Source organism: Actinotalea alkalitolerans (genome assembly GCF_023369855.1).
GTDB lineage: Bacteria > Actinomycetota > Actinomycetes > Actinomycetales > Cellulomonadaceae > Actinotalea.
The window spans coordinates 168,437-226,107 of the sequence record NZ_JAMBPP010000008.1 but is presented as its reverse complement, the minus strand read 5'-3'; the positions used below and the strand labels follow the sequence as shown (position 1 = coordinate 226,107).

The following is a 57,671-nucleotide window of genomic DNA, read 5'->3' as shown; positions in this document are numbered from 1 at the left end:
TCATCGGCGCACTGCCCGGGGTGACCCTCACCGAGATGCCGCGCACCAAGGAGCGCGCGTTCTGCTGCGGCGGCGGCGGTGCACGGGTCTGGATGGAGGAGTCCACCGGCACCCGGATCGGCACCGACCGGGCCGCGGAGGCCATCGCGACGGGGGCCCGCACCATCGCGACGGGCTGCCCGTTCTGCACCGTGATGCTCACCGACGGTGTCGCCGCCCAGCCTGGTCCCGGCACCGAGGGTTCCGGCACGGGCACAGCAGCGGGCACGGACGCCCAGGCGCCGGACGGCGAGCCTGCCGCCCCGGTCGAGGTGGTCGACGTGGCCCTGCTGCTGCTCGACTCGGTGGACCGCGGCCCGACGTCGGGCTCGGCCGGGCCGACAGCCTGAGGGTCAGCCCGCGGCGTTCGCCCCGAGCACGCGGGTGATCGCCTCGCCGCTCGCGGAGCCCTGCGGTACGGGGATCTCGCGTGCCGAACGCCCCGAGGTGACCTGGATGACCTGCACCTCGCTCCACCGCTCGTCCTCGCGGACCACGGTCTCGGTCACCCGGGGCACCAGGACGACGGTCTGGGCCACCGAGTGCACCGGGCGACGTCCCGTGGTGAGCCAGCGTCGACGGTGCAGCACGTGCAGCTCGTCGGGCCCGACCATGACCACCGCGGCGTGCAGCGTGGCGGGTCGGAGCACGTCGAGCAGCCCCCGGGCCGTACCGGTGCGGCGTGGGACACCGGTGCGGGGGTGCACGGCCACCACGGCCAGCTGGGGGTCGTGGGTGACGACCTCACGCTGCGCGGTCACCAGGGCGACGTCGTGCGGGCCGAGGTCCTGCAGGTCGAGGTCCAGGTAGGAGCCACCGTCGACCACTGCGGGCTCACCGCCGGGCTGGGCGCTGCGCCGCACGATGCGCATCAGCCGCTCGATGGCGTCCTGCGAGACGCTGTTGTACCGGAAGGCGACCGCCGCGCGGCCGGGTGTGGCGGCCTCGACGTCGTGCACGGTCAGGCGCCCGTCGAGCAGCTCGACGCTGGTGCTCAGGCTCGCGACCCGGGAGTACGGGACCTCGCTGACGTCGTACCCCGGTGTCGAGGATCGACGTGAGAGCACGGTCAGCGCCTGCGGGCCGGCGACCACGAGGTGGTCGTAGAGGTCCATGTCGGGATTGGCGTCGCGTCGTGAGATGCGCCGCGGCACCTTGAGCACCAGCTGCGCCGAGGCGAGGTCGAGCCGGTGGTCCCGGTAGAGGGAAGGGACGTCCTCGGCGGCGGTGACCTCGTCGACCCACGGCCCGAACTCGTCGAACTCCTTCGTCCGTCTCATCTCCCGATCATCGCCCCGCTGGGCGCAGATTGACAGGGACCCCGGCGATCAGCTCCTCACGCCTGGAGGTCGGCAGGGTCCACCAGGAAGTCCATCGCGTCGGCGATCTCCCCGGCCACCGCGCGGTGCACGGCCCGGGTCACGGCGATCACCAGCGGGCTGGCTCGCCCGCGCGCGACGCGGTGGCTGAACGAGGGACGCTCGGCCTCGAGCTCCTCGACATCGGCAGGCTCCCAGCGCACGCGGTAGGTCACGGCGCCCTGCGAGGCCCAGGGCAACGCGGCGATCATCGGCGGCAGGGTCGTCTCGCCCCCGATCTCGAGGGAGATGATCCCGTCCAGGTCGAGGTCGGCGATCACCGCGTAGGCGTTCATCGGTGCGGCGTTGGTCAGCGCCTCGATGTCATGGTCGTCGGCCCGCCGGTGCAGGTCACGCCGTCGGACTCCATCCATGGACTCGGTGCCGGGTACGACCTGCTGCCCTGTCCCGGGTGGCGGACCGGCCCAGGGCACGGCCGGCAGGTTGAGCTGGGCGCGGGGCACTGCCTGGCGCATGACGGTCAGCGCGGCCTCGGGCTCGAGCCAGATGTCGGTGTAGACGGTCAGGTCGACCGCGGCCGCGGGGTCGGGGATCAGCAGCGCGGGAACACCGCCGTGGACGGGGGCGGTGCGCACCGCGCCGCCCAGGCGCCGGGCGGCTGCGAGCAACCACGTGACGACCCGCTCCTCGTCACGCACGGGCAGGCCGTCGGGGAAGGCGCGGGCGAGGCCGTCGCGGTCACCGCCTCCGGGCCAGGGCTTGTCCCCGCGCTCGACCGGGGCGTGGAGCAGGTAGGCCTGACCTGCGGCGGTGGGGAGCCCGAGGGTCGTGGCGATGCCGCGGTCCACGGTGTACGGCCCGTGCAGGGTGCTGTGCCGGGAGAGCCGGAGCACCCCCGGGGCGGCGTGCGGGGTGCGCAGGCCGCGGGCGCCACCCGTGGCGCGCGGGGCCGCGGTGGTCGGCACGACCTCCCACGTCGCGCGGGCGAACCGGCTGATCGCCAGGGTCTCGACCTCGTCGTGCCCGATGTCGGCGGGCAGCGCGAGCAGGTGTCGCCCGGTGGCGTCGGGGTCGTCGGGGTCAAGGAGTGGGAGCGCCATGGGTCGAGCCTAGGTCGGGTGTGTTGCCGGGATGCTTCGGACAGGTTGCCCTGTGGGAGACCTGCTCAGACCTGGGTGCGGTGGAAGCCCTTGAAGGAGCGGGAGGCCGTGGGGCCGCGCTGCCCCTGGTACCGCGAGCCGTAGGCCGAGGAGCCGTAGGGGTGCTCCGAAGGTGAGGAGAGCCGGAAGAAGCACATCTGGCCGATCTTCATCCCAGGCCACAGCTTGATCGGCAGGGTCGCGACGTTGGACAGCTCGAGGGTCACGTGCCCGGTGAACCCGGGGTCGATGAACCCCGCGGTGGAGTGGGTGAGCAGGCCCAGGCGGCCTAGCGAGGACTTGCCCTCGAGGCGCGCGGCGACGTCGTCGGGCAGGGTCACGGACTCGTAGGTGGAGCCCAGCACGAACTCCCCGGGGTGCAGGATGAACGGCTCGTCGCCGTCGACCTCGACCAGGCGGGTCAGGTCGGGCTGGTCCTGGGCGGGGTCGATGAACGGGTACTTGTGGTTGTCGAAGAGCCGGAAGAACCGGTCCAGGCGGACGTCGATGCTCGAGGGCTGGAGCATCAGCGGCTCGTACGGGTCGAGCGCGATGCGGTGGGAGTCGAGCTCGGCACGGATGTCACGGTCGGAGAGCAGCACGCAGGCCACGGTAGCGGGCGCCGGGTGTCGACGGTGCGGGATGTCGGGGGACGGTCCGGCTCCTTGCTCGGGAGCGATGTTAGTGACTAACATTGCTCCCATGGCCTCACGGACGGAGATCACCCGCGCCCGCCTCCAGGCGTGCGCCCTCGAGCTCTTCCTCGCCCGAGGCTTCGACGCCACCACCGTGACCGAGATCGCCGACGCCGCGGGCGTCTCGCACATGACGTTCTTCCGGCACTTCCCGACCAAGGAGTCCGTGCTGCTGGACGACCCCTACGACCCCCTGGTCGCCGACGCCGTCGTCGCCCAGCCCTCCGACCTGCCCACCCTCGAACGCGTGCGGCGCGGGTTGCTCGCGGCATGGTCGGCCGCCCCCGAGCCGGTCGACACCGAGACCCGCGCGCGCATCTCCCTGATCGCCGACCACCCCGGGCTGCGTGCGCGGTCGTGGGAGAACACCCAGCGCACCGAGGACGTCATCGTCACGGCCCTGACCGGCGAGGGGGTGCCGCGGCTCGAGGCGCGGGTCGCCGCCGCCGCCTGCCTCGGGGCGATCATGGCCGCCCTGCTCGACTGGGGGTCCGACGACGCCGGCGAACCCCTGGGCGCGCGCCTCGCGAGCGCCCTGGGCCAGCTCGCTCCACCACCTGTCGACGTTCCACCACCTGTCGACGATCCACCGCCGGGAGACCTGCCATGACGACCGCACACCCGTCGTCGCTGCTGCGCGCGCACCGCCTGGCCCGGGCCTTCGGGACCGAGCCGGCCGTCACCGGCGTGGACCTGCGCGTGGCCGCCGGGGAGATCCACGCCCTGGTCGGTCTCAACGGCGCGGGCAAGACCACGCTGATGCGCCTGCTGCTCGGCATGCTGCAGCCCGACTCCGGGCGCGCCACCCTGCACCTGGGGCCTGACGGCACGGACGTGCGTGACGCTCCGGCGGCGACCTGGCGCGGGGTGGGGCACCTGGTCGAGAGCCCTTTCCTGTACGCCGAGCTCACGGTGACCGAGACGGTGCGCGCCGCGGCCCGGCTGCGCGGGCTGCCCGCGCACGAGGCCCGGCAGGCCACCGACCGGGTCATCGCGGACCTCGCCCTCGAGCACTGGGCGAGGCGGCGTTGCCGCACCCTGTCCCTGGGCAACCGGCAGCGGGTCGGGCTGGCCTGCGCCGTCGTGCACCGACCGTCGCTGCTCGTCCTGGACGAACCGACCAACGCCCTGGACCCCGCGGGAGTGCTGCGGGTGCGCCGGCACCTGGTCGAAGCGGCTGGTCGCGGCGTCGGTGTGCTCGTCTCGAGCCACCACCTGGACGAGATGGCACGCATCGCCCACCGCATCACCGTGATGCACCGCGGCGCGGTCATCGGCACGCTGCCCCCGCAGGGCGCCGACCTCGAGCGCCAGTTCTTCGACATGGTCTACGCCGCTGAGGGCGTGGACCCGCGCGAGCCCGAACCCGTCGCGGAGGTGTCCTGATGGGTGCAGCCCTCGAGGTCGAGGTCCTCAAGCTGCGACGCGCCACCGCCCCGCGCGTGGCGGCCCTCGCTGTGGCGGTCGGGGTGCCCGCGCTGGGCGCAGCCTTCATGGCGGTGGCACGGGCCGACGGCGAGAGCCAGATGGCGGCCAAGGTGCGCCCGATGCTGGTCGGGACCGGCTGGGAGGCCTACCTGACGATGATCGGCCAGGTGCTCTCGGTCGGGGTGCTGCTGGCCGTCGGCGTGGTGGTCTGCTGGTCCTTCGGACGCGAGTTCACCGACGGCACCTTCGGCTCCCTGTTCGCGATCCCCACCGCCCGGCGGGACATCGCCCTGGCCAAGGCGACGGTGCTGCTCGGCTGGGGACTCGGGCTGTGCGTGGCGACCGTGGTCATCGCCGTGCCGCTGGGCGTGCTGACCGGCGTCGGCGCCCCCGGCGAGGGGATGGTCGCCGGGGTGGTGCGCACGCTCGTCGTCGGCGGGCTGATGGTGGTGCTGTCCCTCCCGCTCGCACTGGTCGCGAGCATGCACCGCGGCTACCTGCCGGGCATCGCCGGGCTGCTGGGCATCGTCGTGGTGACGCAGATCGTGACGGTCGCCGGCGCGGGCACCTGGTTCCCCTACGCCGCCCCCGGTCTGTGGGCGGGCATGGGTGGGCCTGAGGCGGCGGCGGCCGTGGGGGTACCGCACCTGCTCCTGGCGCTGCCCGTGGGGCTCGGCGGTGCGGTCGCCACCGCGTGGTGGTGGGGGCGGGCCGAGGCGATCTGAGGCGACGCCGGTCGCCGACCGGAGGTCGGACAGCCGGGGGGCGGGCCCGGCGAGCCCGGGTCCACCCGGCCCCGGACACAGCAGAGGCCCCTCGGAGTAAGCGTCCGGGGGGCCTTGCTGTGACCGTCCGACCGTGCCTCCGGCTGCCCGGTGACGACGGCCCCCGCGGTGGCGGTGCGGCCGACCCCCGACCTGAGGTCTCCCCCGGGTCGGCAGGTCGTGACGATCGAACCTTCCGGGTCCGTGCGGGCTCCCGCGGTGCCGTCCGCGGCCCGGCAGGTCGCCCCGCCGAGATGGCCCATCGTTCTCCGGTCAGTTCCGGTCCCTCGGTTCCTGGCACCCACCCAGGTCTCCCTGGTGGTACCCGGTCCCTCCGGTTCCGTTCGTCAAGTTGTAGCCCTGCCCGACGACGCCCCGCAAGGACTTCGCCCGAGCTCTTCGACCTTCGAGGACTTCCACAGCGTCATCCACAGGCTGGGTACCGCGAGAGCGTCGGAACGCACAGGGCTGTGGACAGAATATGTGGACGCTGGCGTCCGGCGAGAGGCGGCCGAACCTGGGCCTGCCGACCCATCTCGCGCGGATCGGGTGGAGCGCGCACGTTGAAGACGCGCGAACGGCATGCGGATGGGACCACCGCGCCGGGCCGGGTATGATCGTCCCGCGCGCTCGGCGACGAGCGCTCGCGGGTGTAGTTCAGTGGTAGAACTTCAGCTTCCCAAGCTGATAGCGCGGGTTCGATTCCCGTCACCCGCTCCAGTGTTACTGCAGGTCAGGGCGATATCGCGGCCCTGTCGGACCTCCCTGAGACCCTTGTTCTGGTCGGCTCGTGCCACAACGTGCCATAAGGAAGAGGTCTCGGCCATGACCACCCGACGCCACCGCCGCGCCTCCGGCGCCGTGCGCAAACTCCCCTCCGGCCGCTGGCAGGCCCGCTACACCGGGCCGGACGGCGCACTACGGACCCTGGGCACGTTCCCGACCAAGGCCGAGGCCGACCAGGAGCTCGCGCACGAGGTCTCCCGGATGGCCCGCGGGGTCTGGCACGACCCGCGGCTGGGCGACCAGCCGCTCGGGGAGTGGTTTCGCGCCTGGATCGCGACGCGGGGCGACCTGGCGCCGAGCACGCGGGCGCTGTACGGGCAGCTGCTGGAGCGGTGGATCGACGCCGAGGTGCCCGTGGCCGGCGAGACGCGGCCGCGGTCGGTGCGGCTGGGCGCTCAGAGTCTGGCGTCGGTGACGCCCGCCGTTGTGCGCGAGTGGGACGCCGCCGTGCTGGCCGAGGCGGGCCGGCGCGCGGGCGAGCGATGGCAGCGCGCGGCCTCGACGCCGAAGCGGGTCAACGCCGCGATCCGGGCGTGGGCGCTCGTAGAGGGTCTCCCGGTCGCGTCGACCGGACGGATCCCGACCGCACTGCGCGAGTCGTGGCTCGAGGCGAGCGGCGGCGTGGTCGTCGACCCGCGCGGGGACCGGCGCAACCTCGGCCACACCGAGGCCGCCCAGGCCTACCGGCTGCTGCACACCGGGCTGACCCAGGCCGTCTCCGACGGGCTCATCCCGTCGAACCCGTGCGCGATCAAGGGAGCGTCCCAGCGCGACTCCCGCCACCGGACAGAGCGCCGGGTGCTGACGCCGGACGAGCTGTGGGCGCTGGTCGACGCGATGCCCGAGCGTTACCGGGCCGCTGTCGTCGTGTCGTTCCTCAGCGGCCTGCGTGCTGGCGAGCTGTTCGCGCTCCAGCGGCGCCACGTTGACCAGGCCGCCGGGACCGTGCGCGTTGATCAGTCCCTCGCGCGGCCGGGCACGGGCGGCGGACGGTTCTCGTCGACGAAGTCACGCGCTGGCGTGCGCACCGTCGTCCTTCCCGCCGTGGCGGTTGAGGCGCTGGTCGAGCACCTGGACCGGTTCACCCCGGCCGGCCGCGACGCCCTGGTCTTCGGCACCAGCACCGGCCGCCCACTCACCGGCGGAAGTCGCACCACGATGTTCGCCCGCGCCCGCCGCGCGATCGGCCGCGACGACCTCACCTGGCATGATCTGCGCCACTCCGCGATGACGCTCGTCGCCCTGACCGGCGCCACGCTGCCCGAGCTCATGCAGCGCGCCGGTCACGCGACACCCCGCGCGGCCCTCCACTACCAGCACGCCGCCGACGACGCCCAGCGCCGCATCGCAGACCGCCTCGACGCCATCGTGGGCACAGATGGACGGACATGACCGCCCCTCGAACTCTGCGCCGGGTGGGGCCGGGACTCACCACCCCGGGTTGCTGCGGACGGCGCCGCCGGAGCCAAAGCTCGTGATCGGCAGGGTTGCGCTGTCGACGATCATCCAGGCTGAGTCGACCAGCAGTCGGAAGTCGATGTTCCTTAAGGCTCCGCGCCACTCGTCAACGTCGTCGCCGAGGTGAGCGCTCCAGAGAGGAGCGTGCTCGAGCACTGCGTCGAACGCCGTGCCGATCGCATCAGCCACGGCCACGTCGTCGTCGGCGCCGCTGAAGGTGAACCCGACGTGGTGCGGGCCATCGCACCGGAAGTGGACGATCAGTTCACGGATCGAGTTGAGATCCGTGTCGTACCAGAGACGATCCGCCTCGACGCTCCGCCCGCTGACGTAGAAATCGGCGTGCCACAAGCGACCGGCTCCGTGACCCGAACGCTCGCCAGCGGGTACCCATGGTCTGGCCGATGACCGGACGACTAGCCGGGTTTCGTACTGTCTGCGCGCGTGGATGATCAGACGTTGGGCGTCGTCATGCTCGGCTTGCACCCATCCACGAGTGACCGCGTCATCGTGGTCGTCGGGATCGGGCACATGGTCGTCGTTGTACGACGCAAGAGCGATGAACGTTCCACGCTCGAGGTCCCTGAGCGTCTGCTCGAGCCGCCCGAGGTCGTCCAAGTGTGGCCGGCGCATGTGCCCGATCCGATGACGGATCCGTTTGAGCTCCTCCTGCCGCCCGTCCCACGCCTTCTTGGTCAGCAGTGCGTACTCGAACGTGTCCCAGTGCCCATCGATCAGGCTCACGATCTGCGAGTAGTCCAGGTACGCCAACGGGTTCTTGTTGTCCGCGCCCTGCATGTGGGTGTAGCTCGCGTCAGCGGACTGGCGGCCTGACGCCGCTCGCACCACGTCGCCCCACTCGCGACCATGGAGAGCGCGGAGCTCGACGTACACCAGTTCTCGGAGCCACGCCTCAAGCTGCCACCAGCGTGCGTAGAGGGCCAGCGAGGCCGTGGGTACACCGAGACGGGCCGCGGTCCGCACAGCGTCCCCGTCTCCGCCGACAAGCCATGGCTCGGTCTCGTCGAGCGGCGTGGGTCTGTCGTCGTCAGGCATGTTCGGCACGGTAGTCGGGCTTGGCGCCCGCGGGGCACGGGGATCGCTGGCAAACCGTGGTCAGCCGGCTAGGTCGCCGAACGCGTGGCCGACGTGGCACTGCTCCGAGCGCGGGCACCAAGACCCATCGGCGCTGAGCCACGTGCCCAATGTCGGATGGGTCAGCTATGTTCGCAAAGTGATTGAGTCTCTGCTGCGCGACGTGGACACCGCGAGGGTGCTTGCAGTCAGTGCCGCGCTGCAGCTTGACCTCAGAAATGTGAACGAACTGCTCCTGCTGCAGACCCTGTCGCTCAAAGCCGCTTCGCTGGCGACCCAGGCGGGTAGACCCCTCTCCACGTCGGCGATTAGGCGACTTCTCGCGGCAGACGAGATCGGGGGCCCAGCGATGTTGAGCGCACTCGATCAGTTCGAAGGCTTCCCCGTCGTCGAGGTGAATGCCCCCGTTCGACGATTCATCGTGGTGGAAGGTCAAGCGACGGGCTCCGCCGACATCGCAGAGCGCCTTATTCGAGCGGTCTTCGGCCAGCCACCCGATGCATTTCCGCCGCGCTTCTACACTCAGGTTCAGTCGGTGACCACGTTTCTGCTCGGACTCAGCGACCTACTCGCGCGACGGTTCGAACGCAGGACCGATGAGCGGGCGCCCGACCTCACTCGCAAGGTCACCGTTCCCAGCGCCACGCGGCTCGCGGGCCTCTCCGACCGCGTTGTCTTTGCACCGGAAGAACTCTTCGTGGGTCGCGGCGCCCTGGAAGCACGGTTCTTGGCCGACACCCTGCTCTGGAAGCACGGGGAACTCACCCCGAGTCGATCGGCCTTGCACGACTCGAGCGACCCTGCGGCTCCGCGCAGCCCACAGGGCCTCCTCGGCGCGGCGGACTACCCCGCAGTCCCTGGAATGGACTCCGACAGCAGTCTCCTAGTGCGGCCACTCGTCGACACGCATCTGGGGATCGTGGTTGCCAGTCCGACCGAGCTGGCGACCGCGCTGCGACACTTCATCATCGTCGCCGCCCACCAACACGACTGCGCCGAGCAGTTGGTGCAAGCACTGATGGCTACAGTCGTCGAGGACGTCGAGTTCCTGTTCACTGCGATGCTGGACGAACCCCTTCGGCCGGTAGAGCCGACGGACGTGCTCGGATTCACGCGCATGACGGCGCCACTTGACGGCGACAAGCTGCTCGACCTCAGGGTGTCAGTCGACACCCTGGACGAGTACGACGTGACATCCGTCTGGGGCGCGGCAACACATACCTGTGTCGACACGCAACCTCTTGATCATGAACCAAGCCGGGTCCTCGTCATCGACCTGCGCCAAGGCGTCGGTCGTGACGACATGTACCTCGGTGAATTCTCGGCAAGCCCGACGATATTCTTGACCGTGGACGGTCTTCGCACGATATTCACCGCACCAGGAACCGACCGGTTGACGCTCTGGTACTTCGCTCAAGCGCGCGCCAGGCTAGGCGAAACCACCAGGATCCTCTCGTTCTCCGAGGTGGACACGTACGCGCTGTTCCGAGACTCACACGACAGCTTCTATCTCTCGGACGATCCACCGCCAAGTGTTCTGAGCGTGACCCCCGGCTACGGGCAGAACCTACGAGATGAGGCGGCCCGTGCGGCCGGGCCAGCCTTCGCCCCGTATGGGCCTGGACTCGCCAGATCGCTCGCGCTGCACGGAGACGCGAGTCCTGTTCGCGGCTTCTTCGGCGACCGGACGGTCTGCTTCGCAAGGCTGGGCGACACGACCGTCTGGGCCCGTGGGCTCCTCCAGCCCGGGGCCGACAGCGAAGGCCAGCCAGAGCGCACTCTCCCGGAGTCCATCGTGTACTGGCTCTGGCAACTCCACAGCGCAGAGCCGTCGCTTCTCGAGGTCGACGCTGGCGTCACCGAGCTGCTCGTCACCCTGCAAATCCGCTCGCAACGCGACCGCGCGGGTCCCGTCGAAGGCCGCGACGCCGGAGCGCTTGCCTGGGTGTGGTGCGAGGGGGCGACGGCGGATCCTGAACCTCCAGTGCGCAGCGCTCCCACCGTCGGCTTCACACTCGCCAGCCACGCACCCTGGGCAACTCCCCCGGACGCTGCCCCCAATGAGGTCGATCGACAACTCGTCGCCGAACTCATCGCCGGGCTGGTGACTCTTGGCTCACGGGAACCCGAGTGGCCGGAGAATCGCCGCAGCGCACTGCGCGACCGCGTCTGTCCCCCCGGGCAGAAGATCATGACGCAGATCGTTCGCGCGGACGACGACCTCCTGCTCTGGCCTGGGCATCTTCCACCCGCACGCCGGGTCAACGACGCGGCTATCGCCATCGTTCTCGACGGCCTCGGTGGCCACCTTGTGGCTGCAGGGTTCCACGAGGGGACCGTGCCCGACGCGGAACGCACTGCGTTCCTGAACGACCATGTCACGGCCTTCCTGAGAGCCTGGTTGGAGAGAGAACTCGATGACCTCGACGGAACGGCTGCACTTCGCGAGCTTGCCGAGTTGCACGAGGCGCTCCTCCATGAAGTCGCGGCCGACGAGAGGCGCTTGCCGGTTCGCATCGCGTGCTTCGGTGACGCCGCGAGCGACGTCCAGCGGATCAAGCGTCAGCGACGAGGCGCTACGACCTCGAGCATCGCGCTCCGCTTCCTCATCGAGCGCCTGTCCGCCGAGCCCGCGAGGGGTTCGAACGCACTGACGCACGAGCGCTACGACCTACTGATGGCGCTAGCCGCTGAAATAGTGAACAAGGGGATGCTCTCCGACACCCTGCACGGAGGACTCGCAGACCACGAGATCAGCATTCTTCCGTCGGGTCGACTGGGCATCTCGCGCGAGCAGGAGGCGTACACCAAGGCGACGGCCGAGTTCGTCGAGCGCCTCACGGCCCAGACGGTCGCCGAGGCGTCGGCCGTTGCGGCAGCCACGGACACCATCGAGTCCGTTCCGGATGCGGACCTGCCATCGAACGCACCCTCTTCCTCCGAAGGTCCCCTTGGTGCGCTCGACCCGCTCGCCATGGCCGAGTACGGCTTCACGTACACGCAACTTGTTGCGGCGTGTGGGGCTGTGATCGACGCTTCCCGCGATCGCGGGCAAGACGACGTCGGCGACCTCACCGAATCCGAGGTGCTGCTCGCCCTGACGACGTCGTCCGGCTTGAGTGAAGACGTCGCGTGGAAGATACTCGCGGCCCTCACGCTCGGGCCGATGACCGACTACTGGGCGGGGGTGGCGGACGTGTACCCGTGGAGGTTCAACCGGGACCGCTCCCTTCTGGTGCGGCCAGTGATCCGTGTGGCCGACGAGGCGTCCGGAGACACTCGAGTCTTGTTCGGGCACCGCAGCCTCTGGCTTGCACCACGCCGTTGGCTGGACCGGCACCTGGCCGGAAGGCTCAGGGCGAATTCGAAGGCGATGCGGAGCGCGCTAGCCGCTCAGCGAGATCGAAAGGGTTCGGCGTTCGAACGCCGCATCGAGGCCGATTCGCGGACGCTCGGCATGCTCGCCGTTCGTCGAGGCTTCACCAGGGCCGGAACGCTGAACCTCAAGGACGTAGAAGGTGAGGACCTAGGCGACATCGACGTTCTTGTGGCGACACCGGCTGGAGTGCTGGTCGCAATCGAGGCGAAAGACCTTGAGACGGCGCGTACGCCGAGCGAACTGGTTCGAGAGGTCGCTTCCCTCTCGACAGGACCCAAGGCGGCCACAGAGCGCCTCTCGCGTCGGGTCGCCCAGGTCTCGGCACACTTGCGGGAAGTGGAGGACGCGCTAGGTCTCGCGCACACGCCCGGCCGCCGGGTCGTCCCATTGGTCGTGACGAACGCGCCACTGCTGGGCAGCTACCTGAGCGATTCACCAGTGGCAATCGTGGCCGTGGATGAGTTGTCGTCGGCCATCGACGCGATCGAACGATCAGAGCGTCGCCGCGGCCACTAGCCATGCGGCGCACGCGGTGTTCCCTGCCGTCAGGAGGGTTGAGCCACTCCTGGCCCTGGCGCCCCGGGCATCCGACACTGCGCCCCACCCGGCGCTGTTCGCACGGAGTGCAAGACGAGTATTCGCGTGGTCAGAGCCTTGGCATGAGCGCCGAGCGGAGGTCGCTGCTGCAGCTCAGGTGCGGTTCAGGGTGCGGGGTGGTCGTCGGCGTCGAGGTCAGTCAGGAGTGCGTGGCAGGCGTCGCGTAGGCGCTCGAGGGCCTGGCCGATGGTGGCGTGGACGATCTGGGCGTCGAGCTTGTAGTAGTGGTGGCCGATCAGGTCGCGCATGCGGGCGCCGGTCGTGAACACGTGGAACTGGAACGCGGCGAGCACGACGGCGGTCGCGTCGGGATCGCTGGACAGGCGTTATCCCGCGGCCTGGGCCCGGTCGATCGCCTCGATGGCTCTGAGATTGTCGCGCAGTCGCTCGCTGTCACCCCGGCTCACAGCGGGACCGCCTCGGTCAGCGCGGAGGCCGCCACGTGCGGGGCGAGGGCGTCTGCGGGTGCGACGTCGACCCGTTCGCCGAGCAGGGCGCTGAGTTCGTCGGCGATCGCGGCGAGGGGCAGCAGGCCGTGGGTGCGCACGTCGAGGTCGACCAGCAGGTCGATGTCCGAGTCGGGCCGGTCCTGGCCCCGGGCGACGGAACCGAAGACCCGCACGTTGCTGGCGCCGTGGCGCTGGGCGATCTTGAGGATCTGGTCACGGTTCGCCCGGAGCTTGGTCATCCGCGCGGTCCGCACGTCCAGGTGCCGTGGTGCGTCCGTGACGGCCAGCTCGAGCCGGGCCCCCATCACCGCGAGCAGCCGGTCCAAGGTCGCCACAGAGGGTGACGCGGCGCCCGCCTCGTAGCGAGAGACCGCCGGCTGTGAGGTGCCGGCGCGCTGGGCCAGGGCGGCCTGCGACAACCCGGCACGTTGGCGGGTCGAGCGGATCAGTGTCGCGGCGTCCACGCGAGCACCATACCGGTACCGATATGCCCTGCAGGGGCGCGAGGTGAGATCGGCGCCTGACGCGGCTTCGATCCTGCCTGACGCGTTGTCCGGATGCCTGACGCGGCCCGGGTGGCGTGTGCGTCGCGTCTTCTCCCGTGTGCCGCACCCCAGTCCTGCAAGGGGTCGGTGCGGTGGCGTCCCCTCATGTTGGTCGTCTTCGTGCACCCGTACATGTAGGGGCCTCTCACCTCGGGGAGGGGGTCGTTGTCGGTGATGGGGATGCACAAGCTGGTGGCCGGGGCCGGGTATGCCTACCTGACCCGGCAGGTCGCGGCCGGTGACGCGTTCCTGGGCGCCGGTGAGCCGTTGGTGGCCTACTACGAGGCCACGGGCACCCCGCCGGGCCGGTGGCTCGGGTCGGGCCTGCGCGGCCTCGGGGGCGACGGCGCCCGGGTGCGGGTCGGGGACGTGGTCTCCGAGGCGGGGATGGTCGCGGTGTTCCGTGACGGGCACGACCCGGTCACCGGGACCGCGTTGGGGCGCTCGTTCGTGGGGCAGGTGCGTCCGGTGGTGGGATTCGATCTGACGTTCACCGTGCCGAAGTCCGCCGCGGTGGTGTGGGCGCTGGGCGACGAACGGACCAGGGCCGCGGTCGTGGGCGCGCATCACGCGGCGCTGACCCAGGCGTTGGGGTTCGTCGAGCACGCGGTGGTCCGCACCCGGGTCGGTGCTGCAGGGTGCCGTCAGATCCGGACCCGGGGGATGGTCGCGGCGGGGTTTGATCACTACGACACCCGTGCGGGGGATCCGGGGCTGCATACCCATGTGGTGCTGGCCAACAAGGTCCAGGGCCCCGACCGGGTCTGGCGGTCCCTGGATGGCAGGACCGTCCACGCCGCGACCGTGACGGTCTCTGAGCTCTACGACGGACTGGTCGCCGATGAGCTGCACCGACGCCTGGGCGTGTCCTGGTCCCACCGGCCACGCGGGGCCGGGCGCAACGACGCCTTCGAGATCAACGGCATCGACGACAAGCTGTTGCGCGAGTTCTCCTCGCGGGCCGACCGGATCCACGAAGCCGAGCTCGACTGGGCTCAGACCTTCACCTCGACCCACGGGCGGGCACCGAACCGGGTCGAGACGATCAAGGCCCGGGCACACCTGACCCGGGCCACCCGCCCAGCCAAGATCATCCGCCCGCTGGCGGACCTGTTCACCGACTGGGCCAACCGCGCCCGGGCCTGCACCGGCCTAGAACCCCGTGACCTGGCTGCCCGGGCCCTGGTCGGGGACTACACCCGGGGGCTGCACGCCCACGACATCGGCCCGCTGATCCGCGACGCCCTGATCACCCAGGTCCTCAAAGACGCGGGCGAGCACCGCTCGGTCTGGTCGACCTGGAACCTGGGGGCAGCCGCGGCCCGGGTCACCAAGGCCCTGCGCATGACCTCGCCTCGCCACCGCCAGCTCCTGCTGGACCAGCTGACCAAGGCCGCCGCCGGACGGTGCGTGCACCTCGATGCCGGCCGCGACCCGACCACAGCCCGGGTCGGTGAGGCGCTGTTCACCACCGTCGAGCTGCTCGGGGCCGAACGGGTCCTGCTCGAGGCCGCCGAGGCCACCGACTACCCCCACCCGCTGTATGGGTGGGACGCCGAGGCCCTACCCCGCTCGCCCCACCTGGCCGGCCTGACCCCCGACCAGTCCGCCGCGGTCCAGGCGGTCATGACCTCCCCGCACCGTCTGGACGTCCTGGTCGGCCCGGCCGGGACCGGCAAGACCACCACCCTGGCCGCCCTGACCCAGATCGCCCGCGATCACGGACGCAAGGTCATCGGCCTGGCCCCCTCCGCCTCCGCCGCCCACACCCTGCATCGGGCCCTGGGCATCGCGACCGAGACGACCGCGAAGTGGCTACACGAGGCCTGCGGGCCCGGCGCGGCGGCCCGCGCGGTCGTCCACGAGCAGGCCGTGGCCACTTTGACCCAGCCTGATCTGGACCGAGCCGCGGTGCTCGAGGCCACGAACCAGATGTGGCAGGCCAGGATCGAGCAGGACACCTGGCGGTTCACCATGGGCCAGATCGTGGTGGTCGATGAGGCGTCGCTGGCCGACACCCCGACCCTGGCGATCCTGGTTCAGCTCGCCGAGCAGGCCGACGCCAAGGTGGTGCTGGTCGGGGATCACCGCCAGCGCGGTCCGGTCGGGGCCGGTGGTGCGTTCGGGATGCTCGCCCGCCGCGGCCCCACCGCCGAGCTCACCACCCTGCACAGGTTCACCCACCCCTGGGAAGCCCGCGCCACCCTGGAGCTACGTCACGGCCAACCCCGCGCCCTGGACACCTACCAAGCCCACGGCGCCATCCACGACGGCGACCTGGACACCATCATCGACATGGCCCTGGACGCCGCCGACACCGCAGCATCAGCTGGCCGGGTCGCGTTGCTGCAGGCCGCGGACCTGCGCACCGTGCGCGAGCTCAACACCCAAGCCCGCCAACGCGCCATCCTGACCGGCCACGCCCACCCCGACGGCATCACCCTGCACGACGGGCTGGTCGCCGGCGTCGGGGACCGCATCATCACCCGCCGCAACGACCGGCGACTGCGCACCGAGGACGGGTACGTCCGCAACGGCGCCCTGTGGCACGTCACCGCCACCCACCCCGACGGATCCCTCACCGTCGACGCCGCGCAGCCGCGGCGGGCGAGCCACGCCCGGCTCGGCAACCGGGACGCACACTCCGGTGCTCGGGGCGACGGGCAGGCCGTATACGGAAGCCGGTCGGTGCGCCTGCCAGCGCCCTACGTCGCCGAGCACGTCGAGCTCGGCTACGCCATCACCACCGCCCGCTCCCAAGGCATGACCGTCGATGAGTCCCACACCATCGCCACCCCGACCATGGCCCGCGAAGACCTCTACGTCGCACTGACCCGCGGCCACCACGCCAACCACGTCTACGTCCCCACCGACCTGACCGACCACTGCCCACCCGACATCCCCGGCACCAGCCACCACGATCGACCCACCGCCCGCCAGATCCTGAACCAGATCCTGGCCACCAGCCACGCCGAGCTCTCCGCCACCGAGACCTGGGCGGCCTTCCACCCCCTGGACCGCGCCCCCGTGCCCCCACCCGGGCGACCGGCCAACCAGAACCCCCGCTACATCGAACGACTCCAAGCCGACGGCCTCCTGCCCCGCGCCCGCCCCCGCACGTCCTCGTTCTCCGGCCCGGCCTACAGCCCAGTCGCGCCCGCCCGCGTCATCGACAGGCTCGGCCCATGACCGTCGACGCCAACCACGCCCGCACATCTCGACCGCCCTTGGAGGACCCCATGGCCATCACCACCACCGACCCCCGCACCCCGTTCCTCACCGTCGCCCAAGCCGCCGACGAGCTCGCCGTCACCCAACGCTTCATCCGCAAGCTCATCGCCGACGGCCAGCTCCGCGCTGTGAAGGTCGGCGCCCGCGTCGTCCGCATCCGCAGGACCGACCTGGAGGACCTGCTCCGACCCGCGCGCGTGATCCCGCGTCTCGGACGGCGGTAGCCGCATCACGTGACGACGGGCTCGGGGAGAGGTCGTGAGACGTACGGTTGTCATGCGAGTAGTTGATAGGATCAAACTTATGCATGACGTCGACCATGACCTGCTCTATGCGACCGCGGAGAGTCAGAGCGGATACTTCACCGCGGGCCAGGCGCTCGAGGCGGGGATGGACCGCAGCACCCTGAGCCATCACGCGCGGCCCGGCGGCCGGTACGAGCGCATCGGTCGCGGCGTCTACCGCCTGCGCCACTTCCCGACGAGCCCGCTCGAACACGTCGTCGCAGCCTGGCTCCCGCTCCGGCCTGCTGGCGGCGTCGTGTCGCACGAGAGCGCACTCGAGCTGTACGACCTGGCTGACGTCATCCCCGACACCGTCCATATCTCGGTCCCACGTACCCAGCGAGGACAGCGCCCGCGCCCCGGAGTGCGACTGCACACCCTGACCCGCCCGCTCACGGGCGAGGAGGTCCGCGAGATGTCCAGCGTGACAGCGACAAGCCCGGAGCGGACGATCGTCGACTGCATCGACGGTGGCACCCAGCCCGAACAGGTCGAGCTCGCGATCCACCAAGCCCTACGTCGGGGCCTGACGACGACGCGCCGGCTGACGGTCGCGGCCGCACTGTCACGTCGAGCCCGTGACCTCGTGGACGCCGTCGGACGTCAGGTCACCCCGTGACCAATTCATGACCTGCAAGGCAATAGGCACAGATCTCTGCAGAGTCTCTTTTGCCCATCACTCCGGCGCCTGTCGGCGCTCCATGCGCTCCACCAGGCCACGGATCTCCTGCTCGTGGTGATGGCGGAGGCGTGTGATCGCCTCTCTGGCCTCCGGGGTTGCCAGCCGCTCGAGACTGTATGTGGCCTTCTTGGCCGACGAGGTGGAGCCGTCGTAGTTCTGGAACTCCGGCCCGGCTCAGGCGAGGAACTCCAAATCGTCGACTACGTCGGCGCCGCCCAGCTCCTCGAGAGAAGCGCGCCGATGTCCTCGTGCGAGAGCGACCGACGACGAAGAGGCTGTTGAAGGCATTCGGAGCGCGTGACGGCCAGCTGCTGCGCCGGGAGCTCCTGACGACGGCCGCCTTGGAGCGCTCGGCCATGGATGTCGAGCTCACCCCATTGATGTCCCACACGCTTGGTCTGGATCGCTCGTCACCGCCCGTCCTTCAGCAGCTGGCACGAGAGCCGCGGCACGCCAGCGAGGTGGCCGCCTGCGGTCTTGCCACGCGTGGGCTCATCCGCTGTACGGTCCGCTGTCACGTACGACCCGTGAGCACTCACCGCGTCCCTCCCCTGGTTCTGCTTGTGCGCCTTCATCTCCGAAGGCGCGACGCGGCCGTCAGGAGGTCACAGTGGGCACAGGCTCGACCTCGACGTCGTGGATGAGGCGATACGTTTCCACCCGTTCCCACAACGACACCACCGTGCTCGAGGAGCACCGCACCCGGGTGCTGGTCGCCGAACCGGGCGCACGGGCGGAGCAGTCCGGTGACGGCTGGTGCCGGGGCCAACGACGCGGGTGCCGAGAGGTCCGTTCGGCTGCAGTCGTCTCTTAGGTGGTTTGCACAGGTGGCCGGGCCAGCACACGTTCGCGGGCGCGATCGCGGATCAGCTCGCGCAGTCTCGCGCGAACTTCGTCGTGGATCGTCGTCGAGGTCTCCACGGCGGTCTCGACGGAGACGACAAGTGAGTAGCGGACCGACTCTCTCGCTCTCAGGCGCTGGGCGTCGTCCATGCACTCCACGTGGATCGGGAAGGTGCTGCCCTCGCCGAACACCATCGCCTTGGTGCCCTGGATGATTTCGTGTTGAAGGCTCCCCCGTCTGACGCTTGCGTGCTCGGCCTCGATCCGATCCCCACCGGCCAGATCCGTGTTGGGCGTCGCGAAGTAGACCTTGACGCCGCGATAGCGCGCCAGTTGGCCGGCGGTGGGCGCCGTGAAGGCGAGGGTGATCGTGAAGCGGTGCCAGTCGGCGCGGGCGCGCAACGACGGCGGGAGCGGGAGCTCGTAGGTGTGACGCTGGTCCCGAGCGATCTGGCCTCCGGCAATGAGCAGCGCGTGGTTTGTCGCACCCGTCCCGAGTCGATCGGTGTCGAGTCGCCCGTAGCCGAGCATCGCGGTGAGCTGACGGCGAGCGGTCTGATTGTCGAGGCCGAGTTCCCGGCGTAGCCGCGCCTCCCATGGACCCCAGCTGCTCGCATGCGCGAGAAGCGCCCGCACGATCAAGGGATGGTAAAGGGCGTCTGGGAACGGGGTGTCGTCCCCGCTTGCTGTTCCGGCTTCAAGAATGTCGAACAGTCGGCTCGCTTCGCGCGTGACTAGCGCCGTGGCGTTGCTGGTCCCAGTCGTGAAGACCGTCGCGTTCGTCGCCCCTGCCCGTCCTGGGGCTGCCACCCGCAATCCCGGTCCAGCGGTAGCGGTTGGTGCGAGAGCGACAGCGACCGAGTCCTTGCCCGGTTCGATGACCGGCCGGGCGTAGAGCGCCCTGCCCCCGCTGTGGTGAACATCCGGCTTCACCGAGCGGTCGACGCCTGGACCTGTTGCGCTGTAGTGGGCAGGCGCGCCGGGTTCGGTGATATCCCAAACGGTGTCCGGTACGTCCATCTCGCCGAGCCCGTCGTCGTGAGTCGCGCCAACCGTCAAGACGTTGAGGGCATCGCCAGGCGGCAAGATGCCCCGGAGCAGGGATGCGCCGTACGCCGCGAGCGTTGCCGCCGAGCGTGCGGAGTCGGCGTCACCTGCGCTTGCTGCGGGGATCACGACGGGGTCGAGGTGGTTGCCCGCGCTGACGACGAACAGCAGGTTGTATGACTGAGCCAGCCAGTCGAGCAGCCGTCCGATCGGGCTCATCCTTCGCACCAGCGACCTGGCCTGCGCCCCGATGGACAAGTTGATGATCCGGACGCTCGGAGCTACGGCATCCCGGTCGCCCTCACGGTCCACGATCCGCTTGATCGCCCGGTGGAGAAGATCGGTCAGCAGCTGGTCCGGGAGTACCTGTTCATGCCCGACGGCGAACTCGTGGGGACGCATGATCGGGCGCACGTACAGCGGCCGGTCGAGCGGTTCCGCACCGGCGGAGAGGTCGCCCTGCACGATGAGCGAGGCCATCGCGGTTCCATGATTGCGTGCCGACACCGGGTAGTCCACGCCCAGATCATCGGGGTCGTCGACGATCAGCCGCCCTGCGAGAGCGTCGTGGTTCTGAAAGGGAAGTCCGTCCAGCAGCGCGACGCGAGGCAACCCCTCCACCCGCTGGCCGGGCGGCAGTCGGATTTGGGCGACGGGGTCGAGCGTCGCTGGCGCAACGCTCATTGGCGTGAACGGGCTGACGAACATGACGTCGTCGGTCGTAAGGAGCCGGATCGACTCTGCTCCGTGGGTCAGGACCGAGCTGACCTGCTGGATGGGTAGCTCGGCCAGGACTGCGTGGTAGCCGATTTGGTCGATCTGGGAGCGATCGAGGATGCGCCCCCCGGTGCCGATGACGACCCGTTCGACATGAGACTCGGCCGCGGCGCGCGCCTCCGCGGCGCGTCGATACCACAGTTCGACCTCGACCTTCACGAGGCTGACCGATTGGCCGACGAGGTCCAGGGTCTCCCGCCAGCGATCCCGCAGTCCGGTCTCACGGATGCGGTCCTCCGGCCCCCACCGGCGGATCGCGGCCAACTGCCCAAACGCGGCCTTGAACTTGTTCAGCCCGTGCTCGAAGGTCACTGACGGGTCCTGCTGCCACAGCCCGAACAAGCGGATCAGCTCGTCGATCGCTCTGGCGTTGGACATCACGAGGTAGAGCGAGTGCTGCACGGGCTTGTCGGTGCGCCCTCGGGTCCGGTCCGTCATGTGGAAGTCGTCATCGGGGTCCGCGGGCTCACCGAGCAGTTCCGACAGGAACTCCAGGCCCTCAATACGGTCGATCGCGTTGCAGAAGTCCTTGACGCTGCCGGCGAGGTCGAACACCACCACCAGGGCGGGATCGACTTCGTCGGGCGAACCGTCGGCGAACCGTGCTCGCTCTCCGTCGAACGCCCCGGCGAGCTCGCGGAACTGCGGTGTGAGTCGCTCTCCCTGCCGCCCGCCGCCAGGCCCCGACAGCCGGGGTAGGTCCCGGCTGGACTGAGTGGGACGGTCAACGACGACCGGCGGACCAAAGGCGAGTAGCGGCCGGGGTTCTCCGGTCATTCCGCCGCCTGATCGCGTCTGTGCTCAAGGCGTTCCTGAACGATCCGCCTCATGTTGCTCTCTGGCAGCTCCAGGATCGCCCGACGTCGCACGTCGAGTGCGAACTCCTCCAGCTCGGCGAAGCTCGCGCCGGCCAACTTGTCGGCCAGAGTGCGCGGAGCGAAGCCTAGGTCGCCGCCCAGTCGACCTGCCAGCCGCTCTAGGAACCGGGCGGCCTGCCCACGGGTAGGAGACTCAAGCTCGGCCCGGATCTGGAAACGCCGCCACGCGGCACGGTCCAGCAGCTCGCTGTGGTTGGTAGCGCCAACGAAGATCACGTGCGCCGGGAGCTTGTCGATCTGGAGCAGCAGCGTCGACACGACTCGCTTGATCTCACCGGTCTCGTGCTCGTCCGACCGCTCCTTCGCGATGGTGTCGAGCTCGTCAAAGAACAACACACAGCGGCGGGTGCGAGCAAACTCGAAGGCCTCGTCGAGCCGTGACGCGGTCTCGCCGAGGAAGCTCGACACAACACCCTCGTAACGGATCACGTAGAACGGCAGCATCAACTCCGAGGCGACGGCCTCCGCAACGCTTGTCTTTCCGTTGCCGGGCGGCCCAGACAGCAGGAGCCGGTTGCGCGGCTCGATGCCATAGCTCCGCAACAGATCTGCGCGCTTCTGTTCCTCGACCAGTTCGGCGATCACCCGCTGCGGAACCGTTGCAAGCTCCAGGTCGTCCAGCCGCCGGTTCGGCACGACTTCCTGCACCAGATCACGGATCGCCTTGGCGCGATCATCCCGGACGACGCCTTGCCCCGTCGTCGTGATGATCTCGGACAGTCGGTCAGCGACGAGATGGTGCTGGTTGGCACGCTCCTCGGCGATGACAGCCTCAACGAGGACACGGAACCGTTCCCGATCACCACGACGTTCCGCATCCACGAGGTCGAGGAGCAGGTCTGCGCGCGCCATGTCCTGCCTCCCTCAGTCGCGTACCGCCATCCGCGGCGACTCTATCGCCGAGCACCCTCTCACGGCCGAGCCTCGCCGAAGCCTTGTCCCTGCGGCGTGCAACGGTGACCGGCAGGGCTGGCCGGTCACGAGCCGGGCCGGTCACGACTTGGGGCCGTGCCGTCGTCCCGCACGTTGACCGCCTCGGCCGGCGCGCCCAGGGGTTGCAGGGCATACGGCCCGTCGACATAAGCCTGCCTAGCGCGGACCGTGGCGCGACAGTTTCATGCCGCTCAGTAGAACGGGCTGGCATGCCGATGCAGCACGTATGACCAGCGCCGACTTCGCCCCTGCCGCCGACAAGACCATGCGGTTGCGCTACGCGGGCACGTGCCGGCTGTGTGGTGCCGAGCTCCGCGCGCGCGAGCTGGGCGTGTACGAACGAGCCACCAAGGCGGTGCGATGCGTGCTGTGCCCGGTGAGCGACGCGCACTCGCCGATCGTGGCCATTCGCGAGGCGCCGCAGCAGGAGACAGCTGCGACCGCGATCGATTCCGGCATCGCGGGAGCCTCGGCGAAGCGAGAGCACGAGCGTCGCTCCTCCAAGCGTGAGGATCGGATCCGGACCGCGCACCCGAAACTTGGAGGCTTGATCCTCGCGCTGTCCGCCGACCCCCAGAGCACTCGGGCATGGAGCACCGGAGCGGTGGGTGAGCAGATGGTGGCCCGCAGCCTGGAGAAGTGGGCCAATGAGCACGTCCGCGTGCTGCACGACCGCCGGATCCCGGGCACGCGGGCAAACATCGATCACATCGCCGTCACGCCCAGCGGCGTCTATGTCATCGACGCGAAGCGCTACAAGGGCCGTCCCGACCTGCGGATCCAGGGCGGCATCCTGCGGCCGCGCACAGCCACCCTCATCGTCGGCGGCCGCGACTGCACCAAGCTCTTGGTCGGCATGCACCAGCAGGTCGACCTCGTGCGCGGAGCACTCGAGCCGAGCCATTCCGACATCCGTGTCCGCGGGATGCTGTGCTTCGTCGACGCGGACTGGCCCCTGATCGGCGGCGCCTTCTCGGTGGACCAGGTCGACGTAGTCTGGCCGAAGAAGGCCGCCCAGATCCTCAACGGCGTTGGGCCCCTCAACGGGGAGCAGGTCGCCGCCCTCCATCAGCGCCTGGCCACCGCGTTCCCCGTCGCGTAGACCGCCGTCGCCGAACGCGCCACTACGCGACGGGAGGCTCGGCCACACCGCTCGGCGTCTCGTCTGGCGCGAGGGTTGACGCGTCGATCTCGAGCGGCAACTGCAGTCGAAGCGAGCCGAGGCGCGACGCCTGCTCGATGAGCACCATCCGCAGATTGGGCTCCGGCGATAGACCCTGTCTTCGCAAACCAAAAGAGTCAGCCCCCAGTGGCATGCCATAACGTGCCATAAGGGGGTTCAGATCGAGTCCTCTCAGTGCATCTCCGTGTAGGCTCGCAAGCGTCTGACCAGCACTTTTATCAGGTCACCAGGGTCTGGAAACCAGACAGAGTCGGATTCCCAAGCTGATAGCGCGGGTTCGATTCCCGTCACCCGCTCCAGAGCTGGTTCCGGTTTCTGGGCCGTCGTGGTTCCGGTTTCTCCGGCAGACCGCCTGAACCGGCCGTCTGCCGCCCTCGATCCTCGCCCCTCGCGGTCAGATCCCCCTTGGCACCGGCATACGGCAGGTCGTGAGACTGCCTGAAGGTGAGCGAAGCCTGTGTCCGGGTACGCCGAGCAGCCTCACGTCCAGTGTGGACGTGAGGCTGCGGGTCAGCCGTGGCAGTGGGTGGGTGGTGGATGCTCGCTGAGTGCTACGTGCGCAGGGGACTCGGTGTTCGCGGTCTCCTTGTGCCCGGCCTGCTTCGCTGAGGCTTCGCGACCCTGCTCGGGGGCGCGGTCGGCGCCGAGCGGTGCGTCGTCGTGGTCGCGTTCGTGCTCGCGGAGCACTCGACCTCGGCGCTGCTGCGTGCGACGAGGCCCGCACGCGTCGCCTCGAACTTGCGCAGGCGCCGGCGGTGCCCGGGCTCGTCGGCCTGCTTGGCACGCCACGCCCGCACGATCCGGCGGTTGATGCCGGCAATGAGGAACGCGAGGGCGAACTTACGTTTGGCCAGTCCCATGAGCTTGGTGTACGCGCGATTCAGGGTGGCGTACTTGTCCTTGATGAGCGAGTTCCCTGTCTCGACGAGGACACGCGGGCCATAGGCCATCGTCCAGGCCGTGGTCTGGAAGAGGAGCGCCTGCGCCTGGGCGAGCTTGAGGAACTCCGGTGCGGCGGTGACGATCCCGCTGCAGCACTTGTCGACTCCGTCGGGCAGCGTCACCAGGGGTGCGCTCTTCGATGCCTTTCCCTGCGGCAGGTTGGTGGCCCGCAGGCGCCCAGCGTGGAACGGGCAGATCAAGCGGACGAAGCCATCTGCGTCAGGCAGCCCGTGGTGAGAGAACCGCCAGCGAGCCCGCTCGTCGTAGAGGGAACGCAGCCGGACGCGCTCGTCCCAGGTGTCGTTGCGGCCCTCGCGTGGCAGGTCCCGCAGGTGGGACGGTGTGTGCTTGCTGAACGGGGCACCGTCGAGCCAGTCGATGTCGACCATCACCTGAATCTGCTCGCGCTGTGCGGTTGTCAGGTCGAAGGTCGGCTGGATCCCCGCCATCCACAGGGGTCCGTGGGCGTTCTCGTAGGCGAGTAAGGAGTAGCCGCGGTCCCAGACCACGGCGCTCAAGGAGGTTCCCGCACGGTCCGGTGTCGCGCGCTGTCCGGCGTCCGGAACCCGCTCCGCGAGCAGCATTGGGACCGCCGCGTGACCGCGATGTGCCCCCGCCTCCGTCAGGCGTAGAGCGGTGATGACGTTGGGCACCTCTGGGCCGAACGTCAGCTCGCCAGGGCGGCCACGGTAGGTGAAGTCGCGGGTCTGAACCGAGAGGTGCCCCTCGTAGCCGTTGTACATCCCGGCGTTGTGCTGGTTGTTCGCGCTGCGATGCCCAGCCCGGGCGCCAGAGTCGTTGGTGTAGATCCCGCGACCGTCCGGCCCTAGCGGAACCCGTCCCTTCAGCCGTGCGCGAGTCTTGGCCAGCGTCTTGGCGTGCTCCTCGAGCGGTGTATCGGTGTCCGGCGGTGTCGCACCGTCGTACTCGGCGTCAGGCTGAACGAAAGTCCCGCAGGTCTCCCAGTCCGTCCCGTCGACGGCACGCGTGCGGCTGCGCGGCAGGTCCGCGGGGATGGAACCCTGGGCGAGGGCGTCGCACCACCAGTCCAGGTCGACATGCACCTTCGAGCCCTTGATCGCGAAGTCAAAGCCTTCTTCCAGGGCCTCGTGGATCCGCGTGGTCTTGTCCCAGATCCGGGCGTAAGCCCGGTGAGGGGGCAACCGACTCATGCCCAGGGCTGCTAGCTGGGTGTCGGAGCACGCGACGATCTGCGAAGCGACGTCGGTGTGCTCGGCGCGCGATCCCTCCTGGAAGGCGTTGAGCGTCCAGGCCACCAGGACGGCTCGAGCCGGTACGGAGCCGGGTCGGCCCTTACCCTCCCCGATCGCTTCGCGCAGGGCGGCGTGGAACTCGGGACCGAGCCAGTCGATGAGGTCGCAGGCGTCAGCGAACTCCGCATCCGTCGGCTGCCTTTCCTGAGTGACGTCGATGGGCGCCCGCCGACGTGGAGCCTTCGGAAGCTTCACGCTGTCACTCATCGGGTCACCACACCAGCACCGCGCAGCATCGCCCGGGCCGCCGCAACACACCTGGCCGGCGAGGGGTCCAGGGGCGGCACGAACTCGGCCATGTCGCTGATCGGAGTCATCGACTCCAATCCGGCCGCCGCCATGAGCTCGGGCACCCGGGTTCCCATAGTCAGGTGGGTGACGATCCACGTCGAACGCAACCGCCCCAGCTCGAGCTGCGGCCCGCCGGGATCGACCCGCACACGGGCGACAGCGTCGCTCGCCGCTCCCTTGTGGGTCGCCGTGCCACCGAACAGGAGCCCTCCCTCGGGGGTCTGGGCGACCAGTGCCCGCAGACGAGCCTCGTAGGCATGCAGCACCGGGACCGCGCGGCCCGGCACCTGGACGACCAACCCGTCGGCGCCGAGGTCCTGCACGTGCTCGGGGCTCACACGGGCCGACCAACGCCCGTCCAGACCCGCGCCCAGGCCCAGAACAAGGAACGCCTCCCCATTACGGCGTGCGAGCCCGGCGTTCCGGGCGATCTGGTCCTCGAGCAACCCGAGCTCGGTGAGGCAGTAGGGCAAGGAGAAGTAGCGGTGGCGGCGCTCGCTGGCCATCGGCCAACCACCCCGCGGATTCAACGCCTGCGCCACCCTGCGCGCGCTACCGACCTGACTCGCGACGGACGACCTGCCCGCGGCGTCGGCCAGCCTGCGGTCGCCTGCCGACAGGTTCTTGAGACGGGCGCGCAGCGCCGCTGTCAACGCCTCGTCGAACTGCTGGACGGTCCAGTGCGTCAGCACCGCTGACGCCGAGATTGTCGTGCCCTGCTCGGCCGCGAACAGCACCAGTTCAACGACGGTTCGCGTCAGCACCCGGGCCGTGAACACACTGACCGGCCCGTGGGCCTCGACGTAGCGCCCGACCATGTCGCGGACGAAGGCCGAGACCCCTTCCCATCCCTCGAAGCCCCGCGGCTCCGACGGCGTGGAACGCCACGAGGAGCCACGCGGCTCGTAGGCCGCCAACCACGAGACGATGTCGCACATGGGCGCCTCGCGCGGCTGCACGGCGGTGGAGCCGAGACCCACACGATCGGCGCCGGCGCCGCTGCGGACCACGCGCGCCCTGCGGTTGCTCACCACCCGCCCCTTGGGGTGAGTCGAGCCGCGGGAGGACATTGACCTACTCGTGTTCGTTGCCATACGGCGTCACCGTGTGCAGCGTGCGGAGCGAGGCAACGGCCGCACGCACCCACCTCGCGGCTTGAGGCCGACCGGTCATCCACGAGCACAGGGACCCACCTCCGGCAGCGGAACCCACGTCCCGCAACGCCGAGACCGTGCCCACGTCGGTCCGTCTGACAGTGGCCTGTGCCCTTCCCTTGCGCTCGGTGCAGAGGCGCCAAGGAGTGCCTCTGAGCGCTCGAGCGCTCCGCGTCACCAGGTGGCACCCAGTCACCCAGGGGCGTCCACGACCCGGGAGGGTCGCATGTCCACAACCCATCACCACCGCTCCAACGCCAGCGACGCACGTCAGCGCGCACACCAGCGCGACCTGTTGCACCTGCTGGCCAACCGCGACCTGCTCGTTCGGACCATCCGCGACGCGCCCCTCACCGACGACGAGGATGCCGTCGGGTACCTGCACCTACTCGCCGCGGTCGAGGCGGAGATCGAGGAACACTTCCCCGACATCTACGCCCGCGAGCTACCCCACTGGCTCCTCGCCGAGGCGGGCATGGCTACGGAGACAGCCCTACCCCGGTGCCGGCTGTGCCGCGAAGCACGACGACGCAGAAGCACCGCCCGCGCCTGACCCACGGCTGCCGCCGCCCGAACCGGGTGGCGGCAGCCGCCCGGCTCTGACGGTGGACTTCACTACGCTGCTCTGAGACGTGCGTCCGATGACGGACCTGCCCTCAGCAAGGAGCACCGCCCGGTGAACAGCAGCACCCATTCCAAGATCGTCTCGTTCATCTGGGGCATCGCCGACGACGTGCTGCGCGATCTGTACGTGCGGGGCAAGTACCGCGACGTCATCCTTCCCTTCACCGTGCTGCGGCGACTGGACAGCGTCTTGGAGCCGACGAAGAAGGCCGTCCTGACGATGAAGTCCGCGCTGGACACCAGCGGCATCGACAACCAGGACGCCGCCCTGCGCCAGGCAGCCGAGCAGGACTTCTACAACACCTCGCCGTTCACCCTGCGCGACCTGCGAGCAGCCCGGTCTCAGGCCCAGCTCCGGGCCGACTTCGAGGCGTACCTGGACGGCTTCTCCCCGAACGTCCAGGAGATCCTCGACAACTTCGAGTTCCGCAACCAGATCCCGCGCCTGACCAAGGCCGACGGCTTGGGCGCACTCATCGAGAAGTTCCTCGATCCCTCCCTGGACGTCTCCCCGCGCACCGCAGCCAACCCCGGCGGGCTGGACAACCACGGCATGGGCTCGGTCTTCGAGGAACTGGTGCGCCGGTTCAACGAGGAGAACAACGAGGAGGCCGGCGAGCACTGGACTCCGCGTGACGCGGTACGCCTGATGACTCGGCTGATGTTCGAGCCGATCGCCGACCAGATCCCCTCGGGCACCTACCTGCTGTACGACGGCGCGATGGGCACCGGCGGCATGCTCACCGTGGCCGAGGAGACCCTCGAAGGGCTCACCGCGAAGCGTGGCACCCAGGTCTCCACCCACCTGTACGGCCAGGAGATCAACGCCGAGACCTACGCCATCGCCAAGGCCGACCTCATTCTCAAGGGCAAGGGGAAGGCCGCTGACGACGTCGTCGGCGGGCCAGAGTGGTCAACCCTGTCGAACGACGCCTACCCGAGCATGGAGTTCGACTTCATGCTCTCCAACCCCCCGTACGGCAAGTCCTGGAAGACCGACCTGGACCGCATGGGCGGCAAGACCGGCATCCGCGACCCCCGCTTCATCGTCACCCACGACGGCGACCCCGAGTACTCATTGCTCACCCGATCCAGCGACGGCCAGCTGCTCTTCCTGGCCAACCTGGTCTCGAAGATGAAGCACAAGACCCCGCTCGGCAGCCGCATCGCCGAGGTCCACAACGGCTCGTCGCTGTTCACCGGCGACGCCGGCCAGGGCGAGTCCAACATCCGCCGCTGGATCATCGAGAACGACTGGCTCGAGGCCATCGTCGCTCTGCCGTTGAACATGTTTTACAACACCGGCATCGCCACCTACGTCTGGGTCCTGACCAACCGGAAGCCCGAGAACCGCAAGGGCAAGGTCCAGCTCATCGACGCGAGCGGCTGGTCCACCCCACTGCGCAAGAACCTCGGCAAGAAGAACTGCGAGCTGTCCACTGCGGACATCGACCGCGTGCTCGCGAGCTTCCTATCCTTCGACGGCGCGGACGACGAAGAGCACTCCAAGGTCTTCGACAACGCCGACTTCGGGTACTCCAAGGTGGTCGTCGAGCGACCGCTCCGGCTCGCCGGCGTGGATGCCAGCCGGGTCTACACCGCCGCCGATATCCGCAAGCTCAAGGAGTCCGCTGAGCCCGACGAGACGGCGCCCCCGGTCGTCAAGAAGCTCCACCGGGCCGGGACGCCCGCCGACCCGTTGCTCGGCCGCTTTGCGGCGCTGGTCGACGGGCAGACTCGGGTGGTCGAGTACGAGCCCGACACGGACCTGCGCGACACAGAGCAGATCCCCCTCACCGAACCCGCAGGTGAGTGGCGCGACGGCATTGAGGCGTTCGTCCGACGCGAGGTGCTGCCCTACGCCCCGGACGCGTGGGTCGACGAGACCAAGACGAAGATCGGCTACGAGATCAGCTTCACCAAGCACTTCTACAAGCCAACACCGCTCCGGACACTGGACGAGATCAGGGCCGACATCCGCGCCCTCGAAGCCGAGACCGACACCCTGCTCAGCGAGATCGTCGGCTGATGTTCATCGACCTCAAGCCGTATGACGCATACAGCCCGCTCGGCCGATCTGGACTCGTCGAGGCACCACGGGGTTGGAAGGTCAAGCCCATGCGAACGATCCTGCGGCCACGCTCAGAGCGCAACGGGTCCGACCTTCCGCTTCTGTCTGTGGCACGCGAACGGGGTGTGTTCGTCCGGACGGCCGGTGACGACAACCACAACGCAATTCCCGAGGACCTCACGAACTACAAGGTTGCGCGCGCTGGCGACTTGGTGATCAACAAGATGAAGGCATGGCAGGGCTCTCTTGGCCTTGCCCCGTGCGACGGATTGGTGAGCCCTGCGTACTTTGTGTACGGAGTGGACTTCGATGATCGCTACTACCTCCAGGCCCTTCTCCGCAGCCGCCGCTATGTAGACCTGTTCGCTGCTGCATCGGACGGCGTTCGGATCGGGCAGTGGGACCTCTCGATCAACCGATTCCGCGGTCTACCCGTTCTCATCCCGAGCAGCGACGAGCAGGCGGCGATCGTCAAGTACCTCTCTTACGCCCACCACCGCATCGACCGCGCAATCGCCGCCAAACGCAAGCTCATCGCCCTGCTCGACGAGCAGAAGAAGTCCATCATCAACCACGCCGTCACCCGCGGCCTCGACCCGACAGTCCCCCTCCAGGACTCGGGCGTCCCCTCCCTTGGCCACATCCCGGAAGCGTGGTCACTCACGACCGTTGGACGTCTGCAGGTTCTTGTCACATCTGGGTCTCGCGGCTGGAGCGAGCACTACAGCGACACCGGACCACTCTTCATCCAGAGTGGCAACCTCGGGCGCGACATCTCCCTCAACTTCGCGCGCACGCAGCGCGTGGACCTGCCGCCCGCCGCTGAAGGTGTGCGGACCGCGGTACGCGAGGACGATGTCCTTGTTTGCATTACCGGCGCCCTAACGGGCAACGTCGTCCACGTTCGCGGAGCTCTCGGTGAGCCCGCGTACGTGAACCAGCACGTCGCCCTGATCAGGCTCCATCCCCATGTGGCTCATGCTCGTTTCGTCGCATACGTCATGCACTCCGTCAGTGGGCAGCAGCAGTTTGGCGCAGCTGAGTACGGCGGCACCAAGCAGGGGCTCGGCCTCGCGGACGTCAAGAGGGTCGCGATTCCCATGCCTTCACTGGACGAACAGCACGCAATCGTCGCGCACATTGACCGGGAGACCGGCACTGTCGGCGCTGCGATCTACCGCTGCCGCCGCGAGATCGACCTGCTCCGCGAGTTCCGCACCCGTCTCAGCTCGGACGTCGTGACCGGGCAGTTCGATGTCCGGCAGATCGCTGCGATGCTCCCGGACCTGGATCCAACGGAGCTCGCGGCCGATGTCGGAACCACCGAGGATGATCTTGTCGATGAGACATCGGGGCTCTTGGAGGATGTCGACGCGTGAGCGAGCCTGGACCGGTGCGCAAGGTCAGGGGGCCGATCGTGGCGGAGCGGTACACCGACTGGGATGCTCACCGTCGCGATCTGAAGTCCGTGCGCGCAACGGCCGATGAGACTAGTGACCTTGATGCGTTGCTCGAGGTCGAGCGGCACCTGAGTCAGGGGGAGCAGGGCGATGGTCACCAGCCTCAATGAGGAGAGCCTCGAAGCACTGATCGTCGCCCAGATGACCGGCGACACTGCTAGTGATGCGGTGCGGTGGGTCAAGGGCGACCCGGGCGACTATGACCGTGCGCACGCAGTCGACCTCACTCAGCTCACGGCGTTCCTGGAGGCCACCCAGCCCAGCACCGCCGAGGCCCTCGACCTAGGGCAGGACTCGACCACCCGGCGGGCATTCCTGGCCCGGCTCCAGGGCGAAGTGACCAAGCACGGTGGGGTGGCCGCCCTACGCAACGGCATCCAGCACGGCCCGCACACGGTCGACCTGTACTACCCGACGCCCACCCCGGGGAACACGCGCGCAGCGGACCGGTTCGCTCTCAACCGGTTCACCATCACCCGCCAACTGCGCTACAGCCCGACCGACACCGGCAGGGCCCTGGACCTGGCGGTGTTCGTCAACGGACTACCCCTGCTGACGTTCGAGTTGAAGAACTCCATCACCAAGCAGACAGTCGAGGAGGCAGTCGAGCAGTACAAGCGCGACCGCGACCCGCGAGAGCTGCTTTTCGCGTTCGGCCGCTGCATGGCACACCTCGCCGTTGATGACCACCGGGCGCGGTTCTGCACGCGCCTGGCGGGCAAGGCGTCGTGGTTCCTGCCCTTCGACCAGGGCTTCAACGACGGTGCCGGCAATCCGCCCAACCCCGACGGCCTCGCCACCGACTACCTTTGGCGGCGCATCCTCGCGCCGGATTCACTGTCGAACATCATCGAGAACTACGCCCAGATCGTCACGGTCAAGAACCCGCAGACCGGCAAGAAGACCAGTGCCCAGATCTTCCCGCGCTACCACCAGCTCGATGTTGTGCGGCGGCTGTTGGCAGACGTGGAGACCAACGGTGCGGGGCAGCGGTACCTGATCGAGCACTCGGCTGGCAGCGGCAAGTCGAACTCGATCGCGTGGCTCGCCCATCAGCTCACCACCGCTCGCCACGAGGGTGGGGCTGCGTTCGACTCGGTGATCGTCGTGACCGACCGCAAGATCCTCGACCGGCAGATCGAGGCCACCATCAAGGGCTTCACCCAGGTGGGGTCCACCGTCGTGCACGCTGACCGGTCCGCCGACCTGCGCACCGCGATCGAGGCGGGCAAGAAGGTCATCGTCACCACGGTGCAGAAGTTCCCCTACATCGTGGCCAACCTCGGCACCGCTCACCGGGACCGCCGCTTCGCGATCATCATCGACGAGGCCCACTCCAGCCAGGGCGGCAAGGCCACCGCGGCGCTGGCCACGTCCCTGTCCGCAGCGGGGCTGCCCGTGGTGGAGGGTGAGGAAGTCGAGGACCAGCTCAACCGGCTCATGGCGGCGAAGAAGATGCCGGCCAACGCCTCGTACTTCGCGTTCACCGCCACCCCGAAGAACAAGACCCTGGAGACCTTCGGAGAGCCGTTCCCGCAGCCCGACGGGCAGACGGGGCACCGTCCGTTCCACGCCTACACGATGAAGCAGGCCATCGGCGAGGGCTTCATCCTCGACGTCCTGGCCAACTACGTCCCGGTCGACAGCTACTACAAGCTCATCAAGACCGTCGAGGACGACCCCGAGTTCGACGCGAGCCGCGCCTCCAAGAAGCTGCGCCATTACGTCGAGTCCAACCGCCACGCGATCCGCCTCAAGGCCGAGATCATGGTCGATCACTTCCACACCCAGGTCCTGGCCAAGCAGAAGATCAAGGGCCAGGCACGGGCGATGGTCGTGACCTCGAGCATCGACCGGGCGATCGACTACTACGAAGCGATCAGCGCCTACCTGACCGAACGCAAGAGCCCCTACCGGGCGATCGTGGCGTTTTCCGACACCGAACGCGACGGCGTCAAAGTCACCGAGTCCGACTACAACGGCTTCCCCAGCAAGGAGATCCCCGACCGGATCCGCGAAGACCCCTACCGGATCCTGGTCTGCGCGGACAAGTTCCAGACCGGCTACGACGAGCCGCTGCTGCACACCATGTACGTGGACAAGACTCTCTCCGGGGTCAAGGCCGTGCAGACTCTCTCGCGGCTCAACCGCGCCCACCCCGACAAGCGCGACGTAGCGATCCTGGACTTTGCCAACGATGCCGACGCGATCGAGGTGTCCTTCGCGCCCTACTACCGCACCACCGTCCTGGCCGAGGAGACCGACCCGAACAAGCTCCACGACCTGGCGGGCGAGCTGCGCGTGTCGGGCGTGTTCACCCCTGAGCACGTCGACACCTTCGTCGAGAGGTACCTGGCCGGGGTGGACCGCGACCAACTCGACCCGCTGCTGGACGCGTGTGCCGCCGAGTACATCGAGCACCTCGACGAGGACGACCAGATCGCCTTCAAGGGCTCAGCGAAGGCGTTCCTTCGAACCTACGGGTTCCTCTCAGCGATCCTGCCGTACTCCAACGTCGAGTGGGAGAAGCTGTCGATCTTCCTGGACCACCTCGTGCCCAAGCTCCCCGCCCCCAAGGAGGACGACCTCGCCGCCGGGATCCTGGAGACCGTCGACATGGACTCCTACCGGGTGGAGAAGCGCACCACCATGGCCATCGCCCTGGCCGACGAAGACGGCGAGCTCGACCCAGTCCCGGCCGCCGGCGGCGGCATGAAGCCCGACCCCGACCTCGAGCGGCTCTCGCTGATCCTGGCGTCCTTCAACGACCAGTTCGGCAACATCGAGTGGGACGACGCCGACCGCGTCCGCAAGCGCATCACCGAGGAGATCCCCGCCAGAGTCGCCGAAGACGTCGCCTACCAGAACGCCCAGAAGAACAATGACCCGGTCAACGCCCGGATCGAGCTCGACAAGGCCCTCGGGCGCGTCGTGCTGTCGATGATGCGAGACGAGACCCAGCTGTTCAAGCAGTTCAGTGACAACGACAGCTTCCGCGCCTGGCTGGCGGATGCTGTGTTCCGCCAGACGTACGGAAAGAGCGCATGACCAGCGCGGCGCGGATCGGATCACGGCTGTGACGCGCGAAGTTGCGCCTGAGGTGCCGTCCGAACGCGGCCTCTCCCGGGCACCCCAAGGAGACTCGGCACCCGCGGCGATCTTCGACGTAGACGGGACACTCTGCGATGTGCGACCGATACGCAAGTACGTTGTTTCCCCAGACAACGAGCCAGGCTTCAAGCGGGACTTCCAACGCTTCCACAGCGAGTCTCTCCACTGCGATCCATACCCGAAGGTCGTGAGAGCGGCATCACTACTCCACGACGCGGGTCTCAGGATTCTCATTGTCAGCGGCAGGGAGAACCGCTTTTCCGAACTGACTCAGCAGTGGCTGAAAGCATGGCGCGTCCCCTTCGATCGCCTGTATTTTCGCCCAGACAAGGACTACCGGCCCGACCGCGAGACCAAATGGGAGATCGGTACCCAGATCTGGAAGGAGTACACCCCGTTGGTGGCGTTTGACGACCGGGACGGCATCATCAACGTGTGGCAACAGCTCGGGATCGCCACCATCAAGGTGGGCGAGGGCGGCGACCTGGGCCGCCTGGCCAATAGTGCTCCCTCAGCCGCGAAACAAGTCGCCGAACTCCTGGCCGGGGAGATGTGGACGTGATGACCTCCACCGGTGGCGATGGACTGGGCGGTAGGAGCGCGCCACGGACACCCGGAGACGAAGCACCCCGGGACTCGCGACCTGACGCGCTCAAAGTAGCCTCGATCACGCTGGACGGATTCCGCGGAGTGCCAGGCCAGCTCAAGGTCAATTTCGCCGGGCGCAACGGACAACCCCAGTCCGCCATCGTGTTTGGTGAAAACGGCTCCGGGAAGTCCTCCATCGTCGACGCCGTCGAGTGGGCCTGCCAGGGCAAGGTCGGGCGCGCGGCGGTCACTGGTGGCTCGGGCCCACTCCTGCTCAACGTCAAGGCCGGCAGCTGCAGCGTCGAGGCGGTCCTCGCCGACGACATCCACCTCCACCGGCGGCTACTGCCCGCCGAGGACGGAGCGTTCCGAGTCGAGGGAACGTCGACGCCGGAGTCGCTTCGCGGCGCTCCGATGTCGCTCAAGCGGTCAGACATCCTTCGCTTCCTAGACAGTCCCGCCATACGCAGAGGCACGCTGTTCTTTGACCACGCCCTTGACGGAGGCGCCGCCGCCGTCCCCCAGCACCTCAACGCGGCGCAGGAGGCCCTCGAGGAAGATCGGCACCAGATCAAGGTGCGGCTTAGGGAGGCCGGTGCACGCCTTGCCGGGCGCCTCGAGGTCGAGCCGCCGCCGCGCGACAGCGAGGCGATCATGCTCATGATCAAGAATGAGGTCTACCTGGGCCTAGGCAACCACGACTGGGGACGGATCACCGTTCCGCGTGACGTGAGGCAACACCTCGACGAAATTGACGCGATCCGCCGAGAGATGAAGGCTGCGAACCATAGGGCCAAGGTGCTCGGGCTCAGTCCTGGCGCGGCGGAGGCCCTGCGGAGGATGCAGCTGTTCCTCGGCGATGTAAGCGAGTGGATGACGACCGCGTTCCGGAGCGTGACGGGCGCCTCCCACGTGGACGCCATCACCGTGCAGTTCGGTCGTCTGAGCGAAGTCAGCCTAGAGGTCGAGGTCGCCCTATCGAACGGATCGGTAGCGACGCCGCGGCAGGTGTTCAGCGAGGGCTACCAGGACCTGGTCGCATTGCTCTACTTCCTTGCGGTGAGCCGTGCCGCCGGCCAGCGAGGCCAGTCACCCGTGCTCATCCTGGACGACGTACTGCAAAGCGTTGACGCCAGCATTCGCGTGGCGCTCATGGATCTAGTCGTCCGCGAGTTCCGGGGCTGGCAGCTCCTGGTCACCGTGCACGATCGCATGTGGCGCACGCAACTGCGGGACATATTTCAGCGAGCCGGACACCCCGTCACTGAGATCGACATCCGCCGCTGGGAGTTCGCCGACGGTCCACACATCGCTGCCGCATCCAGTGGAAGCGGCGACATCGACCAGCCCTTATGGGTTGCCCTAGGCGCCGGTGACCCTGCGACCGTCTGCGGCGTCGCTGGGCGCTTGCTGGAGCAGATCTGCGACCGCATGAGCTGGACGATTCCGATTAGTGTCCAGCGTAAGCGCGGCGACGCGTACACCCTCGGCGACCTGTGGCCCGGCACAGTCAAGGAGATGAAGGGCACGACGGCAGCGTCAGCGTTCGCGGAGGTTGACAGGTGGCTGCACCTCCGGAATGCCCTCGGTGCTCATTACAACGAGTGGGCCGAGAGCGCGACGTGGAGTGAGGCAGAGGCGTTCGGGCTCGGGGTCTTGGACATCGCTGCGCGAATGCACTGCGGCCGCTGCAAGGCATGGGTTGAACGTCGAGGTATCAGGAGCTACCAGTGCCGGTGCGGTGAAACGTCGGTCGTGCCGACCTGAAAGTGTGAGTTGTCCTGCCCCCGCGTGTCGCCTCGGCTACCACCTCGAAGATCGATCCCGGGTCGTCACCGAGGGTCCGGCTGGCGTCAGCCCGCACCCTGGCCGAGGCCGGGTTCAAACGTGCAGCACGCCGGGAACTGTGGAGAAGTCTGTGGGGACGCCCGCTCGACGTGACGGCCTTGCGCCGGTATGCCGACCTCCGGCCCCGAGGACCGTCAGCCCTCGAGTGACGTCGACCGCACCCGAAGCAGACCCGCCGACCGCGCCCAAGCCACTACGTTCGTGCGGTGACCTTCCAGGCGCTCGGGCGCATGCAGCAGCGCATTCTGCACACCAGGGCGGACTGCGACGACACAACGCTCTTCCTCGAACTCATGTATCTAGGCGAGCTGGCGATGAAGCTGATGGTGGCCGGGATGGTCGCCGCCGTCGATGACGACCGAGATCGGCACCGCTACCGCCTGGAGCACGGCTTGGTCCGCGCGAGCGGTGTCGGCGACTGGGCCAGCACGCTTGACGACCTGCTCACCGGCCCTGCGGCGGCCACGCTGGCGCCCTCCGCACGAACCCTGAGCGGCGAGCTGACCAAGAACTATGACCTGGCGTTGGACAGCTGTTGGCAGACCGAAGCCGTTGCCGGCATCCTCGATGCCTGCAGGGTGCTGGACCCGAGTTACGCCTCGGACGCCAAGAGGGTCTCTGCTCGAGCGTGGGCACGGCACTTCGCCTGGCTCCGCAACAAGACTCGAGGGCACGGCGCAACGACTGCCACGAACTGCGGGCTGATGGCTGTGCCACTGGAACGGTCAGTGTCCGCCGTTATTGCCGGCTTCGGGCTATTTCAGGCGGACTGGGCGTACCTGCACCGCAACCTTTCTGGCAAGTACCGCGTCATTCCGATCACGGACACTGCCGAGAGCCTCGAGCACCTCAAGCGCTCTAACGATGCGTCACTGTCTGATGGGATCCACGTCGTTTTTGACACCCCCCGGCCGGTCCGTCTCGTGACCAGCGACGTCGAGCTGTCGGACTTCTTCGTATGCAATGGCGCCTACAACGACGCAACCTACGAGGTGCTGTCCTACGTCACAGACCAGCGCAAGCACGTCGATGCCGCCGACTTCCGGTTCCCGCCAACGCCCCTGCCAGATAGCGAGACTCAAGGTCAGCGCACGTTGGAGCCGCAGGGTGGGTTGTTCGGGAATCTTCCCCCACGTCGAAGCGATTACGTAGGGCGTCCGCAACTGGAGGAAGAACTCACGAAGGTCCTACTCAATGACCGCCACGCGGTCATCACACTTGTCGGCCGTGGTGGCATTGGTAAAACCTCCCTCGCCCTAGAGGTTCTCTACGGACTTGCGGGCGGGGCGCTCGCCGAGCGGTTCCTTGCTGTGTTGTGGTTCTCCGCCCGCGACGTCGATCTGACCGAAATGGGTCCGAAGCTCGTTCGCCCAAGGGTCGTCAGCATCCCGGACATCGCTGATCAGCTTGTAGAACTGCTACGCCCGACCGCAGCTCAAGACAAAGGCTTCCGCAAGGTGGACTTCTTGACTGAACAACTAGGAGCCAACCACGACGAACCGCTGTTGTTCGTCTTCGACAACTTCGAGACAGTCCTTGACCCACAGCAGATGTACGAGTGGCTAGACAACTACGTCAGGCCGCCGAACAAGATTTTGATCACGACCAGACTGCGCGACTTCAAGGGCGACTATCCCGTAGAAGTTGGTGGCATGCGCCGCGGAGAGTTCGACGAGCTCGTCGCGCAAACGGCGAGGCACCTCGGCATCGGTTCGATGATGACTCCCGCCCTCGAGGACGATCTTTTCGACCAGTCAGACGGTCACCCTTACGTTTCGAAGCTCCTTCTCGGTGACCTGGCTAACCTGGGCAAACCCGCCAACTTCCGGGATCTAGTCGCGAATCGGGACGACGTGCTTCAGGCCCTGTTCGAACGCACCTACAACCAGCTCACACCCCTTGGCCAGCGCTTGTTCCTCACCCTCTGCGGCTGGCGCTCGGCCGTCCCCCGTCTCGCGCTTGAGGCAGCGCTGCTTCGTGCGGCTGAAGAGCCGCTCGACACGGGTCGGGCAGTTGATCACCTCATCCGCAGCTCGATGGTCGAGGCGACGCGCACGCCCGACAACGACGAGTTCCTTACGGTCCCGCTCGCCGCGGCGTTGTTCGGCCGCAAGAAGCTGCAGGTCAGTGCCCTCCGCAGCGCCATCGACTCCGACCTGGACTTCCTGCGACTCTTCGGCGCAGCGCGCGAAGCGGATGTCCGACAAGGTTTGATGCCTCGCCTCAGACGCCTCGTTAGGGCAATCGCCGTGAAGGCGCAGGGTGACGCCGAGGTCTTGGAAACGAACCGGGCCGTGCTTGAACATATCGCACGGCAGCACGCTCCCGCATGGCTGCTTCTGGGAGATCTCTACGAGGAGCAGCAGGACGCGCGGTGGCTGGGCGAGGCCAGCGAGGCCGTCAGGCACTACCTGGAGGAACGGCCGGAGGACTCTTCTGCGTGGACCCGCCTGTCGTTGCTTTGCCGCAGACAGGGCGCCTTTCATGCCGAAGCGCAGGCCCTCGTCAGCCGTAGTACCCAGCCGACCTCGTCGTACGAACTTACGAGCGAGGCGGCATACCGGCTGAATCAGCTTTACGCCGACAACCAGCTTCAAACGATGCCCGACGACGACCGCACCATCCTGTGTGAGACCCTTCTCGATGTCCTCGATCGCGCGCCGAAGGGCGAGCTCACAGCTACGGATCTGTCGAGAATGGCTTGGCTCGCGCTCCGAGTCAAAGACGATGCGCGCGCGAAGCGATACATCGCTAGCGGAATCGACCGAGACCCGGAGAACATCCACATCAAGAGGCTCGCGGAGCGCTTCCACACACACTGAGGGTCGGCATAATTGGGCGCTGTTCAACCGGCTCATCGCAAAGGATGGTGTGGTCGTGTTCTGAAGCCGCCGGTCTCCGGCAGGCTTCAAGCGGTGTAGTGGTGAGCTTTCGGAAACCCGGGGCGGTGCCGCGTAGGTGCTCGAGGCGGCCGTTGATCGCCTCGGAGGGCCCGTTGGACGGCCCGGGGTGGTCGCCTCGCTCAGCGCGGCCGGGACGCCGTGACGCACGCCCGCGATCAACGTGGTCCTCATCGCCCGGCCCCTGGCCCGGTCGGGGTCGCGATAGGCGGCGATCACAACCTGGTAGATGCCCCAGGTCCTCGACCTCGACGTGCTGCTCGGTCGCGAACAGGGCAGTGATGGGTCCGGGCTGTCGTTCGGTGAGCAGGTCGACGCCTGGTGCCCGACTTCCTGCGATGACCGACCCGCGAGGGTGCCGAAGTTCGGGCGCCTCGCGCCTCGCACCGTCGTCGCCCGGAACTGAGCCGGGCCGCGTGGCACGGCGAGCTCCCGGCCCGCACGGCCCACCTCCGGGCGCCGTCGACTAGCTCGCCCGCTGCCGGCTCACCCACCGCCAGCCAGCCCCTCCCTTGCCGTGCTCCTGTAGCCGCCAACCACCAGTAGTGGCTGCCTGGTGCACTCCGCCAAACGTGCCCCTGACCTGCGCCTGTAGAACGAGCACCCCTTCGCCTGTAGAGAGGATCTCGCAGGGCGCTCATCCCCGCAGGTCAGACCCTTTCCGGAACCAGCTTCCAGTATTTGCGCAGGTCAGGGCGATCTTGTGGCCTGATCGGACCTCGCTGAGACCCTTGCTCGGCGGAACGCTCGGCCCGCCGAGGTCGTCCCGGACCTCCCCGCCACCATCCAGTGCTGTGCGACCGCCTCGTGCCGGGATCACCGCACTGTGCCCGAGCTGCCTCCTGAGCCGCCGCTCACCCTGCCCACCGCCCACGAATCGATCTCCTTGAGCACGATCGAGGTGACACCCGCCGGGGGAAGGTGCGGACGGTGACGATCGCGAGCACCGGGAAGCCCTTCGTGACCGCTCGTGGGGGCCACAGCCTGGTCTACGTGACACCGGTCGAGTCCGACGCCCCACCCCTGCCGGGCGAAGCTGGGGCGTCCCGACGTGTACGCGATGTCTGGCCGGCGAGGTGATCTGCATACCTAGAGCGACGATTCCTTCGGCGGTTCGCTCGACGTCGGGGAGGCGCTCCCTCGCTGGCTCACCCGCTGGCCGACGAACACGCCGATGACCGTTGCGACGGGGATGATCCAGATCATGTTGGCGTCCTGGACAGGCTTGGGCAGGAGGGCGACGACGATGGCGACGACCACCCCCAGCAGCAATGCAACGCCTGCCATGCGCAGCACACGCGCGCTCACGGGCTCGTGCAGCTTGCTGTGCGGAACCCCGGGGGGAGCCCGGTGCACCAGACCCGGATCGCGATCCAGGGCTTGTTCCTGACGGCCCTCTGGGTCTCGAACGTGAGGCTGCCGGAGTTGGCAGCGACGTAACCCACGCACGCCGCCTTGGTCGCGAGCAGGTAGCCGGCCACCTGTCTCCCCCTTGATCACTTGTGGTTGGTGGCCCACACCGTACTGGCGCGGCCCTGTACTGACGGAGACCGATGACAGGAGTCGCAGGCGGCCATGACGGCGCGGTGAGCTGGCTCGGCGGAGCTCTGATCCGCCGGGCGTTGTCGTCGTGGGGCGGCTCTCGACGTTTCGTAATCGGGGTTGCGGGAGGGCGCGTGGTGGCCCGGTCGTGGTGATCCTCTCCCATAGCCCGGCCCAGACGTTGGCCCAGGGCCCGCGTCGAGGTGTAGGCGCAGGTGCTGGCTTCCTCACACGGCTCCTCTGGTTCACCTACCTGCGCCGTCAGCGGTCCAAGACGCACACGAGCGGACCCGTCACGGCCCTCCCGCGCGGACGGTAGCCGACAACAAGGTCAGCCTGCGGGCCCCGACAAGCACCGACCAGGCCCGCAAGAACTGGCGATCTGACTCACGCGAGCACCTGAGCGCCAGATCGGAGTCTCGTTTGACGAGTGATAACATGCGCCATATGAGGACGTCTGCTCCCGCGCTCGTGCCGATCTTCCGGTCTGCGCTCCAGGCGCGCCTGTTGCTGCGCGTCCTGACCGGCGATGGGGGGCTCACCGCGGCGGACCTGGCGCGCGCCCTCGGTGAACCCGAGCCGACGGTCTACCGCGAGACCCGTCGACTCCTGGACGCCGGGCTGCTGATGGGCGAGCACGTGGGGCGCGCCCAGGTCCTGCTCCCGGCCGAGGGCAACCCCGCGACCGCGCCGCTACGCCAGCTGCTCGTGGTGACCTACGGGCCCAGCCACCTGGTCGGGCGGGCATTGGCTGGGATCACGGGTATCGAGGAGGCCTACCTGCACGGCTCCTGGGCGGCACGCTTCCACGGTGAGCCCGGCGGGCCACCGGGGGACATCGACGTGCTCCTGGTCGGCGCGCCCGATCGCCGCACGGTCGACGCCGCCCTCGAAGGCCTCGAGCCTGAGCTCGGCCGCGAGGTCAACGTCACCTACGTCAGCCCGGAGCGATGGCGCAGTACGGACGACCCGTTCGTCACGACCGTCCGCGCCCGCCCGCTCGTGCCGCTCGAGCTGTCGGACCACCCTGACAGGCTGACGTCATGAACCCGTGGGGACAAGGACGTGCCGTCATCGACCAGATGCTCGCGTCCGGACAGCTCGAGCGCGTGCCGCCCCACCGCGACGCAGCCGACGCCCTGCTCGACAAGGCCCGCACCCACCTGCAGTCCGCGGCCACGCTCGCCGCGACCGATGTCGAGCTCGCCTACGACGCGATGCACGCAGCCAACCGCAAGGGCCTGACCGCGATCCTGCTCGTCCAGGGGATGCGGCCCACTCGCGACGCCGGACACACCGGTGTCTTCGACGCAGCGCGCGCCCAGCTCCACCCGCCCCTCGGGCCAACGCTCGCGCCGTACACGCGGATCCGCCGAGCCAGGAACGCCGGCGACTACCTCGACGAGCTTCCCGCGACCGCCGACGACGTCGCGGCCGACCTTCCGCTGTGTCAGGCGATCGTCGACATGGCCGCCAAGGTCGTCGACCAGATGCCGCCGTACTGATCACAGCGCGTCCGCTACGGAGTTGCCTGCGCGGTGAACCCATGTGCCATGCGAATGGTCGACAGAATCACACTCATGCATGACGTCAACCACGACCTGCCCTACGTGACTGCCTCTGACACCTACCTGTCAGGCCCTGCCTCGGGCTCGACGACAACACGCCGCCTCGCGGATGCGGCCACGCGGTCGAGCCGAGTCCCTGTCGTCTTGGACGCCGTCGGGAGTCAGGTCGACGCATGAAGTACCCGAGCGCCGCCGACTTCCGCCGTGCACTCGAGGACAGCGTCGTCACGGCCGCTGGTGCGACGCTCGTCCTGGCTCTCCTCACCGGATGCTCCTTCGTACCCGAGGTCGCCGACCCTGAGCCCGACGCTCCGGTGTCGCTGGGTCCGGCCCCCGACCGGACCGCGTACGAACCCGCACATCTGAGGTGGCCCGACGGGTCGGTCGCCGAGGTGGTCACGCTCGACCTGAAAAACGCGCGGCAGGCGAAGGAGGGCGTCGACTACACCGTGGTCAGCGTGTCGTCGCCCGCGGACGGCAACCTGTTGACACTGGGTCTCCTCGGCTCGGGCGACCTGGTCGCAGCAGAAATCCCCGAGGGCCAGTACGACGGGGGCGACCAGCTCGAGGCCTCGTCACAGATGGGCACGTTCGACGGCGCGATCTTCGATGCCTGGCAGGACACATCAACCATCCTGGCCGATGCGCACCCCCGGCAGGCGTACGCCGCATCGGTGCAGGACGAGGTGGTGGCCTGGGCCGAGACCGAGAGCCTGTCGCTCGACCGGTCGAACTGGCGGTTGTTCTCCCGCGACGATCAGGGTGCCGTGAGGGTCGTGGCGCGCTCCGAAGAGGTCCTGGACGGTCCGTTGCCCATCATCAACGGCGACACGACTCCCCTCGTCGCCGAGGGGCGGGTGTACTGGGCAACTGCCGCTCCGGTTGACACCCCTGCGTCCGGGGCGGGGGGCGCGGTGTACGAGATGCAGGTCATGTCCCGGGCGGCCGACGGGGCCGGGCCGATCCGGCTCGAGGTAGCGGCGGCGTCGATGCCAGCGGTCGGCGACGACGGCCTCCTGGTGTCGCGCACCGCGCGCGACGGGGCAGACGTCAAGGACGGTGAGGCGTGGATCGAACAGGCTGACGGTGCCGGTGGCTCAACACCGGTGGTACACCTCGTCGGCGCCGAGGGCTCGTCGGTGGTTTCGCTCGTCGCGGACGGCCCACGACTGGCCCTGGCCACGGCAGTCCCAGGTCAGTCCGGAGGAGCCATCCACGTCGTCACGCCGGACGATCGGGCTGTGGTCGAGATTCCCCTGGCGGGCCACGGCCGGTCGACACTGCTCACCCTGTGCGGGGACCGCGTGGTGTGGACCTCGGCCGACGGGTCCGGGATGGAACCCGATGAACCGCAGTACGTCCTTGATCTCGTCACCGGCGACCTGGCGCGTATCGACGTGGAGCGCAACTACGGAGGGGCGTACTGCGCCGGTGACCTCATCGGATGGCGTGCGCTCGAGACACCGCAGTCCACCGCGGCGACGACAGTCGTCCGATGGACCACGGATCGGCCCCGCTGATCGTCGTGGGCTGCGCCGTGCTCGTCGAGGCGGCGATGAGGTTCCATCCGTTCTGGCTCTCCAGCGCCGCCCACCTCTACGTCCTCGCGACCTCAGGGCTGCCCTCGGCGCTTCTCCCCCTGGCCACCTTCCTGGTGCTGTGGCTCGTGATGCGGGCACGTCGGTCCCGATCCGGGCTCGGGACGGGACGTCAGGGATACGGCGTCGTGGTGCTCGTGACGCTCGCGCTCCTCGTGCTGGCGCCGGTCGTCACCTTCTTCCTCGGCCCACTGCTGGTCATCGGCCTGGGGCTGGTCGTCCTGGGATGGCGGGGGCGGGACAGGGCGCTGTGGGTCACCGGACTGGTGCTCGGCGTCGTGTCCCCGCTCGCGGCCCTCTACACCTTCGAGAACCGCGCCCGCTTCCTCGGACCCGCCCCGACATCCCTCGTCCTGGTCCTGAGTGCACTGACGATCCTCAGCCTCGGCATCTGGCGTCTCCGCGCCGAGCGCTCGGTCCTGGCCCAGACCCCGGCCCCATGACCGATCCGCACGACGAGCAGCACCCCGCCTCGGGCCTGGACGACGTCGTCCACCAACGAGCACGGCTCGGCATCCTGACCATCCTGACCGAGGCAAGAGAGGCGGACTTCAGCTACCTCAAGCGCACGCTGCACCTCACCGACGGCAACCTGGGGCGCCACCTCGAGGTCCTGGTCGGTGCCGGCTACGTCACCGTCGAGAAGACCTACGACGGCAGGCGCGGGCGGACGTGGGTCCGCATCACCGGCCCTGGTCGGCAAGCCCTCTGGACCGAGGTCCGCGCCTTGGAGGCGCTGATCGCCGACGTGCGCCGCGCGGGCGGAGCCCGAACGTCGGCAGAACCTGACGAGTCAGCCCCGAGTGGCATGCCATGACGTGCCATGAGGGGGTGCAGATCCAGCCCTCTCGGTACATCTCCGTGCAGGCTCGCAAGCGTCTGATGTCGCGGTCCTGTCGGACCTCCCCTTGAGAGCTCTTCTGGTCGACTCGCGCCTCGAGGCAGGTCTTCGGCCATGGCCACCGCGGCGCCTCCGGCGCCGTGCGCAGGCTCCCCTCCGGCCGGGCAGGCCCGCTGACCCCGGCCCACCACCCGACGGTTGGTAGCGTGCGTGGGCAATGCCCCCCACCTCTGCGCCCCCTGCCACGGACGACGGCGTCCTCGACCTCCTGCGCGCGGCACTCTCGCCCGAGCAGGTCCGGACCGGCGCGATCGACGTGGCCGCCATGGCGCACGACGCGTCTCACTACCTGCTGACCCCGCGAGCGGTGGTCACCCCGCGCACCGCCGCGGAGGTCGCGAGCCTGCTGCGGGTCGCGGCGGGGTCCGGGACCCCGGTGACCTTCCGGTCCGGTGGCACCAGCCTGTCCGGGCAGGCCTCGACCGCCGGGCTGCTGGTCGACACCCGCCGACGCTTCACCGAGGTCGAGGTTCTCGACGACGGGAGGCGCGTCCGGTGCCAGCCCGGTGTCACCCTGCGCCAGGTGAACGCGCGGCTGGCCCGGTACGGGCGCCGCCTCGGCCCGGACCCGGCCAGCGAGCTCGCGTGCACCATCGGCGGGGTGGTGGCGAACAACTCGAGCGGGATGACCGCCGGGACCACGCAGACCGCCTACCGCACGGTGGACTCCCTGGTCCTCGTGCTGCCCAGCGGCACCGTCCTGGACACCGCCGCCCCCGGCGCCGACGACCGGCTGCGCCGGCTCGAGCCCGACCTGTGGACCGGTCTGCTGCGGCTGCGGGACCGGGTGCGCGACGACGCCGCGCTGCGGGCCGAGATCGAGCGGCAGTTCGCGATGAAGAACACGATGGGCTACGGCCTGAACGCCCTCCTCGACCACGACACCGCGGTCGAGATGCTCGCCCACCTGGTGATCGGCAGCGAGGGGACCCTCGCGTTCGTGGCCGAGGTGACCTTCGCGACCGTCCCGGCACTGCCTTTCGCGGCGACCGGGCTGCTGGTGTTCGACGACGTCGCCACGGCCACCGGGGCGCTCGCCCCGCTCGTCGACTCCGGGGCGCACGCCGTCGAGCTGCTCGACGCCGCCTCCCTGCGGGTCGCGCAGGCCGATCCGCAGGCGGCCGACGTCCTGAGGTCGATCGCCGTCGACCGGCACACCGCCCTGCTGGTCGAGTACCAGGCCGGGCAGGCGGCCGAGCTCGCCGATGCCGTCGTCGGCGCGGACCCGGTGCTCGCGGCCCTGCGCACCAGCGCTCCGGTCGCCCCGCTCACCCGGGACCCGGCCGCCCGTGCCAGCCTGTGGCGCACCCGCAAGGGGCTCTACACCGCGGTCGCCGGAGCCCGGGCCCCGGGGACGACGGCCCTGCTCGAGGACGTCGTCGTGCCGCCGGACGCACTGCCGGCGACGGTCGCGGACCTGACCCGCCTGTTCGACGTCCACGGGTACGACGAAGCCGTCGTCTTCGGCCACGCCAAGGACGCCAACCTCCACTTCATGATCACCCCGCATCTCGACGACCGCGCCGAGGTCGAGCGGTACGCGCGCTTCACCGACGACCTCGTGGACCTGGTGCTCGGGAGGGGCGGGTCGCTCAAGGCCGAGCACGGGACGGGCAGGATCATGGCGCCGTTCGTCCGGCGGCAGTACGGGGACGCGCTCTACGAGGTGATGGTCGAGCTCAAGCGGCTGTGCGACCCCCGCGGGGTGCTCAATCCCGGCGTCCTGCTCGACGAGGACCCGGACGCCCACCTGCGCGACCTCAAGCCCAGCCCCCCGGTGCACCCCGAGCTGGACCGGTGCGTCGAGTGCGGCTACTGCGAACCCACCTGCCCGAGCCGGGACGTGACCACCACCCCGCGCCAGCGCATCGTCCTGCTGCGGGAGATCGCCGTGTCCTCCCCCGAGCGGCGGGCCGAGCTGACCCGGGACTTCGACTACTCCGCGGTGCAGACCTGCGCGGCGGACTCGCTGTGCGTCGCCGCGTGCCCGGTGGGCATCGACACCGGGAAGGTGATGAAGGAGCTCCGCGCCGACGCGCACGGGCCCTTTGCGCAGCGGGCCGGCGCGGCGGTCGCGCGGCACTTCGGCGGGGTGTCGACCGGGCTGCGCGCCGGGCTCGGGCTCGCCGCGACCCTGCCGGCCCCGCTGACCGCCGCCGCGTCGGCCCTGGGCCGCGCGGTGCTCGGGACCGACCTCGTCCCGTCGGTGGGTCCCGACCTCCCAGGACCCGGTCCGCGCCGGCCCGCCGGGCGCGCTCCCGCGGGGTCGGCCGTGGTGCTCTTCCCCTCGTGCACGGGGTCGCTGTTCGAGGCCGCGCCGTCCGCCGGCCCCGGTGCAGGTGGGGCGGACGACGTCGGCCTCGGCGCCACAGCGGCGTTCCTCGCGCTGTGCGAGCGTGCCGGGCTGCCGGTCGCGGTGCCCGAGGGGGTCGACGCCCTGTGCTGCGGCACGCCCTGGGCGTCCAAGGGGTTCACGGTCGGCCACGACGCGATGGCGGGGCGCACGTTCGAGGCGCTCTGGACGGCGAGCGGCGGAGGGGCGCTACCCGTGGTGTGCGACGCGTCGTCGTGCAGCCACGGCCTGCAAGGGCTGCGGCCGCACCTGACGGCCGAGGCAGGCGAGAGGTTCGACCAGCTCCTGGTGCTCGACGCCGTCACCTACGTGCGCCGCGAGGTCCTGCCGCGGCTCACGCCGGCGCGGCAGGTCGGGTCGATGGTCGTGCACCCGACCTGCTCGACCGTGCACCTGGACGGCATGGACGACCTGATGGTGGTCGCCGCCGCAGCGGCCGAGGAGGTCACCGTGCCGGTCGACTGGGGCTGCTGCGGGTTCGCCGGCGACCGGGGCATGCTGCACCCCGAGCTCACCGCGGCCGCGACCGCACCCGAGGCGGCCGAGGTCGCCGGGCACGACGCCGACGCCTACGTCTCGGCCAACCGGACGTGCGAGATGGGCATGTCCCGGGCCACCGGCCGGACGTACCGCCACGTGCTCGAGGTGCTCGAGGTCGCCACCCGGGTCTGACCCGGGATCCGGGCGGCGACCCGTGGGGGCGTTCGCCGCCGTCCGGTCGGTGCTGGTCGGTCAGTCCTGCTCGGGGACGACCGCGACCACGTCGATCTCCACCAGGATGTTCGCCAGGTCCGAGCCGACCGTGGTCCGCACGGGGTACGGAGCCGGCATCAGCTCGGTGTACGCGGCGTTGTACGCGGCGACGTCCCGGTGCAGGTGCTGCAGGTGCGCGGTGACCTTCACGACGTCGCCCAGGCCGAGCCCGGCCGCACCCAGGGCCGCCTCGACGTTGCGCAGCACCTGGCGGGTCTGCGCGTCGGCGCCCTCGGGCACCAGGCCGGTCGCCGGGTCCTGCGGGCCGAAGCCCGCCGAGAACGCGAAGCCGTTCGCGACGACCAGCTGGTTGTACGGGCCCGCCGGGCGCGGGGCGGCGTCGGTGGTGATGACCTTCTTCATGGTGCTCCTCCAGGGGTGGTGATCGGTAGACGTCAGGGGGTCGGTCGCCCGGGGCGGGACCGGCGCAGCGGCGCCCCGGCGAGGTGCGACGTCAGGGCACCGCCGGTCAGCACGGGTGTCCCGGCGACCAGGACGTCGTCGATCCCGGTGGCGAGGGTGGTCGGGTGCTCGGGGGTGGCATGGTCGGCGAGGGCCGCCGGGTCGACCAGCACGAGGTCGGCGACGGCTCCCCCGGTGACCCGGCCGCGCGCACCGAGGCCGAACCGCTCGACCGGTCGCAGCGACAGGAGGTCGGCGAGCCGCGGCCACGCACCCTCCTCCCGGCCCTGCGCGCCGGTGGCGAGCAGCCGGGCGAACGCACCCCAGGCGCGCGGGTGCGGGTGGCCGCCGAGGTAGATGCCGTCCGACCCGCCCATCGCCTCGGGGTGCCGGAAGGTCCGGGCCAGCTCGGCGTCGGTGCGTGGGCTCGGCGGGTCCAGCACCACGGTGACCCGCAGGGCCGACTCGCCCAGCATCCGCAGCGCGAGGTCCGTGGCGTCGAGGTCGGTCGCGGCGGGGTCACGGGAGGCGGCGGCCTCGGTGAGGGTTCGTCCCTCGGTCCAGGCGTAGGCCGCCGACCCGGCCGATGCGACGCGCATCCGGGACGGCCAGCCCGCAGCGAGGTGGTCCCCGGCGCCGGGCGTGGCCGCGAGCCGGGCGAGCTGCGCGCGGACCTGCTCCCGACCGTCGGCGGTGCGTAGCCGGCTGGTGACGACCTGCGCCCCCTGCGCGACGAGGTCGGCGGGCAGCACCGCCATGCTGAGCAGGGTGAACCCGCGGGCGTACGGGTAGGCGTCGAAGGTGAGGTCCAGGCCCCGGTCGCGGGCCCCCGCGAGGAGCCCGTCGAGGAGGTCGGCGCGGGCGTGCAGGTGCGAGACGTGCGCGGCCACCCCGCTGCGCCGGCAGATGTCCTCGACCTCGGCCAGCCCGCGCGGGGCGGACTCCTCGTACCCGCGCATGTGCGTGACGTAGAGCGCCCCCGCCGCAGTGACCGGCGCGCACAGGGCCGCGAGCTCGGCCGCGTCCGCGAAGCAGCCGGGCACGTAGTCCAGCCCCGAGGACAGGCCGAGCGCGCCCTCGGCCAGTCCGGCCTCGACCGCACGGACCATCGCGGCCAGCTGGGCCGCGTTCGGCCGGTCCCGACCGGCGCCCATGACCTCGTGCCGCACGGTGCCCGCCGGCACCAGGTAGCCGACGTTGACCCGCGTGGTGCCGGCGTACCCGTCGAGCAGCGCGCCCACCCCGCCGCCGCGGTAGGTGGGGTGCGGGCCGTTGATCGGGCCGAAGTAGTCCGTCGCATAGGCGCCGTCCCCGGGCGCGAAGGACACGCCGTCCTGCCCGGCGAGCACCGAGGTGACCCCCTGGCGCAGGAGCGCGAGCTGCACGTCCTCGTCGAGCACCCGGGCGTCGGCGTGGGAGTGGGCATCGACCAGCCCGGGCAGCACGAGACGGCCATCGGCGTCCAGGACGGTGCCGCCCCGCAGCCGCGCGCTCTCCGCCAGGCCCTCACCCACCGCCACGACGCGGCCGCCGTCGATCGCGACGTCGGCGGTCCACAGCCCGTCCACCGGGTCGACAACGGTCCCACCGCGGATCGTCAGAACCATGTGCGCAGCACCCCACGGACGGTCGGGACCCTCAGGTCGCCTGCCGCTGCAGCCGCGTCGGCAGGCTCGGTGGGCTCGGCAGGCTCGGTGGGCTCGACGAGGACCACCGTGCGCCACTTGTCGAACATGGTGCACGGGTGGGAGAGCCCCAGGCGGACGACGTCGCCGACGGCGAGCGACCCCGGCTCCTCGAGCCGGACGTAGCTGTGCTGGTCGTTGGTCCCGGTGATCGTGCCGGCGGGAGCGGCCACCGCCTCGGCGGTCCCGGTGCGGACCACGCGCTGCAGCTCGGGCAGGCCGGCGTCGTAGGGCAGGTCGCGCTTCCCGGCGTCGAGCAGGGCCAGGTGCGGCTCGGGGACGGACAGCACCCGGCTCCACACGTGTGCGGCCGCCTCGAGGATCGGCCCGGAGCGGGTTGCCGCCGGGGTCGAGCCACGGTAGAGCCCGTCGTCGTGCACGAGGTAGGCGCCCGAGCGGAGCACCAGCCGGGCCCCGGGGACCGTGGCCGCAACGGTGGAGAGCTCGTCGGCCACCAGGTCGAAGTAGGCGCTGCCCCCGGCGGTGAGGATCGGCTCAGGCGTCTCGAGGAGGTCGGCGAGCGCGACGAAGGTCCGGCCGGTGCGGGCGAGGAAGGCCCGGACCCCGGCAGCCTTGTCCTCCTCGTCCCGGCCCGGGACGCTGCCCTCGTACGCGGCGACCCCGCGCAGCTCGAGCTGGTCGGAGTCGCGCGCGGCGTGGGCCACCGCGTGGGCGAGCTCGTCGGTGCGCGCTCCGGTGCGACCGCCGTCGACCCCGATCTCGACGCACACACCGACTGCCCGCCGGGCCCCGACGGCGGCCAGGGCGCGCGTCATCTGGTGCACGGCCTCGACCGAGTCGACCCAGCAGGTCACGTCGAGGTCCGGATCGGCGTCGAGCTCGCCGGCGAGCCAGGCGAGACCGGTGGGAGAGAGCAGCTCGTTGGCGACCAGGACCCGGCGGACACCGGCCACCCGGGCGACCCGCAGCTGGGCCTCGGTCGCGACGGTGATCGCCCAGGCCCCGGCGGCGAGCTGCCAGTGCCACAGGGCCGGGGTCATCGTCGTCTTGCCGTGCGGAGCCAGCACCGCGCCCCGGAGGTCGGTCCACTCCTGCATGGCCAGCAGGTTGCGCTCGGCGACCGCCACGTCGAGCGTGAGTACCGGCGTCGAGGCCTCGCTCAGCGGCACGGGGGCGTCGGCGACCGCAGTCAGCGCCGGGCTCCAGCCCTTGTCGGTGACGTCGAGGCCGACCAGGTGCGGGGCCAGCGCCGCCCAGGCGGCGGGCGAGGCCCCGCTCACCGGTACAGCCCGCTCACCGGTACAGCCCGCTCACCGGTACAGCAGCGAGTCGGCGACGGCCTCGGCCCACTGCGGGACGTCGAAGCGCGACGGGTCGTCCCACTGGCCCGAGGAGATCTCGGCGAACGCGTCCACCTGACCGAAGAGCTTCTCGAGGGCGGTTCGCGGCGACTCCCCGGGCATGTGCGGCGCGGTGCGCTCCTCGAGCCGGTCGCCGTGCAGCTCGGCCACCACCGACAGGATCCGCACGACCGAGCGCACCGGTCGTAGCGCGGCGGCGTCGGTCACCGCGAGCAGCACGCCCTGGCAGGCCTCGCCCGCGTGGTCGCGGGTCAACGGGGTGAACGGGTAGGGCGTGGCGAGCAGGCCGGGGAGCTGCAGGTCGCGGATGCGCCGCACCATCTCCTCGGCGTCCAGCCACGGGGCGCCGAGCACGCGGAACGGGACGGCGGTGCTGCGGCCCTCGGCGAGGTTGACGCCCTCGAACAAGCAGGTGCCTGGGTACAGCAGGGCCGTCAACCCGCTCGGCATCGCGGGGGACGGCGGGGTCCAGTGCGCCGCACCGTCGAGGGCGGTACGGTCCCGCGTCCATCCCTCGACCGGCACGACCTCGAGCTCGACGTCGATCCCGCGCGACCTCACCCACCACCGGGCGAGCTCACCGATGGTCAGGGAGTGCCGGATCGGCATCGACCAGCGCCCGACGAACGACTGGCACCGCTCCTCGTCGAGCATCGGTCCCTCGGCCAGGGCGAGGTCCCCGCCGATCGGGTTCGGGCGGTCGAGCACCACGAGTCGCGTACCGGCCGCGGCGCACGCCTCGAGGACGTGGCTGAGGGTCCACATGTAGGTGTAGAACCGGCTCCCGACGTCGGGCAGGTCGTACAGGACGGCGTCGAGCCCGGCGAGGTCCGTGCCCGACGGCGCGAGCGTGTCCCCGTAGAGCGAGCGCACCGGCAGCCCGGTGACGGGGTCGACCTCGTCGCCCATCAGCGCGCCCTCGCGGGCCAGTCCGGTCAGGCCGTGCTCGGGGGTGAACAGCAGGCGCAGGTCCAGACCCGCGGCGACGAGCGCCTCGCGCCCCCGCCGCAGGTCCGAGGTGAGGGTGACGTCGTTGGTGACCAGGCCCAGGCGCAGGCCGGTCAGGTCGGGGCCCCGGCCTGCGCCGACCAGGTCGAGCCCGGTCCGGGGGACGGCCTGGCGGGAGAGGGTGCTGGCGGTCATGGGCGGGTCCTTCTCAGTCGAGGCGGTGGCTTCGGACGGCGTCGAACGTGAGGCGCAGGTTGGTGGACATGCGGTCGTAGAGGCGCTGGGAGACCCGGACGAAGACGAAGTCCACGACGGCCAGCTGGGCGATCCGGCTCGACATCGCGCCCGAGCGGTACTTGGTCTCGTTGGCCGAGGTCGCCAGCACGATGTCCGCCTGGGCGGCGAGCGGGGAGTCGGGGAAGTTCGTGATGGCGATCGTCGTGGCGCCGGTGGCCCGCGCGACGTCGAGCGCCTGCACGATCTCCAGGGTGCGGCCCGAGTGGGAGAACGCGATCGCGACGTCGTCGGGGGAGAGCAGCGCGGCGCTGGTCAGGGCCAGGTGCTGGTCGGTCCACGCCTGGCTGAACAGCCCGATCCGGTGCAGCTTGAGGTGCAGGTCCTGCCCGGTGAGGCCGCTGGACGCGGTGCCGTAGATGTCGACCCGGCGGGCTGCGACGATCCGCTCGGCGACGGCGTCGAGGGCGACCAGGTCGAGGTCGCGGGCGGTCTGCTCGATCGTGGCGGCCTCGTGGTACGCGACCTTCGAGACGACGTCGCTGACGCCGTCGGCCGGGTCCACGTCGCCGTCGCTGATCTGGAACCGCTCGCGGGACTGCGCCTCACGACCGAGGTCGGCGGCGAGCGACATCCGGAACTCGGGGTAGCCGTCGAAGCCGAGGGTCCGGCAGAACCGGGCGACCGAGGAGATGGACACACCGGCGGCGTGCGCGAGGTCGGTGATGGTCAGCGTCCGGATGGCCCCGGGCTCTGCCACGACGTGGGCGGCGACCCGCCTCTCGGTCGGCGTCATCGCGGGCATGCGCTGGTGGAGCGTGGTCAGGACGCTGCTCGACATGGCTCTCCGCGGGTCGACGGGGTGTGACGGCGCCCACTCTGCCACGGATCGGAGTCCGCGTGTAAATATTGCCAGAGGGGCTGGACAACGCGAGAAATCTTGCCAATAGTGTGCGGATCGCTCCTGCACCCGGCAGTGGCGCGAGGACGGACAGGAACCCATGACCACCACCGCTGGCATCTGGCCCACGGGCGTCGCACGCACCGAGGAACGGCTCGCGGACTCGGCCGGACTCGACGAGATGACGTCCCTCGAGGTGCTGATCCTGCTCAACCGCCAGGACGCGACCGTGCCTGCCGCCGTCGCGCGGCAGCTCCCGACGGTCGCCCGGCTGGTCGACGCAGCAGACGCCGCACTGGCGGCCGGGGGCGCGATCCACTACTTCGGCGCCGGCACCTCGGGCCGGCTGGCGGTGCTCGACGCCGTCGAGCTGCTCCCCACGTTCAACCTGGGCGCAGGTACCGTGATCCCGCACATCGCCGGGGGCGACACCGCCCTGGTGCGGGCGGTGGAGAACTCGGAGGACTCCGAGGACGAGGGCGCCGCGGCCGCGGCCGGCCTCGGCCCGCACGACGTCGCGATCGGGCTGACTGCCTCCGGACGCACGCCCTACGTGGGCGCGGCCCTGCGCGCGGCCCGCCGGGCCGGCGCGGTCACCGCGCTGATCACCAACAACCCCGGTGCGGCGCTCTCGGCAGACGTCGACCTCGCCATCGAGGTCGACACCGGCCCCGAGGCGCTCACCGGCTCGACCCGGCTCAAGGCCGGGACGGCGCAGAAGCTGGTCCTCAACGGCTTCTCGACCGCACTGATGGTGCGCCGGGGCCGGGTCTGGTCCAACCTCATGGTCTCGCTGGTCGCCACCAACGCGAAGCTGCGCGACCGCACGGTACGTATCCTCGCCGAGGCCACCGGCCGGAACCTCGACCTCTCGCACGAGGCCCTGGTCCGTGCCGACGGCGACCTCAAGAAGGCCCTGGTCGCCACCCTGTGCGACGTCGACGTCGACGTCGCCCACCGCGCGCTCACGGAGTCCTCCGGCTCCGTGCGCGAGGCGATCCGGGCACTCACGCCGTGACCCCACGGCCGCGGCCCACCGCCGAAACCCCATCCACCCGCAACCGAGCACGGAGACACACAGCCATGACGACTCGCAAGCACCTGGTCCTCGCCGGACTCACCGTCGGTGCCCTGGCACTGACCGCCTGTGCCCCCGCCTCGGACGCGCCCGCGTCGGGCGAGCAGCCCGCGGACGGCGGTGAGGAGGTCACCCTGACCGTCTGGTCGTGGCAGGCCGCGACCGCCCCCGCGTGGGAGGCGATCTTCGACGTGTACGAGGAGGAGAACCCCGGCGTCACCATCCAGTTCGAGGGCTTCCAGCCGACCGAGTACAACCAGATCCTCGCCACCGGCATGGAGGGCAGCGACGGCCCCGACATCCCGATGCTGCGCGCCTACGGCGGTGTGCAGAACGCGATCCGCGCCGGGCAGCTCGACCCGATCGGGGACGACATCGACGGGCTCGACCAGTTCGAGCCGACCGTGCTGCGAGCGTCCGAGGGCCAGGAGGACGGCCTGACCTACGGCGTCCCCTTCGCGTACCAGACCATGCAGATGTTCTACAACAAGACGATGTTCGACGAGATGGGCCTCGAGGAGCCCACCACGTGGGACGAGTTCATCGACCTCCAGGAGGCGCTGCTCGCCGAGGGCGTCACGCCGATGGCGCTCGGAGCCCGCGAGGACTGGGTGCTCCCGATGTTCCACGACATCGTCGGCTCGGCCCGCTACGGCGGCGCCGAGTTCGAGGCAGCCGTCCTGTCCGGAGAGAAGGACTTCACCGACCCGGACTACGTCGCCTCCCTCGAGATGGTCGAGCAGATGCAGCAGTACCTCGACCCGGACGTCAGCGCGATCGCCGTCGCAGACGCCTCCCTGCAGTTCACCGCGGGTCTGGCCGCGCAGTGGCCGGGCGGCTCGTTCGACCTGCCGACCTTCCGCGACGGCGCCCCGGACACCGAGTGGGGCGTCTACCAGGTCCCGCCGCCCCCCGGCTCGGTCCTCGACACCCCGGTGACCCCCGGGTACGCGGACGGTAGCTTCGGTCTCAACGCCTCCTCGGCCAACAAGGAGGAGGCGCTCGCGCTCCTCAGCTGGATGGCCACCCCCGAGTTCGGTCAGATCTTCGCCGACGAGGCCCAGCAGTTCTCCCCGCTGCCGGGGGTCGAGTACTCCGACCCGCTCATGCAGGAGATGAACGAGCAGTACACGGAGAACCCGGCGCCTTACCTGCTGCTGGTGAACTTCCGCTACGGCGACCCGGCGGGCACCGCGGTGCTCGGGCCGGACATCCAGAGCCTGTTCCTGGGACAGGCCACGCCCGAGGACCTCGCCACCAACCTGCAGACCGGCGTCTCGACCTGGTTCACGCCGAGCCCCTGATCCCCACCCGGCCGCCGGGGGTGCCCTCCCCCCGGCGGCCGGCCCACCGCTCGCCGAGGAAGGACCGACATGACAGCCCCCGCAACAACGGTCGGCCGCACGGCGCGACCGCGCAGCAAGAACACGGGCATCCACCTGCCCTTCGGCGTCGGGCTCGCGTTCGTGCTCCCCGCAGCCCTGCTGTTCGGGGTCTTCATCCTCTACCCGATGGTCGCGGCGCTCAGCTACTCGTTCTTCGACTGGGCCGGCACCCGTCAGGCGGGCTTCGCCGGGTTCAGCAACTACGTCACGCTGCTGACCCAGGCGCCCTACGCGCACGACCTGCGCAACGCCTTCCTGCACAACCTGCTGCTCTTCGGCGGTGCGGTGCTCTTCCAGAACACCCTCGGCCTGGGCATCGCCGCGCTGCTGCACCGCCGCAAGCGCACCAAGCGGATGTTCCAGACGATCTTCGCCCTGCCGTACCTGGTCAGCCCCATGGTCATCGGCTACCTGTGGTCGCTCATGCTGTCGCCGCTGTTCGGCCCGGTGAACGCGATCCTGCGCGGCGTAGGCCTCGACTCGCTCGCCCAGCCATGGCTCGGCGACCCGAACCTGGCCATCTGGGTCGTCGTCGGCGTCACCGCCTGGCAGTGGATCGGGTTCCCGATCCTGCTCTACGGGGCCGCGATGGGCGGCATCGCCCCGGAGATCGACGAGGCCGCCTCGCTCGACGGTGCGACGTCGTGGAAGAGGTTCCGGTACGTCACCCTGCCGATGCTCACCCCGACCATCGGGATCATCACCGTCCTGACCTTCATCGGCGCCATGGAGTCGATGGCGATACCGTTCGCGCTCGGCGGCTCCTCCGGGAGTCCGGCGCGGTCCACCGACGTGATGATGCTGCTCTTCTACCGCACCGCGTTCGAGAGCGGGAACGCCAACTCGATCGGGATCTCGTCCGCGCTGGCCACGGTCCTGTTCCTGTTCATCCTCGTCGTGTCCGTGGTGATCACCCGGTTCATGCGCCGGGCCGAGCGGAGGCTCTTCTGATGACGACCGTCCAGCACGTCCCGGCCGAGCTGCCGCGCACCGAGGCCTCCCAGGACGCCCGCATCACCCCGCCCGGACCTGCACGACGCCGTCCGGCCCGCCGCGAGGGCGGCCGGGTGGGTGCCCTCCTGACCAACATCTTCCTGTGGGGCTACGCGGTCGTGGCGATCGGCCCGCTGCTGCTCATGGTGAACAACTCGTTGCGGTCCCAGCAGCAGATCGCCACCGAGCCGCTC

Annotated in this window: 45 protein-coding genes, 1 tRNA gene and 1 pseudogene (2 of these 47 running past the window's edge); 29 read left to right on the top strand and 18 right to left on the bottom strand. The window is 69.7% G+C overall.

Annotated elements, in window-relative coordinates; genetic code table 11:
• Positions 1–389, top strand: the end of a protein-coding gene (locus M1R94_RS12175) for a (Fe-S)-binding protein (RefSeq protein WP_249381966.1). 2,056 nt of this gene lie to the left of the window's left edge; the window shows 389 of its 2,445 coding nt (coding positions 2,057–2,445); the start codon falls outside the window, past its left edge; the stop codon is at positions 387–389.
• 3 nt (positions 390–392) lie between these two features.
• On the opposite strand, the gene M1R94_RS12170 is transcribed toward M1R94_RS12175, so the two are convergent.
• The 3 genes from M1R94_RS12170 to dcd form a co-directional block, all read right to left on the bottom strand.
• Positions 393–1,319, bottom strand: a complete 927-nt coding sequence (locus M1R94_RS12170; RefSeq protein WP_249381965.1) for a hypothetical protein — start codon at positions 1,317–1,319, stop codon at positions 393–395.
• Between the two features lie 56 nt (positions 1,320–1,375).
• On the bottom strand, positions 1,376–2,458 hold the full coding sequence (locus M1R94_RS12165; RefSeq protein ID WP_249381964.1) for a hypothetical protein: 1,083 nt from the start codon (positions 2,456–2,458) through the stop codon (positions 1,376–1,378).
• Between the two features lie 65 nt (positions 2,459–2,523).
• Complete coding sequence (dcd, locus tag M1R94_RS12160; RefSeq protein WP_249381963.1) at positions 2,524–3,099, bottom strand: dCTP deaminase; 576 nt, start codon at positions 3,097–3,099, stop codon at positions 2,524–2,526.
• 100 nt (positions 3,100–3,199) lie between these two features.
• Here dcd and M1R94_RS12155 point away from each other — a divergent pair, with 100 nt between their 5' ends.
• From M1R94_RS12155 to M1R94_RS12135, 5 genes are all read left to right on the top strand, one after another.
• Positions 3,200–3,802, top strand: a complete 603-nt coding sequence (locus tag M1R94_RS12155) for a TetR family transcriptional regulator (protein ID WP_283253297.1) — start codon at positions 3,200–3,202, stop codon at positions 3,800–3,802.
• Positions 3,799–4,578 carry an ABC transporter ATP-binding protein gene (locus tag M1R94_RS12150; protein ID WP_249381962.1) on the top strand — a complete coding sequence of 260 codons (780 nt, stop codon included), beginning with the start codon at positions 3,799–3,801 and terminating at the stop codon, positions 4,576–4,578. The genes M1R94_RS12155 and M1R94_RS12150 overlap by 4 nt, the downstream gene beginning before the upstream one ends.
• Entirely contained in the window at positions 4,578–5,345 is a 768-nt protein-coding gene (locus M1R94_RS12145) for an ABC transporter permease (protein ID WP_249381961.1), read from the top strand. The genes M1R94_RS12150 and M1R94_RS12145 overlap by 1 nt, the downstream gene beginning before the upstream one ends.
• 685 nt (positions 5,346–6,030) lie before the next feature.
• A tRNA-Gly gene (locus tag M1R94_RS12140) sits at positions 6,031–6,104 on the top strand.
• 105 nt (positions 6,105–6,209) lie between these two features.
• Positions 6,210–7,562: a tyrosine-type recombinase/integrase gene (locus M1R94_RS12135; RefSeq protein ID WP_249381960.1), complete on the top strand. Its 1,353-nt coding sequence runs from the start codon at positions 6,210–6,212 to the stop codon at positions 7,560–7,562.
• Between the two features lie 36 nt (positions 7,563–7,598).
• Here M1R94_RS12135 and M1R94_RS12130 read toward each other — a convergent pair whose 3' ends face one another.
• Positions 7,599–8,684 (bottom strand): hypothetical protein, encoded by a 1,086-nt coding sequence (locus M1R94_RS12130; protein WP_249381959.1) that lies wholly within the window; start codon positions 8,682–8,684, stop codon positions 7,599–7,601.
• 178 nt (positions 8,685–8,862) lie between these two features.
• Here M1R94_RS12130 and M1R94_RS12125 point away from each other — a divergent pair, with 178 nt between their 5' ends.
• A complete protein-coding gene (locus M1R94_RS12125) occupies positions 8,863–12,618 on the top strand; it encodes a hypothetical protein (RefSeq protein ID WP_249381958.1) in 3,756 nt (1,251 codons plus the stop codon).
• Positions 12,619–12,803: 185 nt separating this feature from the next.
• Here M1R94_RS12125 and M1R94_RS12120 read toward each other — a convergent pair whose 3' ends face one another.
• Positions 12,804–12,992 (bottom strand): ribonuclease HepT family protein, encoded by a 189-nt coding sequence (locus tag M1R94_RS12120; RefSeq protein ID WP_249381957.1) that lies wholly within the window; start codon positions 12,990–12,992, stop codon positions 12,804–12,806.
• Between the two features lie 110 nt (positions 12,993–13,102).
• The gene (locus M1R94_RS12115) at positions 13,103–13,612 is read right to left on the bottom strand and encodes a helix-turn-helix domain-containing protein (RefSeq protein WP_249381956.1); all 510 of its coding nucleotides are present in this window, start codon (positions 13,610–13,612) and stop codon (positions 13,103–13,105) included.
• Positions 13,613–13,873: 261 nt separating this feature from the next.
• Between M1R94_RS12115 and mobF the strand changes: the two genes are divergently transcribed.
• From mobF to M1R94_RS12095, 3 genes are all read left to right on the top strand, one after another.
• On the top strand, positions 13,874–16,882 hold the full coding sequence (gene mobF, locus M1R94_RS20415) for a MobF family relaxase (protein ID WP_283253296.1): 3,009 nt from the start codon (positions 13,874–13,876) through the stop codon (positions 16,880–16,882).
• Positions 16,883–16,932: 50 nt separating this feature from the next.
• Entirely contained in the window at positions 16,933–17,148 is a 216-nt protein-coding gene (locus tag M1R94_RS12100) for an excisionase family DNA-binding protein (protein WP_249381955.1), read from the top strand.
• A gap of 79 nt (positions 17,149–17,227) precedes the next feature.
• Positions 17,228–17,827, top strand: coding sequence for a type IV toxin-antitoxin system AbiEi family antitoxin domain-containing protein (locus tag M1R94_RS12095; RefSeq protein ID WP_249381954.1), 600 nt, complete (start codon positions 17,228–17,230; stop codon positions 17,825–17,827).
• An 873-nt stretch (positions 17,828–18,700) separates the two neighbouring features.
• On the opposite strand, the gene M1R94_RS12090 is transcribed toward M1R94_RS12095, so the two are convergent.
• Positions 18,701–21,334, bottom strand: coding sequence for a S8 family peptidase (locus M1R94_RS12090; RefSeq protein ID WP_249381953.1), 2,634 nt, complete (start codon positions 21,332–21,334; stop codon positions 18,701–18,703).
• Complete coding sequence (locus tag M1R94_RS12085; RefSeq protein ID WP_249381952.1) at positions 21,331–22,287, bottom strand: AAA family ATPase; 957 nt, start codon at positions 22,285–22,287, stop codon at positions 21,331–21,333. The genes M1R94_RS12090 and M1R94_RS12085 overlap by 4 nt, the downstream gene beginning before the upstream one ends.
• A 307-nt stretch (positions 22,288–22,594) precedes the next feature.
• Here M1R94_RS12085 and M1R94_RS12080 point away from each other — a divergent pair, with 307 nt between their 5' ends.
• The gene (locus M1R94_RS12080; protein ID WP_249381951.1) at positions 22,595–23,470 is read left to right on the top strand and encodes a nuclease-related domain-containing protein; all 876 of its coding nucleotides are present in this window, start codon (positions 22,595–22,597) and stop codon (positions 23,468–23,470) included.
• Positions 23,471–23,492: 22 nt separating this feature from the next.
• Here the strand turns inward: M1R94_RS12080 and M1R94_RS20410 are convergent, their stop codons facing one another.
• The 3 genes from M1R94_RS20410 to M1R94_RS12070 form a co-directional block, all read right to left on the bottom strand.
• A complete protein-coding gene (locus M1R94_RS20410; protein ID WP_283253295.1) occupies positions 23,493–23,618 on the bottom strand; it encodes a hypothetical protein in 126 nt (41 codons plus the stop codon).
• 484 nt (positions 23,619–24,102) lie between these two features.
• The gene (locus M1R94_RS12075; protein WP_249381950.1) at positions 24,103–25,962 is read right to left on the bottom strand and encodes a hypothetical protein; all 1,860 of its coding nucleotides are present in this window, start codon (positions 25,960–25,962) and stop codon (positions 24,103–24,105) included.
• An 8-nt stretch (positions 25,963–25,970) separates the two neighbouring features.
• Entirely contained in the window at positions 25,971–27,089 is a 1,119-nt protein-coding gene (locus tag M1R94_RS12070; protein WP_249381949.1) for a hypothetical protein, read from the bottom strand.
• A 349-nt stretch (positions 27,090–27,438) separates the two neighbouring features.
• On the opposite strand from M1R94_RS12070, the gene M1R94_RS12065 reads away from it, so the two are divergent.
• From M1R94_RS12065 to M1R94_RS12030, 8 genes are all read left to right on the top strand, one after another.
• Positions 27,439–27,765 (top strand): hypothetical protein, encoded by a 327-nt coding sequence (locus M1R94_RS12065; RefSeq protein ID WP_249381948.1) that lies wholly within the window; start codon positions 27,439–27,441, stop codon positions 27,763–27,765.
• Between the two features lie 123 nt (positions 27,766–27,888).
• Positions 27,889–29,865, top strand: coding sequence for a type I restriction-modification system subunit M (locus tag M1R94_RS12060; protein ID WP_249381947.1), 1,977 nt, complete (start codon positions 27,889–27,891; stop codon positions 29,863–29,865).
• Positions 29,865–31,286: a restriction endonuclease subunit S domain-containing protein gene (locus M1R94_RS12055; protein WP_249381946.1), complete on the top strand. Its 1,422-nt coding sequence runs from the start codon at positions 29,865–29,867 to the stop codon at positions 31,284–31,286. Before M1R94_RS12060 ends, M1R94_RS12055 begins: the two co-directional genes overlap by 1 nt.
• A complete protein-coding gene (locus M1R94_RS12050) occupies positions 31,283–31,477 on the top strand; it encodes a hypothetical protein (protein ID WP_249381945.1) in 195 nt (64 codons plus the stop codon). Before M1R94_RS12055 ends, M1R94_RS12050 begins: the two co-directional genes overlap by 4 nt.
• Positions 31,458–34,415 (top strand): type I restriction endonuclease subunit R, encoded by a 2,958-nt coding sequence (locus M1R94_RS12045; RefSeq protein WP_249381944.1) that lies wholly within the window; start codon positions 31,458–31,460, stop codon positions 34,413–34,415. The genes M1R94_RS12050 and M1R94_RS12045 overlap by 20 nt, the downstream gene beginning before the upstream one ends.
• Positions 34,378–35,040: a phosphatase domain-containing protein gene (locus M1R94_RS20990; protein ID WP_465245963.1), complete on the top strand. Its 663-nt coding sequence runs from the start codon at positions 34,378–34,380 to the stop codon at positions 35,038–35,040. Before M1R94_RS12045 ends, M1R94_RS20990 begins: the two co-directional genes overlap by 38 nt.
• Positions 35,040–36,833, top strand: coding sequence for an AAA family ATPase (locus tag M1R94_RS12035; protein WP_249381942.1), 1,794 nt, complete (start codon positions 35,040–35,042; stop codon positions 36,831–36,833). The genes M1R94_RS20990 and M1R94_RS12035 overlap by 1 nt, the downstream gene beginning before the upstream one ends.
• Positions 36,834–37,120: 287 nt before the next feature.
• A complete protein-coding gene (locus M1R94_RS12030; RefSeq protein WP_249381941.1) occupies positions 37,121–39,736 on the top strand; it encodes an NACHT domain-containing protein in 2,616 nt (871 codons plus the stop codon).
• An 86-nt stretch (positions 39,737–39,822) separates the two neighbouring features.
• On the opposite strand, the pseudogene M1R94_RS12025 reads toward M1R94_RS12030, so the two are convergent.
• Positions 39,823–40,133 (bottom strand): annotated as a pseudogene (locus M1R94_RS12025) (ISL3 family transposase); the annotation flags it as partial.
• 770 nt (positions 40,134–40,903) lie between these two features.
• Entirely contained in the window at positions 40,904–41,122 is a 219-nt protein-coding gene (locus M1R94_RS12020; RefSeq protein WP_249381940.1) for a hypothetical protein, read from the bottom strand.
• Positions 41,123–41,803: 681 nt separating this feature from the next.
• Between M1R94_RS12020 and M1R94_RS12015 the strand changes: the two genes are divergently transcribed.
• The 6 genes from M1R94_RS12015 to M1R94_RS11990 all read left to right on the top strand — a co-directional run bounded on the left by M1R94_RS12015 (position 41,804) and on the right by M1R94_RS11990 (position 48,448).
• On the top strand, positions 41,804–42,403 hold the full coding sequence (locus tag M1R94_RS12015) for a helix-turn-helix domain-containing protein (protein ID WP_249381939.1): 600 nt from the start codon (positions 41,804–41,806) through the stop codon (positions 42,401–42,403).
• Complete coding sequence (locus tag M1R94_RS12010) at positions 42,400–42,861, top strand: hypothetical protein (protein WP_249381938.1); 462 nt, start codon at positions 42,400–42,402, stop codon at positions 42,859–42,861. The genes M1R94_RS12015 and M1R94_RS12010 overlap by 4 nt, the downstream gene beginning before the upstream one ends.
• A gap of 236 nt (positions 42,862–43,097) precedes the next feature.
• Entirely contained in the window at positions 43,098–44,444 is a 1,347-nt protein-coding gene (locus tag M1R94_RS12005; protein WP_249381937.1) for a hypothetical protein, read from the top strand.
• Positions 44,420–44,965 (top strand): hypothetical protein, encoded by a 546-nt coding sequence (locus M1R94_RS12000; protein WP_249381936.1) that lies wholly within the window; start codon positions 44,420–44,422, stop codon positions 44,963–44,965. Before M1R94_RS12005 ends, M1R94_RS12000 begins: the two co-directional genes overlap by 25 nt.
• On the top strand, positions 44,962–45,339 hold the full coding sequence (locus M1R94_RS11995) for a winged helix-turn-helix domain-containing protein (protein WP_249381935.1): 378 nt from the start codon (positions 44,962–44,964) through the stop codon (positions 45,337–45,339). Before M1R94_RS12000 ends, M1R94_RS11995 begins: the two co-directional genes overlap by 4 nt.
• A 241-nt stretch (positions 45,340–45,580) precedes the next feature.
• Positions 45,581–48,448: an FAD-binding and (Fe-S)-binding domain-containing protein gene (locus tag M1R94_RS11990; RefSeq protein WP_249381934.1), complete on the top strand. Its 2,868-nt coding sequence runs from the start codon at positions 45,581–45,583 to the stop codon at positions 48,446–48,448.
• A gap of 60 nt (positions 48,449–48,508) precedes the next feature.
• Here M1R94_RS11990 and M1R94_RS11985 read toward each other — a convergent pair whose 3' ends face one another.
• Genes M1R94_RS11985 through M1R94_RS11965 form a run of 5 tightly spaced genes read right to left on the bottom strand, consistent with a single transcriptional unit; the run spans position 48,509 to position 53,961 of the window.
• Entirely contained in the window at positions 48,509–48,892 is a 384-nt protein-coding gene (locus M1R94_RS11985) for a RidA family protein (RefSeq protein WP_249381933.1), read from the bottom strand.
• Between the two features lie 32 nt (positions 48,893–48,924).
• Positions 48,925–50,538: an N-acyl-D-amino-acid deacylase family protein gene (locus M1R94_RS11980; RefSeq protein ID WP_249381932.1), complete on the bottom strand. Its 1,614-nt coding sequence runs from the start codon at positions 50,536–50,538 to the stop codon at positions 48,925–48,927.
• A complete protein-coding gene (locus M1R94_RS11975) occupies positions 50,529–51,857 on the bottom strand; it encodes an alanine racemase (protein WP_249381931.1) in 1,329 nt (442 codons plus the stop codon). The genes M1R94_RS11980 and M1R94_RS11975 overlap by 10 nt, the downstream gene beginning before the upstream one ends.
• 30 nt (positions 51,858–51,887) lie before the next feature.
• Entirely contained in the window at positions 51,888–53,081 is a 1,194-nt protein-coding gene (locus M1R94_RS11970) for an exo-beta-N-acetylmuramidase NamZ family protein (RefSeq protein WP_249381930.1), read from the bottom strand.
• Between the two features lie 13 nt (positions 53,082–53,094).
• Positions 53,095–53,961 carry a MurR/RpiR family transcriptional regulator gene (locus tag M1R94_RS11965; protein ID WP_249381929.1) on the bottom strand — a complete coding sequence of 289 codons (867 nt, stop codon included), beginning with the start codon at positions 53,959–53,961 and terminating at the stop codon, positions 53,095–53,097.
• A 160-nt stretch (positions 53,962–54,121) separates the two neighbouring features.
• Here M1R94_RS11965 and M1R94_RS11960 point away from each other — a divergent pair, with 160 nt between their 5' ends.
• The 4 genes from M1R94_RS11960 to M1R94_RS11945 all read left to right on the top strand — a co-directional run.
• Entirely contained in the window at positions 54,122–55,039 is a 918-nt protein-coding gene (locus M1R94_RS11960; protein ID WP_249381928.1) for an N-acetylmuramic acid 6-phosphate etherase, read from the top strand.
• 65 nt (positions 55,040–55,104) lie between these two features.
• On the top strand, positions 55,105–56,403 hold the full coding sequence (locus M1R94_RS11955) for an ABC transporter substrate-binding protein (protein WP_249381927.1): 1,299 nt from the start codon (positions 55,105–55,107) through the stop codon (positions 56,401–56,403).
• Positions 56,404–56,472: 69 nt separating this feature from the next.
• Complete coding sequence (locus M1R94_RS11950; protein WP_249381926.1) at positions 56,473–57,435, top strand: carbohydrate ABC transporter permease; 963 nt, start codon at positions 56,473–56,475, stop codon at positions 57,433–57,435.
• A protein-coding gene (locus tag M1R94_RS11945) for a carbohydrate ABC transporter permease (RefSeq protein ID WP_249381925.1) crosses the window boundary here: on the top strand, positions 57,435–57,671 show its 5' portion. Its footprint extends 690 nt past the window's final position; the window shows 237 of its 927 coding nt (coding positions 1–237); its start codon is at positions 57,435–57,437; its stop codon lies beyond the right edge, outside the window. Before M1R94_RS11950 ends, M1R94_RS11945 begins: the two co-directional genes overlap by 1 nt.

Excerpts from the sequence above, each read along its gene's own strand:
- M1R94_RS12130 (WP_249381959.1), bottom strand. The coding sequence starts at position 8,684 with ATGCCTGACGACGACAGACCCACGCCGCTCGACGAGACCGAGCCATGG.
- M1R94_RS11995 (WP_249381935.1), top strand. The coding sequence starts at position 44,962 with ATGACCGATCCGCACGACGAGCAGCACCCCGCCTCGGGCCTGGACGAC.
- M1R94_RS20410 (WP_283253295.1), bottom strand. The coding sequence starts at position 23,618 with ATGGTGCTCATCGAGCAGGCGTCGCGCCTCGGCTCGCTTCGACTGCAG.
- M1R94_RS12170 (WP_249381965.1), bottom strand. The coding sequence starts at position 1,319 with ATGAGACGGACGAAGGAGTTCGACGAGTTCGGGCCGTGGGTCGACGAG.
- M1R94_RS12155 (WP_283253297.1), top strand. The coding sequence starts at position 3,200 with ATGGCCTCACGGACGGAGATCACCCGCGCCCGCCTCCAGGCGTGCGCC.
- M1R94_RS12085 (WP_249381952.1), bottom strand. The coding sequence starts at position 22,287 with ATGGCGCGCGCAGACCTGCTCCTCGACCTCGTGGATGCGGAACGTCGT.
- M1R94_RS12045 (WP_249381944.1), top strand. The coding sequence starts at position 31,458 with ATGGTCACCAGCCTCAATGAGGAGAGCCTCGAAGCACTGATCGTCGCC.
- M1R94_RS11955 (WP_249381927.1), top strand. The coding sequence starts at position 55,105 with ATGACGACTCGCAAGCACCTGGTCCTCGCCGGACTCACCGTCGGTGCC.
- M1R94_RS11985 (WP_249381933.1), bottom strand. The coding sequence starts at position 48,892 with ATGAAGAAGGTCATCACCACCGACGCCGCCCCGCGCCCGGCGGGCCCG.
- mobF (WP_283253296.1), top strand. The coding sequence starts at position 13,874 with ATGCACAAGCTGGTGGCCGGGGCCGGGTATGCCTACCTGACCCGGCAG.
- M1R94_RS20990 (WP_465245963.1), top strand. The coding sequence starts at position 34,378 with ATGCTGTGTTCCGCCAGACGTACGGAAAGAGCGCATGACCAGCGCGGC.
- M1R94_RS11980 (WP_249381932.1), bottom strand. The coding sequence starts at position 50,538 with ATGGTTCTGACGATCCGCGGTGGGACCGTTGTCGACCCGGTGGACGGG.
- M1R94_RS12100 (WP_249381955.1), top strand. The coding sequence starts at position 16,933 with ATGGCCATCACCACCACCGACCCCCGCACCCCGTTCCTCACCGTCGCC.
- M1R94_RS12150 (WP_249381962.1), top strand. The coding sequence starts at position 3,799 with ATGACGACCGCACACCCGTCGTCGCTGCTGCGCGCGCACCGCCTGGCC.
- M1R94_RS12095 (WP_249381954.1), top strand. The coding sequence starts at position 17,228 with ATGCATGACGTCGACCATGACCTGCTCTATGCGACCGCGGAGAGTCAG.
- M1R94_RS12035 (WP_249381942.1), top strand. The coding sequence starts at position 35,040 with ATGACCTCCACCGGTGGCGATGGACTGGGCGGTAGGAGCGCGCCACGG.
- M1R94_RS11950 (WP_249381926.1), top strand. The coding sequence starts at position 56,473 with ATGACAGCCCCCGCAACAACGGTCGGCCGCACGGCGCGACCGCGCAGC.
- M1R94_RS11965 (WP_249381929.1), bottom strand. The coding sequence starts at position 53,961 with ATGTCGAGCAGCGTCCTGACCACGCTCCACCAGCGCATGCCCGCGATG.
- M1R94_RS11970 (WP_249381930.1), bottom strand. The coding sequence starts at position 53,081 with ATGACCGCCAGCACCCTCTCCCGCCAGGCCGTCCCCCGGACCGGGCTC.
- M1R94_RS11990 (WP_249381934.1), top strand. The coding sequence starts at position 45,581 with ATGCCCCCCACCTCTGCGCCCCCTGCCACGGACGACGGCGTCCTCGAC.
- M1R94_RS12005 (WP_249381937.1), top strand. The coding sequence starts at position 43,098 with ATGAAGTACCCGAGCGCCGCCGACTTCCGCCGTGCACTCGAGGACAGC.
- M1R94_RS12065 (WP_249381948.1), top strand. The coding sequence starts at position 27,439 with ATGTCCACAACCCATCACCACCGCTCCAACGCCAGCGACGCACGTCAG.
- M1R94_RS12015 (WP_249381939.1), top strand. The coding sequence starts at position 41,804 with ATGAGGACGTCTGCTCCCGCGCTCGTGCCGATCTTCCGGTCTGCGCTC.
- M1R94_RS12080 (WP_249381951.1), top strand. The coding sequence starts at position 22,595 with ATGACCAGCGCCGACTTCGCCCCTGCCGCCGACAAGACCATGCGGTTG.
- M1R94_RS12090 (WP_249381953.1), bottom strand. The coding sequence starts at position 21,334 with ATGACCGGAGAACCCCGGCCGCTACTCGCCTTTGGTCCGCCGGTCGTC.
- M1R94_RS12135 (WP_249381960.1), top strand. The coding sequence starts at position 6,210 with ATGACCACCCGACGCCACCGCCGCGCCTCCGGCGCCGTGCGCAAACTC.
- M1R94_RS12055 (WP_249381946.1), top strand. The coding sequence starts at position 29,865 with ATGTTCATCGACCTCAAGCCGTATGACGCATACAGCCCGCTCGGCCGA.
- M1R94_RS12000 (WP_249381936.1), top strand. The coding sequence starts at position 44,420 with ATGGACCACGGATCGGCCCCGCTGATCGTCGTGGGCTGCGCCGTGCTC.
- M1R94_RS11960 (WP_249381928.1), top strand. The coding sequence starts at position 54,122 with ATGACCACCACCGCTGGCATCTGGCCCACGGGCGTCGCACGCACCGAG.
- M1R94_RS12145 (WP_249381961.1), top strand. The coding sequence starts at position 4,578 with ATGGGTGCAGCCCTCGAGGTCGAGGTCCTCAAGCTGCGACGCGCCACC.
- M1R94_RS12165 (WP_249381964.1), bottom strand. The coding sequence starts at position 2,458 with ATGGCGCTCCCACTCCTTGACCCCGACGACCCCGACGCCACCGGGCGA.
- M1R94_RS12010 (WP_249381938.1), top strand. The coding sequence starts at position 42,400 with ATGAACCCGTGGGGACAAGGACGTGCCGTCATCGACCAGATGCTCGCG.